The organism is Bradyrhizobium sp. HKCCYLR20261 (genome assembly GCF_051168435.1).
Classification (GTDB): Bacteria; Pseudomonadota; Alphaproteobacteria; order Rhizobiales; family Xanthobacteraceae; genus Bradyrhizobium.
This window is the reverse complement of the sequence record NZ_JBNPUZ010000014.1, coordinates 111,097-166,773: the sequence shown is the minus strand read 5'-3', so window position 1 is coordinate 166,773 and position 55,677 is coordinate 111,097. Positions and strand designations below refer to the sequence as shown.

Here is a 55,677-nt window from a genome sequence, read left to right as displayed (position 1 = left end):
GAAGGCGTAGTAGCACTGGTACACGATCTGATGGTTCATCGTGCCATGGAACTGCGGATGCGGATGCAGGATCATCGCGATCGGCGCGTTCTTCTGCTTCGCCGGATGGTAACGGCCTTCGAGGCGGCCGGCCGGACCGTTGAAGATAACTTCAGGCATCAGAGAATCCTTGGCAGAGCATCGACCGACTTCGTCCGTGCCTCATCTGGCGCCTCGCCGAAGACATCAGCTGGGGACATCAGCAGGAAAAGTGGTGATCGAGCGCCATCCGTGAGCTTGGACGGAAAAGCGCTGGCGTGACTGGAAGTTGGCCTTCTAGCATGGAGCGCGGGGCAAAAAGCAAGGATTTTCAACGCCTGGCAACGCCCACAGCACTGCACCGAGCAGGCCGCGGGTCCGACCCGGACACCGCGGCGGTTGCTTCGCATCTTCCTGCAGTCAATTGAAAACCTTGGAATTTTCCTCGTCGGCGGGAGCGCCCGCGCGTGGCGGTGTCGGCGTCTGCTCCAGGTGTGGAACGGCGCTGCGGAAGCGGCGGCTGCCCTGCACCTTGTGGCCGCTGTCGAATGTCAGGGTGAAATCGCCCGTCGGCAGCGATGACAGCGCGGTCACGCGGGCCATGTTGACCAGCCGGCTGCGATGAATGCGGACGAGATTGAAGCGGGCCAACTCGGTCTCGGTGGCCGAGAGCGTGCCGCGGATTAGATGCTGGCGGCCGTCGGCCATGGTGTATTCGACATAATTTCCGGCGGAGGCGACCCACAGGATGTCGGACGGCGCGATCCGGATCCGGCTCGTGCCGTCACGCAGCCATAGAGCGGCGGGGACAGGGGGGGCAGTCGCGCTGGAGGACACTTCTTGTTTGGCTGCGTGAAAGCCGTCCCAGAGCCACAGCGTGGTGCCGATGAGCAGCGCGGTCATGGTGTCCTTGCGAAACTCGTACAGGACGGTCGGCCAGGAGAGATCGAAATCATAGCTGCCGCCCTGTGACCACATCACGAGGTTGCGTAGCGCCACCATGCCCAGCATGTGCAGCGCCGAGAACGCAATCAGCGTCATCGCCGGGATCACGACGCGATGCAGGGCGCCGGATGATGATCGGATCGATCGGACCGTCGCGACCAGCAGCGGGGTGAGCAGAATGATGACCAGAATGCTGGTCATCTCCCACACCAGCGGCTTTGCGAGATCGTAGGTCGCACCGCGCCGGGCGGCGTCATGGGCCGACGAGAAGGCATTGATGATGCCGACCCCGGCCGCCAGCGCGGCGGTCGTCGCATAGAAGGTCCGGTCGTTCGGACGCAGGATCAGACCGGTCAGCTTGCTCATGGGACCGCACTCACCATCTCAATCTCGCGTGCGACGATACCACCGTGCCGCCCTGGCGGCAGCAGGGCAGATCACAATCGGCCGGCGTTGATGCGTGGTGGTCGATCGCGAACCGAGTTGATATGAGCGGGACATGGCCGACAGGGTCTTTTTCGACTGGAATGCGACGACGCCGCTGCGCCCCGAAGCGCGGGCGGCGATGCTTGCGGCCATGGATCTCGTCGGCAATCCGTCCTCGGTGCATGCCGAAGGCCGCAAGGCGCGCCGGCTGATGGAGGATGCCCGCGAGGTGATCGCGCGCGGGCTCGGCACCACCGCGCGACGCGTCGTGTTCACGGCGGGCGGAACCGAGGCCAATGTGCTGGCGCTCAGCCCGGGGCTGAAGGCGCCCGGCGGTGCGGTCGAACGTCTCTTGGTCTCGGCGGTCGAGCATGCCTCGGTGCTGGCGGGCGGGCGGTTCGCGGCCGGCGCCGTGCAGACCGTCCCGGTGGGAGCGTCGGGCGTGGTGGTTCTCGAACGTCTCGAAGCCTTGCTGGCGAGCGGTCCGCCGGCGCTGATCTCCGTGATGGCCGCCAACAACGAGACCGGCGTGCTTCAACCGATCTCAGAAGTCGCTGAGCTCGTGCGCCAGGCGGGCGGCCTGCTGCACGTCGACGCGATCCAGGCGTTTGGAAAAATCCCGCTTGATATCAAGCGGATGGGTGCTGACCTTGTGACCGTTTCTGCGCACAAGATCGGCGGCCCGAAAGGTGTCGGCGCCCTGGTGATCGGCACAGGCCTCGACGACCTCGTTCCGCTGCTGCGCGGCGGCGGGCAGGAGCGCGGCCGCCGGGCCGGAACCGAGAACCTGACCGGGATCGCCGGCTTCGGGGCCGCCGCCGGCGCGGCCATGGCGGCGCTGGAGGTGGATCTGCCTCGGGTCACGGCCCTCCGCGAGCGGCTGGAGGCGGGCTTGTGCCAGACGCGCGGCTTGACGGTGTTTTCGTCCGCGGCGGCCCGGCTGCCCAATACCACGCTGTTCACCGCGCCCGGGATGAAAGCCGAGACGGCGGTGATCGGCTTCGATCTCGCAGGTATTGCAGTATCTTCCGGCTCGGCCTGCTCCTCCGGCAAGGTCCAGCCGTCCCATGTCCTGGAAGCGATGGGCGTGGGTTCTGCGGCCGCCCAGGGAGCGGTGCGCCTCAGTCTGGGCTGGTCCACCACGGAGGCGGAGGTCGATCGGGTCGTCGAGGCTTGGCGAAAGCTGTCATTGACCCTACTTAAAGGTGGCAACGAAACCGTGCTTGAGCGATTCTAAGGGCGTGATTTCGTCCGCGAAACGTCGTAAGACGGTTCCAGAGATGTCCACCGCGGTCCTTGAAACCGCGAGCGGAGGATGGAATGCCAGCCGTACAAGAGACGGTCGACCGCGTCAGGCGGATCGACGTTGACCAATATCGCTATGGATTCGAGACAGTCATCGAATCCGAGAAGGCCCCCAAGGGCCTGTCCGAAGACACGATCCGCTTCATCTCGGGCAAGAAGAACGAGCCCGCCTGGATGCTCGAATGGCGCCTGGAGGCCTATCGCCGCTGGCTGACCATGCAGGAGCCGACCTGGGCGCGCGTCGACTACCCGAAGATCGACTTCCAGGATCTGTATTACTACTCCGCGCCGAAGCCGAAGAAGCAGCTCTCCTCGATCGACGAGATCGATCCGGAGATCCTGAAGACCTATGAAAAGCTCGGCATCCCCCTGCGCGAGGTCGCGATCCTCGAAGGCGTGGAGCCGAAGCCCGGCGCCGGCACTCCGGAGACGCGCAAGATCGCGGTCGACGCCGTGTTCGATTCGGTGTCGGTGGCGACGACGTTCAAGGAGGAGCTGAAGAAGGCCGGCGTGATCTTCATGCCGATCTCGGAAGCGATCCGCGAATATCCCGAGCTGGTGCAGAAATATCTCGGCAGCGTCGTGCCGACCTCGGACAATTTCTACGCCACCTTGAACTCGGCGGTGTTCTCCGACGGCTCGTTCGTCTACGTGCCGCCGGGCGTGCGCTGCCCGATGGAGCTGTCGACCTATTTCCGCATCAACGAGCGCAACACCGGCCAGTTCGAGCGCACGCTGATCATCGCCGACAAGGGCGCTTACGTCTCCTACTTGGAAGGCTGCACGGCGCCACAGCGCGACGAAAACCAGCTGCATGCGGCTGTCGTCGAGCTGGTCGCGATGGATGATGCCGAGATCAAGTACTCGACGGTGCAGAACTGGTATCCGGGCAATTCGGAGGGCAAGGGCGGCATCTACAATTTCGTTACCAAGCGTGGCGACTGCCGTGGCGCCAATTCCAAGATCTCCTGGACTCAGGTCGAGACCGGTTCGGCGATCACCTGGAAATATCCGAGCTGCATCCTGCGCGGCGACAATTCGCGCGGCGAGTTCTACTCGATCGCGATCTCGAACGGCTTCCAGCAGGTCGATAGCGGCACCAAGATGATCCACCTCGGCAAGAACACGTCGAGCCGCATCATCTCCAAGGGTATCGCGGCGGGCCGTTCGCAGAACACCTATCGCGGCCTGGTGACGGCGCATCGGAAAGCGACCGGCGCGCGCAACTTCACCGCCTGCGACTCCCTGCTGATCGGCGACAAATGCGGCGCGCACACCGTGCCGTATATCGAGGCGAAGAACTCCTCGGCGACCTTCGAGCATGAGGCGACGACGTCCAAGATCTCCGAGGACGTGCTGTTCTACTGCATCCAGCGCGGGCTTTCGCAGGAAGAGGCGGTCGGGCTCGTCGTCAACGGCTTCGTCAAGGACGTGCTGCAGCAGCTGCCGATGGAGTTCGCCGTCGAGGCGCAGAAGCTGATCTCGATCAGCCTCGAAGGTTCGGTCGGCTAACAGCCGCATCCCGAGAAGGCCGCTGAGCGGCCTTCTCCACGCATCAGCCTTGTGGACCCTGATCCTGTGAGATGCGCCTGCGGCGCTCCTCGGGACGAGGAACAGACAGAAGAGACAACAATGGCACTACTCGAAATCAAGAACCTGCAGGTCCGCGTCGAGGAGCGCGAGATTCTCCACGGGCTGACGCTTTCGATCGACGCCGGCAAGGTGCACGCGATCATGGGGCCGAACGGCTCCGGCAAGTCGACGCTCTCCCATGTCATCGCCGGCAAGCCGGGCTACGAGGTCACCGGCGGCGAGATCCTGTTCAAGGGCGAGGATCTCTTGGCCATGGATCCGGACGAGCGCGCCGCCAAGGGCGTGTTCCTGGCGTTCCAATATCCGGTCGAGATCCCCGGCGTCGCCACCATGACCTTCCTGCGCACCGCGCTCAACGCGCAGCGCAAGGCGCGGGGCGAGGAGGAGTATTCGACCCCGGACTTCCTGAAGAAGGTGCGCGAGATCTCCAAACAGCTCAGCATCCCGCAGGACATGCTGAAGCGCGGCGTCAATGTTGGCTTCTCCGGCGGCGAGAAGAAGCGCAACGAGGTGCTGCAGATGGCGCTGTTCCAGCCGTCGCTGTGCATCCTCGACGAGATGGATTCCGGCCTCGACATCGATGCGCTGCGCATTGCCGCAGATGGCGTCAACGCGCTGCGCTCGCCCGAGCGCTCGATGATCGTGATCACCCACTATCAGCGGCTGCTGAACTACATCGTGCCCGACGTCGTTCACGTGATGTCGAAGGGCCGCGTCGTGAAGAGCGGCGGCAAGGAGCTCGCGCTCGAGCTGGAGGCGTCCGGTTACGCCCAGTTCGAAGATGCGGCCTGAGCCCGTGAATGGATCTGTGATGAACGTAGCTCTGGTCAAGAACGACAGCGGTCCGGCGGCGAGCAGCCTGTTTGCTGCCGCCCAGGGCCGGCTGCCCGGCGCCGGCAAGGTGGCGGATGTCAGGCGCGAGGCTTTTGCCGCCTTCGAGCGCACAGGCCTGCCGCACCGGCGCATCGAGGAATGGAAGTACACGGACTTGCGCGCGCTTGTGCGCGAGGTGCTGCCCTTGGCCGGCGCGCCGGATGCGGCGGCGTTGGCGCGGGTGACGGCTGCGATCGCCTCTGTTGCGATCGAAGGGGCGGCGAAGCTGGTGCTGGTCGACGGCGTCGTTGCCGCCGAACTGTCGGATCTCTCCGCACTGCCGGCGGGCGTCAGCGTGCGGACGCTGCGTGCGGTGCTGGACGAGGCCTCGAACGAAGCCCGGGGCGACCTGTTGCTGACCAAGGCCAGCGATCCGATGCTGTCGCTGAACGCGGCGCTCGCGACCGACGGCGTCGTCGTGACGGTGGCCGATGGCACGCAGCTGTCCGCACCGCTGTACCTGATCCACGTCGCCACCGCGTCGAAGACCGCACGCTACAGCCGCTCGCATGTGAAGGTCGGGCAGGGCGCGCGCGCGACACTGGTCGAGACGTCGATCGCCGCTGATGGCGTTGCCACCTATCAGGCCAACGACGCCGCTGTCATCTGGGTCGGCGACGGCGCTCAGCTGTCGCATATCCGTCTGATGCGCGATGCCGCCGACGCGGTGAACGTATCGTCCGAGCTGTTCACGGTTGGCGCCAAGTCCAAGCTCAGCCTGTTCAACATGACCAGCGGCGGCGCGGTCAGCCGGCTGCAGGCGTTCTTCACGCTCGCGGGCGAGTCCAGCGAGCTGATCGTCAACGGCGTCAACCTGCTGCGCGACAAGCAGCACGGCGACATGACGCTGGTGGTCGACCACGCCGTGCCCGGCTGCACCAGCCGCGAGAACTTCCGCGCGGTGCTCGACGATCGTGCGCACTCCGTGTTCCAGGGCCGCATCATCGTCCGCCCCGACGCGCAGCAGACCGACGGCAAGATGATGACGCGGGCGCTGCTGCTATCCGACGAGGCGGAGGCCGACGCGAAGCCGGAGCTCGAGATCTTTGCCGACGACGTCTCCTGCGGTCACGGCGCGACCGCCGGCGCGCTCGACGACAGCCTGCTGTTCTACCTGCGCGCCCGCGGCCTGCCCGAGAAGCAGGCGCAGGCGTTGCTGATCCAGGCCTTCGTCGGCGAGGCGATCGAGGCGATCGAGGACGATGGCCTGCGCGAGCGCGTCATCGCCACGGCCCAGGACTGGCTGGAGGCCCGCGCATGAGCACGCATCCCGCCGTGTCCAATGGATCCTACGACGTCGCCCGCATCCGCGAGGATTTCCCGGCGTTGGCGCTGCAGGTCTATGGCAAGCCACTCGTCTATCTCGACAACGCCGCCTCGGCACAGAAGCCGCGCGCGGTGCTCGACCGCATGACGCAGGCCTACACCAGCGAATACGCCAACGTGCATCGCGGCCTGCACTATCTCGCCAACGCCGCCACGGAAGCCTATGAGGGCGGCCGCGAACGGGTGACGCGCTTCCTCAATGCCAGGCGCAGCGAGGAGATCATCTTCACCCGCAATGCGACCGAGGCGATCAACCTCGTTGCGGCGTCCTGGGGCGGCGCGAACATCGGCGAGGGCGACGAGATCGTGCTCTCGATCATGGAGCACCACTCCAACATTGTGCCCTGGCACTTCCTCAGGGAACGCCAGGGCGCCGTGATCAAGTGGGCCCCGGTCGACGACGACGGCAACTTTCTGATCGACGAGTTCGAGAAGCTGCTGACGCCGAAGACGAAGATCGTCGCGATCACGCAGATGTCGAACATGCTCGGAACCTTGGTTCCGGTGAAGGAAGTCGTTCGGCTGGCGCATGCGCGCGGCATCCCGGTGCTGATCGACGGCAGCCAGGCGGCGGTGCATCTCGCCATCGACGTCCAGGACATCGACTGCGACTTCTACGTCTTCACCGGCCACAAGCTGTACGGGCCGACCGGCATCGGCGTGCTCTACGGCAAATACGACATGCTTGCCGCGATGCGCCCCTTCAACGGCGGCGGCGAGATGATCCGCGAGGTCTCCCGCGATGTCGTCACCTATGGTGATCCGCCGCACCGGTTCGAGGCGGGCACGCCGATGATCGTCGAGGCGGTCGGCCTCGGCGCTGCGATCGACTACGTCAACTCGGTCGGCAAGGAGCGCATTGCCGCGCATGAGCACGACCTCGTGACCTATGCGCAAGAGCGGCTGCGCGAGATCAACTCGATCCGGCTGATCGGCACCGCCAAGGGCAAGGGCCCGGTGATCTCGTTCGAGATGAAGGGTGCGCATGCGCATGATGTCGCGACCGTGATCGACCGGCAGGGCGTCGCGGTGCGCGCGGGCACGCATTGCGTGATGCCGCTTTTGGAGAGATTCAACGTCACGGCGACCTGCCGGGCCTCGTTTGGCATGTACAATACGAGGGAAGAGATCGATCAGCTGGCACAGGCATTGATCAAGGCGCGGGATTTGTTTGCATGACCGACACGGCCGAAGTCAAAACTCAGAACGTCGAAACGCAGTCGGCGCTGCCGCCGGAGGAAACCGAACGGTTGTCCACCGAGATCGTCGCGGCGTTGAAGACGGTGTTCGATCCGGAGATCCCGGCCGACATCTACGAGCTCGGCCTGATCTACAAGGTCGACATCAAGGATGACCGCAGCGTCGACGTGGTGATGACGCTGACGACGCCCAACTGCCCGGCTGCCGGCGAACTGCCGACGATGGTCGAGAACGCCATCGCCAGCGTCCCAGGGGTCGGCGTGGTCAACGTCAACATCGTCTGGGAGCCGCAATGGACCCCGGACCGGATGAGCGACGAGGCACGCCTCGTCCTCAACATGTGGTGAGGCACGAAGTTTGAATGACGGGCGGCATTGATCGACCGCCGGGATTGACCAGATGACCGATATGACCAACACGCCAGTCGCCACCAAGCCGAAGCCGCGGCCCCGCCCGCAAGTAATGCGGCTGACTGAGGCGGCCGCCGCGCGCATCCGCGAACTCACCGGGCGCGCGGAGTCGGAGATCATCGGCCTGCGAGTCGGTGTCAAGAACGGCGGCTGTGCCGGCCAGTCCTACACGGTCGAATATGCCCACGACATCCGTCCGACGGACGAGGTCGTCGAGGACAAGGGCGTGAAGATCCTGGTCGACCCCAAGGCCGTGCTGTTCCTGCTCGGCACCGAGATGGACTACCAGACCGACAAGATGCAGGCCCAGTTCGTGTTCAACAACCCGAACCAGATCAGCGCCTGCGGCTGCGGCGAGTCGGTGCAGCTGAAGCCCGCCGAGGTCTGATCGTCTCCTTTCCGCCAGGACGCATCCGGGACATTGTTGTGTTCCGGACATTGACACGCGCCGCCGTCCCGACCGACAACGTCCGCCATAGGCGAGGTTGGCGGGAGGCATCGCGATGGACCGAGAATTTCTCGTGGATCTGTTCGCCGGATTCGGTCCGGTCACGATCCGGCGCATGTTCTCGGGCTTCGGCATCTCCGCCGACGGCATCAACTTCGCACTGGCCCTGCGCAGCGGGCTCTACCTGCGGGCCGACGAGACGAGCTTCGACAAGTTCGAGGCTGCGGGATCGAAGCCGTTTTCCTACGAAACCCGTGCCCGCAGCATGACCGTGCGCTCGTATTGGCAGGTGCCGGCGCATCTGTACGACGACACCGACGAATTTGCACTCTGGGCGAAAGAGGCATTCGCAGCTGCTCAGCGAGCCGCCCTTGCCAAGCAGACGAGGAAGAAGCGCGCCGTGCCGCGCAGCGAAGGGGCCGTGAAGGAGGCGGGGCTACAGTCGAACAGGACCAAGTCGAGCAAGGCCGAGTCGAGCAAGGCAAAGTCAGGCAAGGCAAAGTCGAGCGGCACCAAGAAAGCCGTGAGCAAAGCCAAGGCAGCCAAGACTCGCAAAGCCGCCAAAAGTCCTACCAAGACGTCTGCAACAGGGCGCAAGGCCGCATCAGGTCGGACAACGCGCTCAGCGTCCTCCCGGACGCGCTGATTTTCGGCGCTGTCAGGCGACCTGCGTGGCGGCTGCGCATTCCGGATCGTTCTCGCACACCACCCTGTTGCGGCCGTTGCGCTTGGCCGCGTAGAGGCAGGCGTCGGCGCGTTCGATCAGGGCGTCTGTATCGTCGCTGGCGCGCAGAACCGACACGCCGACCGAGATGGTGACGCGTCCAAGGATCTCTCCGGTCGACTTCTTCTTCAGCTCCTTCGCGGTCACGGCGCGGCGAATCTGGTCCGCCACCGTCAGCGCGTGCTGCAGCGACGTGTTCGGCAGCACGACGGCGAACTCCTCGCCACCATAGCGCGCGGCGATGTCCTGGCCCTTGATCGCGTGCTTCAAGGTCATCCCGACCAGGCGCAGCACCTGGTCTCCGGTGAGGTGCCCGTAGGAGTCGTTGAACGACTTGAAATGATCGATGTCGAACATCAGGAGCGACAGCGGCTGCCTGGTCACGAGCCCCGTCTGCACGGTCGTTTCGATCATTCGGTCGAAATACTTCCGGTTGCCGAGCCCGGTCAGCGGATCGGTCAGGCTTTCGGCGCGGATCACTTCGAGGCTGTGCTGCAGGCCGCTGATCTCGTCCTTGGACAGCGACAGCCGTTCCTCGAGAATCCGGTTGGTCTCGCGCATCTCCTTGGTGGAGTGCGCCAGCGCTTCGATGATGTCGACCAGTTGCTCGCGATTGGTCGCCGACGCCAGCATGCGATCGGCACCGGCGAGACTCGCGTCATAGCTCGCGGTCCGGCCCAGGGCATCGGTGATCATGCCCATGAGGTCGTCGATCTCGCCGACGACCCGTGCGCCGACCTTGTCGATGCGATCCGATGTCTTGAGATGCGCGAGGTAGGATTCGTAGAGCTGATCGAGGTCGGATTGCGTCAGCTTGCCGTTGCGCGACAGCGTCTCGTTGATGACGTCGTTCAGCGGCGCATTGTAGCCGGTCGCGTAGACGTACCAGATCTCGTAGTTGCGCGGAGTGGCCGAGTGGCGAAGCGTTTTGATCTGGCTGAGCGCGACCTCGGCGAAGCCCATCGTGCGTTCGTGTTCGTCAAGCGCGTTGACCACAACAGGTTCTCCCCAATCGCCCGCGTCGCCGTCACAGCAATGAAATAAACAATGCCGGTCAAGCTAAAGGACGTTCGTGAACCAGGGGTAAATACGGCCGTAGAGTTGCGGAGCGCCTGCGCGCCGGTCGGCGGTATTCCACAGCTCATATGCTTGATGAGCTACATATGTGGTGAAGCGACGCGGTGCTGTGGCACTCCCCAGGTCGCTGTTCCGGCATCGTTCGATTTGAGCGGATCTGGAACGGCCTGACGACGACTAACCTAAGTTGGTTAGTTCACCGGAACTCACTGAGAAGGCGGAACTCAGATGAAGCGTGAGAGTTCCGAGCGCGCTTCATCTCGAGCCGCTCGGAACATCGAGTCTTATCAAGGCAGCGGCGCGCGCACCGGGCGTAGCAGAAACGCCGGAAGATGTGAATGATCCGCAGGCTCATTGTCCTGATCGCGCCGCGAACGGCGATGCTCATTGCGCGGCTGATCGCTGCGGGGCGCGGGTGCGGGGCGCGGCGTGGCGGCCTGCGGTGCGCGCGGAGCGGCAGCGGCCGGACGCGGTTCTCGCTCACGGGGCTCCCGCGGCTCGCGCTCCCGCTCACGGGGCTCGCGAGGTTCCCGCTCACGGGGAGCCTTGCCGCGGCTGCGACGTGAACTGTCGCGATCGCGCGGACGACGTTCACGCTGCTCGTCGTCGTGCGAGGAGTCCTCGACCTCGTAGTTGCCTTCGATCTGCGGGATGGGCTGACCGATCAGCTTCTCGATGGCGACGACGGATTTCTGATCGGCGGGAGACACGATCGAGATCGCGGTTCCGGTGCGGCCGGCGCGGCCGGTGCGGCCGATGCGATGGACGTAGTCGTCGGAATGATGCGGCACGTCGAAATTGAAGACGTGGCTGACTTCGGGAATGTCGAGGCCGCGGGCGGCGACGTCGGAGGCCACGAGCAGCGGCAGCTCGCCCTTGCGGAACTGATCGAGCGCGGCCATGCGCGCTGACTGGTCCATGTCGCCGTGCAGAGCGCCGACGCTGAAGCCGTGCTTCTGCAGCGATTTGTGCACGATCGCGACGTCGCGCTTGCGGTTGCAGAAGATGATTGCGTTCTTGAGATCCTTGGCCTCGCGCAGCAGGCGGCGCAGCACGTCGCGCTTCTGATGCGCCTCGCGTCCCGACGGCACCTGCAACTGGGTGACGGTGACCGCGGTCGTAGCCGGCTTGGAGACTTCGACCTTCTGCGGATTATGCAGGAAGGCGTCGGTGATGCGCCGGATTTCCGGCGGCATGGTCGCGGTGAAGAACAGGGTCTGCCGGGTGAAGGGCACGAGCTTGCAGATGCGCTCGATGTCCGGAATGAAGCCCATGTCGAGCATGCGGTCGGCTTCGTCAATGACCAGGAGCTCGACACCGGTCAGCAGCAGCCCGCCGCGCTCGGTGTGGTCGAGCAGGCGGCCCGGCGTGGCGATCAGGACGTCGACGCCGCGGGTCAGCTTGGCATCCTGGTCACCGAAAGAAACGCCGCCGATCAGCAGGGCGACGTTGAGCTTCTGTCCCACGCCGTAACGGTCGAAATTCTCTTTGACCTGGGCGGCGAGCTCGCGGGTCGGTTCCAGGATCAGCGTGCGCGGCATCCGCGCGCGGGCGCGGCCCTTTTCCAGGATGGTGAGCATCGGCAGGACGAAGGCGGCGGTCTTGCCGGTGCCGGTCTGGGCGATGCCGAGCACGTCGCGGCGCGCCAGCACATGCGGAATCGCCTGTTCCTGAATGGGAGTGGGCGTGGTGTATCCGGTTGCCGCTACTGCAGCCAACACCTTGTCGGACAAGCCGAGATTGGAAAAAGACATCGAGCCTCTATGTCACGCGCCAACAGGCGACGGGGCCTCTATTCGACGCCGCCGTTAGGAATCGAGGGGTAAAAGGCTGTGGTCGCGTTCAACCCCGAAACGGCATGCTCTAAGGAAGCTGGGGGTTTTCTGACTTACGCTGACCGGCGGCGAATTTCTCAGGAATCGGATTTCCCGGCCGCGCTGCTGCGGAAGATAGGGGCGAATCGCGCAAAGTCAATGGAAGAGGGTCGCGAAGTGCCGAAAAAGCTTAATGTTTTTGCATTTTTTTCCGGGCAACTCGTCGTCTTGCCGTCGCACTTCGGGGTCACCGAAGTCGGCGCGCCGGAACGGCAAGGCGAGTCGCCGTCGAATTGTCGACGGAATTGCGGCGTGTGTTCGGCGCCAAGCCGCCGGGGCAGGGCGCACCAGCCTGGCTGCGTGAACCGGCGGTGAGGGGCGGCCGACTATCGGAGGCGCAGCCTCATGCGACGAGGGCAGGGACGAATGATGAGATCGATGCGGACGGTGCAGGCGCTCCTGGTGGCCCTGCTGGCCATGGTCGTGGCTCCGGCCGCCCATGCCGAGAAGCGCGTGGCGCTCGTCGTCGGCAACAACGACTATCGTTACGTCCCGAAGCTGCAGAAGGCCGTCAACGACGCGCGCACCATGGGCGATACGCTGAAGCAGCTCGGCTTCAACGTCATGGTTGCGGAAAACCTGAATCGGCAGCAGTTCAGCCAGACGCTGCTCGCGTTCGACAACGCGGTCGAGCCAGGCGATACCGCGTTCTTCTTCTACGCCGGCCATGGCTTCGAGATCGCCGGCCAGAACTTCCTGCTGCCGACGGACGTGCCGGCCGCGACTGAAGGGCAGGAGGAGCTGGTGCGCGACGCCTCGATCCTTGCCGACCGCATCATCGAGCGGCTGCAGAACAAGAAGGCGCGCACCTCCATCCTGGTCTTCGACGCCTGCCGCAACAATCCGTTCGAGCGTTCGGGCACGCGCGCCGTCGCAGGTGGCGGCGGCTTGGCGCCGATGACGCAGCTGCCCGAGGGCGTGTTCTCGGTGTTCTCGGCCGGTCCGCGGCAGACCGCGCTCGACCGGCTTTCGAATGATGACGCCAATCCGAATTCGGTGTTCACGCGCACCTTCGCCAAGGAGCTGACGCAGCCCGGAGTCAACCTCGTCCAGGTCGCTCAGCGCACCCGGCGCGCCGTCAGCGAACTCGCCGAGACCGTGCGCCACAAGCAGATCCCGGTCTATTTCGACCAGATGGTCGACGATGTCTTCCTCAACGGGATGGCCAAGGGGCCGGCCGCCGACAAGCCGGCCGAGCCGCAGCAGAAGCTCGCGGCGCTGCCGCCGGTCTCCGCGCCGAAGATCCCGCCGGCCAACGAGATCCTGAACGCGCCGATCGCGATGTTCTCGCGCCACAATGGCGGCTGGACCGTCACGTTCTCGATCGCCGACCCGACGCTCGGCATTTCCTGGCGCATGGGTGAAAGCGGAGACTTCCGCGAGACCGGCTTCATGGACGTGCTGGATCCGCGCACGCGCAAGCGCATGCCCAATCCGTCGATCCAGCTGCCGGCGGACGAGCCCGCAGGCACCATCCAGGTCCGCTATGTCGATGCCTCCGGCGAAATGCAGGGGCCATTTCCGATCCGGTTCGAGCCGGAGACTGCGCTGGTGCGCGACCAGCGCAAGATCCTCGACATGACCGCGACGAGCTGGCTGTCGTTCCGCGAGTTCAACGGGCTGCTCGTCTACTACACGCACCTGATGTCGTATCGCTGCGCGATCCGCGAGGTGCGCATCGGCATCGACTCGGCCGTGCCGGACAAGGTGCTGAACATGCCCGGCTGCGACATGCGCGACCCCAGCGCGATTCCCTCCAACGCGACGCCCTATCTCAAGCTGCCGCCGGCGACGAAGTTCGTCTCGGTCGAGCTGACTTACCGCGACGGCAGCGTGTCGGAGATCAAGAGCTTCCGGCGCTGAGGCGCGGCGTCAGGCCATGATCGAGTAGCCGCCGTCGACCGGAATCGCGGTCCCCGTGACGAAGTCCGCGGCGGGCGAGCTCAGGAAGGTGGCGATGCCGGCGAAGTCGTCGATGTCGCCCCAGCGCCCGGCCGGCGTGCGTCCCAGCACGCGATCGTGCAGGCCATCGATCTGCTTGCGGGCGGCGCGCGTCAGATCGGTGTCGATCCAGCCTGGGAGAATCGCATTGACCTGGATGTTGTCGGGCGCCCAAGCGCAGGCACATGCGCGCGTGTACTGCACGATGCCGCCCTTGCTGGCGGCATAGGCCGGCGCGAAGCTCGCGCCGAAGATCGACAGCATCGAGCCGATATTGATGATCTTGCCGCCGCCATTGGCCTTGAGGGCGGGGTAGGCGGCCTTGGAGCACAGGAAGGCGCTGGTCAGGTTGGTATCGATCACCTCCTGCCATTCCTCCAGTTCGAGCAGATGGGGCGGCTTGCGGATGCTCATGCCGGCGTTGTTGATCAGGATGTCGATTCGCCCGAGCTCGGCGGTGACACGCGCGACCATCGCGGCGACATCGTCCCTGTTGCTGACGTCGGTCTTGACGGCGATGGCGCGGACACCGCGGGCGGCGAGATCGGTAACAGCCGCCTGCGACTTCTCCTCGTTGCGTCCGACCACGGCGATATCGGCGCCGGCATCGGCCAGTCCGCAGGCCATGCCCAGACCGATGCCGCCATTGCCGCCGGTGACGATCGCAACTTTTCCACTCAGGTCGAAACGGCCTGCCATGCGTTCTCTCCAATATTGATTTCAATGAATCAGCAGGTGCCCTGCCAGATCATGACCAGGCCCAGCGCGCCCATGCCGACGCCATAGCCGGCCCATTGCAGCTGGTTGATCATGAAGCTCGTCCGCGGCCAGGCCACCACGCCGGTGCCCTGACCGACCCAGAACAGGCCGATCGCGAGCAGGAGCAGGCCGCCGATCATCAAGAATCTTCGCATGGCCACATCCTCCCGTGTCGACTGGCTGCACAGCATCGGAGACGCTGCTGCCGTCTTTTTTGTGGAGGTCAGCCTAGCGGCGCATCGTCACACTGACCAGCGCCGCATGTTGGCGCCCAAAACAAAAAGCCCCGGGGTTGACCCGGGGCTCTTCGCAAAGAATTCGGACAGTGCCGAGCGCCGATGGCTCAGTACTTTGCGACCACCGGGCCGGTCCAGTTGAAGCGGTAGACCAGCGAGGTCGTGATCGTCTGCACCCACGGCTTGAACGAGACGCTGTCGGTCGTCGCCAGGCCAGCGTTGGTGCGGACCAGGACGTCCTTGCGATCGTAATAGGCCGCGCGGTATTCGGTCTTCATGAACCAGCCCGGCGCCGAGATGCCGAAGATGTTCAGGTTGTTCTCGACACCGCCGCCGACGAACCAGCCAGCGCGATCGAAACCGTCGGTGCGGAAGCCGGAAGCAGCGCCGGTCAGCGTGGTCAGGTTGGTGCCCGACCAGTGCGAACCGGAGTAACCGGCGTTGACGTAGGAGAGAACGTTCGGCGCAACCAGGTAACCGACGCGAGCGCCAGCGGCCCAGGCCGTTTCCATCTTGATGCGGCCGGTGAGGGCAGCGAACTGATCCTGCAGGGTGCCGCGGAGGCTGCCGAACTGACCGTCGGCGAACACGCCGAACACCCAGGTCGGGTTAACCTGCCAGTCGTAGCCAGCACCGACGGTGCCGAGGAAGCCGTCGCCACCGACGCGCTGATCGATCGTCACCGGCACGCCGTTGAAGTTGGTGTGCGAGTCGGCATCCCAGAGACCGCCACCAGCACCACCGAAGATGTAGAAGCCGGTCCAGCTCGGGGCAACCGGAGCCATCATCGGCGCCTTGGCATACGGGCGGGCGGCGAGGTCAGCAGCCGATGCTGCGCCAGTCATCACCACGATCGAAGCGGCAGCGAGCAAAAGCTTTTTCATATCAAAATCCCCAAGTCGTCGTGACGTAAGTGCCGGGCGGCGGCGATTCCCTCGCCTCATGTGTCCGGACTATAGCCGATTGGTGCCTAAAAGCTGTTGCCGCTTGAGCACACCCGCAGGGGAAAGTACGGTCCGGACCGCCGTTCGGCGCGTTAACATATTGGTTAGGAAAGAGAAAAGCAGGCCCACGCGAGCGCGTGGAACCTGCAATCGTCGCGAGAAACCGGCCAAAAACTAGACGTCAAGCAGCTCGTCGCTGGCAAATTCCGCCTTTTCCGAAATGAAGGCGAAGCGGGCCTCCGCTTTCGTGCCCATGAGGCGCTCGACCGAGTCGGCGGTGCCGTCGCGGTCGTCGGCGACCAGCGTCACCCGCAGCAGGGTCCGCTTAGCCGGATCCATGGTGGTTTCCTTGAGCTGCGCGGGCATCATCTCGCCGAGGCCTTTGAAGCGGCCGATCTCGACCTTGGCGTTGGCGTTGAACTCCCGCTTCAGCAACTCGTCTCGATGGGCGTCGTCGCGGGCGTAGAACGTCTTGCTGCCATGCGTCAGCCGGTAGAGCGGCGGCACGGCGAGGTACAGATGGCCCTCGTCGATCAGCCGCGGCATCTGCCGGTAGAAGAAGGTGATCAACAGCGAGGCGATATGGGCGCCGTCGACGTCGGCGTCGGTCATGATGATGATGCGCTGGTAGCGCAGATCCTCTTCGCGATACGCGGCGTTGGTGCCGGCGCCGATCGCCATCACCAGGTCGGCGAGCTGGGCGTTGGCGGTCAGCTTGTCCTTGCCGGCCGAGGCGACGTTGAGAATCTTGCCGCGCAGCGGCAGCACCGCCTGCTTCTTGCGGTCGCGCGCCTGCTTGGCGCTGCCGCCGGCCGAATCGCCCTCGACGATGAACAGCTCGGAGCCTTCAGTGCCGGCGTCGGTGCAGTCGGCGAGCTTGCCGGGCAGGCGCAGCTTCTTGGTCGCGGTCTTGCGCGCCGTCTCCTTCTCCTGGCGGCGGCGGATGCGCTCCTCGGCGCGCTCGACGACGAAGTCGAGCAGCCGGTTCGCCTGCACCGGATTTCCGGACAGCCAGTGATCGAACGGGTCCTTGACCGCCTGCTCGACGATCCGCTGCGCTTCGGCGGTGGCGAGACGGTCCTTGGTCTGGCCCTGGAATTCCGGCTCGCGCACGAACACCGAGAGCATGATGGCGGCGCCCGCCATGATGTCCTCGGAGGTGATGTTGGCCGAACGCTTGCCCTGGCCGACGCGTTCGGCGTGGTCCTTGAGGCCGCGAAGGAGGGCGCTGCGGATGCCCGACTCATGCGTGCCGCCATCGGGCGTCGGAATCGTGTTGCAATAGGACGACAGGAAGCCGTCGGCATCGGCGGTCCAGGCCACCGCCCATTCGCAGCCGCCATGGCCGCCGGTGCGGCCCGACTTGCCGGCGAAGATGTCGGGGTGGACCAGCGTGTCGGCGTGGATCGCGGCGGCCAGATAGTCCTTGAGGCCGCCCGGGAAGTGGAACGTCGCCTCAGGCTGGACGTCCTCGATGCCCTTGAGCAGCGACGGATCGCACTTCCAGCGGATCTCGACGCCGCCGAACAGATAGGCCTTGGAGCGCGCCATCTTGAACAGGCGCTGCGGCTTGAACGTCGCCTTGGCGCCGAAGATGGTCGGGTCGGGCTGGAATCGCACCCGCGTGCCGCGGCGGTTCGGCGCCTTGCCGACCTCCTCGAGTTTGCCCTTGGGATGGCCGCGCTCGAAGATCATGCGATAGAGCTTCTGGTTGCGCGCGACCTCGACCTCGAGCCGGGTCGACAGCGCGTTCACCACGGAGATGCCGACGCCGTGCAGACCGCCCGAGGTCTCATAGACCTTGGAATCGAACTTGCCGCCCGCGTGCAGGGTGCACATGATGATTTCGAGCGCCGACTTCTTCGGAAATTTGGGGTGCGGGTCGATCGGAATGCCGCGGCCGTTGTCGGTGACGGTCAGGAAGCCCTCGGCGTCGAGCTCGACTTCGATGAAGGTGGCGTGGCCGGCCAGCGCCTCGTCCATCGAGTTGTCGATGACCTCGGCGAACAGGTGATGCAGCGCCTTCTCATCGGTGCCGCCAATGTACATGCCGGGGCGGCGGCGCACCGGCTCCAGGCCTTCCAGCACTTCGATGTCGCGAGCGGTATATTCACCCTCGGAACCTGCCGCACGCGCGGCTGGCTTGGCTGGAGATTTGGCTTCGGGCTTGGTCTGGGCCTTGCCCTTGGCGGCGAATGCCGCCAGCGGGTCGGCGACGCCCTTGGCCTTGGCTTTTGCAGCTGATTTCAACGGCTTACCCATGGAATCTTGATGTTGCGCTTGCGCGAGATGGAACGAATCGTTGCGCCTGACTATGCCATGGACCGGCATAAGACAATGATCCCGGAAACGAGGGGCCCTGCTGCGGACAGGCCATTCGGCCGCGTTCACGCGCGACAGCCGGTTGTTGTGACTTGAAGTCGGCCGGCTCCGTGGCGTACCAGTCTGCGCCAGGGAACCGCGAAGGCCTTCAAGCACTTAGCGCCCCAAAGCAGAAAGGCGTCGAGCAGATGGAAGATTTTGGCCGCGCGGTTGCCGATTTCGTGCGCGACCATCAGGCCTGGGCTGCCCCGGTCGTCCTGCTGCTGGCCTTCGGCGAGTCCCTGGCCTTCATCTCGCTGCTGATCCCGGCGTGGGGCGCCCTGGTCGCGATCGGCGCCCTGATCGGCGCCACCGGCATCAGCTTCTGGCCGGTGTGGTTGGCGGGCGGTATTGGAGCCGCGCTCGGCGACTGGGTGTCCTATTGGTTCGGCTATCGCTACAAGGACCGCGTCGCCCAGATGTGGCCGCTGTCGCTCTATCCGGAGCTGCTGCCGCGCGGCGAGGCCTTTGTCCGCGACTGGGGCGTGCCGAGCATCTTCATCGGCCGATTCTTCGGTCCGCTCCGCGCCTCGGTGCCGCTGGCGGCCGGCATCTTCGAGATGCCCTACATGATGTTCCAGATCGCCAATTTCGTGTCGGCGCTGGTCTGGTCGGCGGTGCTGCTGCTGTTCGGCGACATCATCGGGCGCATCATGGAATGGCTGTGGCGCACGGTCTGATCTGCGGCCTGGCGCGTTGCGACCTTGACGCAGGAACCGCGCGGTCTTATAGCCCTGCGCCCATGATCAACGCAGCGACCATTTTCATCGCCGACATGCGCCGTCGTACCCCCGCGGTACGGGCAATGGTCTGCGTCTAGATCATCACCCTTGCCGCCGGATCCGGTCCCGCGGCAGACCTTTCCCTTGCAGCGAGATTGATCAGGCGGCTCCTTCGTCCAGCAGGAGTTTCCGATGTACACGCCACCGCCTTTCAAGCCTGACCGCGCCGCGAGCCTCGGCTTCGCGGATGCGCGCGGCTTCGGCACGGTCTGCGCGTGGGACGGCACCCGGCCGATCGCATCCCCGCTGCCATTTCATCTGGGGGCGCTGAACGACGGTACGCCACAGGCGTTCTTTCATGTTGCCCGCAACAATCCGCTGGTGAAGCTCGCCGACGGCAAGACCCCGTGGCTGGTCGCCGTTAACGGCTCCGACGCCTATGTGTCGGCCGACTGGTACGTCTCGCCCGACCAGGTGCCCACCTGGCTCTATCAGACGGTGCATCTGACCGGCGCGGCGCAGGTGCTGTCAGAGGCCGAGCTGGCCGCACAGGCTGACGCGCTCAGTGCCAAGTTCGAGCAGCGGCTGTTGCCGAAGACGCCATGGACCTCGGACAAGATGACGGCCGGCCGACTGGAGGCGATGCGCAAGGCGATCGTCGGCATCGTGATGACGATCGACGAGGTCGAGGGCAGCTTCAAGCTCAACCAGCACAAGTCCGAGGCCGACTACGCCGCGGTGGCGACCCGGCTCGGCGAGCGGCCCGACATCGGCTCGCAACAGATTTCCTCTCTCATGCGGCAGGCGCGGCCCCAGGCCTTTGCCGGCGAAACCCAGACCTGAAGGAGCGTGTCATGACCGTGATCGATAGCAACCCGCCGAAAGCTCAGACCGGAGCGGGCGCTGCGATGCGTTCGGTGTTCGTCGACGGCGGCTCGGGCACGACCGGCCTCGGGATCGCCGAGCGGCTCGCGCATCAGAGCGACATCGTCGTGAAGACGATCGCCGAGGACAAGCGCAAGGATCCGGAAGCCAAGCGGACGCTGATGGCCGAGGTCGACCTCGTCATCCTTTGTCTGCCCGACGATGCCGCGAAGGAGACGGTCGCGCTGATCGACGGCATGGGCAGCGCGGCACCGAAGGTGCTGGACGCCTCGACCGCGTATCGGGTCGCACCGGACTGGGCCTATGGCTTCCCGGAGCTTGCGGCCGACCAAGCCGACAAGATCCGCAATGCCCGCAAGGTCTCCAATCCCGGCTGCTATCCGACCGGCGGCATCGCGCTGCTGCGGCCGCTGGTCGATGCCGGACTGCTGCCGCAGGATTATCCGGTGACCGTGAACGCGGTGAGCGGCTATTCGGGGGGCGGCAAGGCCATGATCGCGGCTTATGAGAACGGCACCGCGCCGAATTTCGAGCTGTACGGCCTCAGCCTCGAGCACAAGCATCTGCCCGAGTTGCAGCTCTATTCGAAGCTGACGCGGCGGCCGATCTTCATTCCCTCGGTCGGCAACTACCGGCAAGGCATGCTGGTCTCCGTGCCGCTGCAGCTCGACACGCTGCCGGGCAAGCCCTCGGGAGCCGACCTGCAGGCCGCGCTGGCGAAGCACTATGCCGGCAGCAAATATGTCTCGGTGATGCCGCTCGACGGCGCGGCGGCCAAGAGTGGCCGGCTCGAGCCGGAGGCGCTCAACGACACCAACCAGCTCGAGCTGCACGTGTTCGCCAGCGACAAGCACCATCAGGCGGTGCTGGTGGCGCGGCTCGACAATCTCGGCAAGGGGGCGTCGGGCGCGGCCGTGCAGAACATGCGGCTGATGCTCGGGCTGCCCGATCTCGGCTGAGGCCGATCCGCGGTCATCCGGCCGGAACGATTACAACATCATGCGAGGCCGGCGCTCCGCCTGCCTCGCCGCAAACCAAAGCTGGGCGACACCCATGACCGCTATCGATCTGACTGCGCTGCCCGTCACCATGAACGATGTCCGCGCCGCCGCAGATAAGATCGGCGGCGTCGTGCTCGAGACCGCCTGCAACCAGAGCCGGACGCTCGGCGAGATCTGCGGCTGCAACATCTGGCTCAAATTCGAGAACCTGCAGTTCACGTCGTCGTTCAAGGAGCGCGGCGCGCTGAACCGGCTGAATGCGCTGTCGGCTGAGCAGAGAGAGCGCGGCGTGATCGCGATGTCCGCCGGCAACCACGCGCAGGGCGTCGCGTACAATGCGCGGCGCCTCGGCATTCCCGCGACAATCGTGATGCCCGTGGGCACGCCGATGGTGAAGATCGAGAATACCAAGCGGCATGGCGCCGAGGTCGTGATCTCCGGAGCGACTTTGGAAGAGTCCGGCGGATTCGCTAGGGAGCATGGCGCTGCGCGCGGCATGACCATGATCCATCCCTACGACGATCCGCTGATCATCGCCGGGCAGGGCACGGTTGCACTGGAAATGCTGGCGGTGGTGCCCGAACTCGACACGCTGGTGGTGCCGATCGGCGGCGGCGGGCTGATCTCCGGCATGGCGGTCGCTGCAAGGGCGCTCAAGCCGGACATGCGCATCATCGGCGTTCAGGCCGAGCTGTATCCGTCGATGTACAACGCGATCAATCACAGCAGCCTGCCGATGCGCGGCGACACGCTGGCGGAGGGCATCGCGGTGAAATCACCGGGCCGCATCACGACCGAGATCATCGGCCATCTCGTCGACGACATCCTGCTCGTGACCGAGCCGCAGATCGAGCGCGCGCTCGCCACGCTGATCTCGATCGAGAAGACGGTCGTCGAGGGCGCCGGCGCCGTGGGGCTCGCGGCCGTGCTCGCGCATCCCGCGCCGTTTGCCGGCCGCAATGTCGGCCTCGTGCTGTGCGGCGGCAACATCGATACCCGCCTGATCGCCTCCGTTCTCACGCGCGAACTGGCCCGCGAGGGCCGGTTGACGCAGCTGTCGATCGACATCGTCGATCGCCCGGGACAGCTCGCGGCCGTGTCCGCTCTGCTGGCCGATGCCGGTGCCAACATCATCGAGGTGTCGCATCAGCGCACCTTCTCCGCTCTGCCGGCGAAGGCGACCTTGCTGGAGCTGGTGATCGAGACCCGCGATCAAGCGCACCTCAATGAGGTGATGGCGAAGCTGGTCGCCGCCGATTTCAAGGCGCGCTGCACCTGACAGAGCCTCGCGCTCCAACTGACGTCGATTTTGGAATGCAACGATGTTCAAGACCATTCGGCATATTTCCGACGTCGAGCCCGCGGTCGCCGGGAAGAAGGAGATCCGTTTCCTCTCCCAGCCCAATGGCATCACGCTCGGCTGTTATCTGTTCATGGACTCCAAGACCTTCGACTCTCCCGAGGCGCTGGAGTGCCGCGGCATCGCGTTCGACCGCGCCGGCCACATCGTGTCGCGGCCGCTGCACAAGTTCTTCAATGTCGGCGAGAAGGAATGGCTGGCGCCGGACCGGCTGCTCTCGCGCGACGATATCGTCGCGATCTACGACAAGCTCGACGGCAGCATGGTCGCGACGGCCTGGGTCGATGATCAGCTGAAGTGGCGGTCAAAGAAGTCGTTCAACTCCGACGTGGTTCGTCTGGCGGCTCAGCTGCTGGACCGGCCGGAGCACGCCGGCATCGACGCCTTCGCCAAGGACGTCGCAAGTGCCGGCATGACCGCGATCTTCGAGTTGACCCATCCCGACGCCCGGATCGTCGTCGCGCAGGATCAGCCCGAGCTACGGTTGTTGCATGTGCGCGACAACGTCACCGGCCAGTATGTCATGCTGGACAGCGGCCATGCCGTTCATGACTTGATCGGCAGCCACGGCGTTCCGCTGGTGCATCGTTTCGACGGGTTGTCGCTTTCGGCCGCCATCGACTCGCTCACCGAGATGGAGGGCAGGGAGGGCTACGTCATCCAGTTCGCCAACGGCGACATGGTCAAGATCAAGTGCCCCTGGTACCTGCGCATCCATCGCAGCCTGTCGTTCTTGCGCGAGCGCGACATCGCCTGGCTGGCGCTCAACGAGGAACTGGATGACGTCAAGGGTCACTTGGTCGAAGCAGGCGTCGATCTGGCCGCGGTGAATGAGGTCGAGGCGCGTCTGAAGACCATGCTCTCCGGTTTCCTGGATGAGATCGACGCCATCTATCAGCGTGACCGTGATCTCGACCGCAAGAGCTTTGCGATCGCCAACAAGGACCATCCGCTTTTCGGCCTGGCGATGCAGCGCTATCTCGGCAAGGAGGTTACCTTGCTCGACTGGTACGGACGCACGCGTCTGAAGGACGATTTCAGCCTGCGTCCGCTGGTCGATGAAACGCTGATCGACGCCCTCGACGGCTGAGGCGGGGCCGGCCCCGCGCGTGCAGGGAGCCGGGCCGGCCGTTGGCGAGCGAAGCAGCACGCCCGCGCCAGCGCGGCGTGCTGCTGATTGTCGGGCATGCCCCTGGTCCTCACAGCAACAGTTCGGCTGACACGTCGGCACGATCTCGCGTGCGCATTGTGCATCGCGCAATCGTGCTGCACGCGCGAAGCTTCATCAGGCGTGAGGTTGTCAGGTCAGAATTTTAGTTGCGCACCTCAAAAATTGAGGACAGGATTACCTCAACAAAGAAAACGGTTGGGAGGATTCTGATGAGACTGCTCGCGAAGCTGGGAGTCGCTGCGGCCGCATGCGTGCTTGCGGGCACCGCCGCCGTTGCCGACACCACCGTCAAATGGCTGCACATCGAGGTCAATCCGGCCCAGGTGAAGATCTGGGAGGAGGTGGCGCGCGCCTACGAGGCGTCGCATCCGGGCACCAAGATAGAGATGCAGTTCCTCGAGAACGAGGCCTACAAGGCGAAGCTGCCGACCATCCTGCAGTCCAAGGACCGGCCGAACATCATCTATAGCTGGGCCGGCGGCGTGCTGAAGGCGCAGATCGAAGCCGGCGTTCTCGAGGACATCACCGACCAGGTGAAGGGCTACAGCGACAGCCTGACTCCAGCGGCGCTCGCGGCCTTCAGCGACAATGGCAAAGTCTACGGTCTGCCGACCGCGCTGTCGCAGGTCGGCTTCGTCTGCAACAAGGAGCTGATGGCCAAGGCGAAGGTCGATCCCGCAGCCATCAAGACGTGGGACGATCTGCTCGGCGCCGTGAAGACCCTGAAGGCCGCGGGTGTCACGCCGATCGTCGTCGGCGGCGCCGACAAATGGCCGCTGCATTTCTACTGGACGCATCTTGCGGTGCGCATCGGCGGCAAGCCGGCCTTCGATGCAGCGCTGCGCGGCGAGAATGGCGGCTTCGCCGGTGACACCTTCGTCAAGTCGGGCGAGATGTTCAAGCAGCTGGTCGATCTCCAGCCGTTCCAGAACGGTTTCCTCGGTTTCAAGAACCCGCAGGCCGTTGGCTATTTCGGCGACGGCAAGGCGGCGATGACGCTGGCGATCAGCTCGGTCTACAACCTGCAGCGGGCGCTCGCGGCCGACAAGGTGGGCTTGGGCGAGGACAAGATCTGCTGGTTCGACTTCCCGACCGTGGCCGGCGGCAAGGGCGCGCCGACCGATACGCTCGGCGGCATCACCGGCTGGCTGGTCACCAAAGGCTCGCCGAAGGAGGCGGTCGACTTCCTGAAGACCTTCATCTCGAAGGAGGTGCAGACGCGGCTTGCGGCCGGCAATTTCATCGTCCCGGTGGTGCAGGGCGCCGACGCCGGCCTCAACAACGCCTTCATGAAGCAGATTGCGTCGAATCTGGCGAAGTCGAACTATCACCAAAACTTCTACGACCAGAGCCTCGGACCGTCGGTCGGTCGTGTCGTCAACGACGTTTCCGCGGAGATCGCGGGCGGCAGCATGAGTCCCCAGGACGCGGCGAAGGCGATCGAGGCGGCGCGCAAGCAGGGCAACTGAGGTGCGTCCGATCGCGAGTACGTCGTCGCTGCAGGTCGCGCGGCCGCCGCTGGCCGCGCAGGCGAGCCGCGGCCCGAGCTGGGATGGCCGTTTCACGGTGATCATCCTGTTCCTGCCGCCGGCACTGCTGCTGTTCACGCTGTTCGTGGTGCTGCCGATCGGCGAGGCCGCCTGGTATTCCGGCTTCAACTGGAACGGCTTCGGCCGGCCGACCAACTGGATCGGCTTCGACAACTACCGCTTCGTGCTGGAGACGCGCGCGTTCTGGCTCGCGCTCCGCAACAACGGCCTGATCATCGCGGTTTCGCTGTGCGTGCAACTGCCGCTGGCGCTGACGCTGGCCCTGATGCTGGCGGAACGCTTTCGCGGCGCGGTGGCGCTGCGGATGCTGTTCTTCATGCCGTACATCCTGGCCGAGATCGCCACCGGGCTGATCTTCAGTTTCGTCTACGACGGTGATTACGGCCTCGTCGCTTCGGTCTGGCGCAGCTTCGGCGCCGAGCCGCCGCATCTGCTCGCATCCACTGACACCGCGATGCTGGCCGTGCTGATCGTGATCGTCTGGAAGTATTTCGGCTTCCACATGATGCTGTTCATCGCGGCGCTGCAGAGCATCGACAAGAGCCTGATCGAGGCGGCGCGGATCGACGGCGCGACACGGACGCAGAGCCTGCGCCACGTCGTCATCCCCTTGCTCCATCCGACGATCCGGCTCTCGGTGTTCTTCGCCATCATCGGCTCGCTGCAGCTGTTCGACCTGGTGATGCCGCTGACGCGCGGCGGCCCGGCCGACTCGTCGAACACGATGGTGAGCTTCCTCTACAACAACGGCATCTCGCGCATGCGCGTCGGCTACGGCAGCGCCATCGGCGTCATCCTGTTCGTGATCTGCGTGACCTTTGCCTTCACCTACAAGCGATGGTTCATGCGCGATGAATAGGGCAGAGACCACGAGAGAGCCGTTCGATCCCGCCGTGCTGTTCAAGGCGGCATTCCTCGCGCTGATCGCCATCTTCGTTCTGGTGCCGCTGCTGGCGACCTTCCTCGGCGGCTTCAAGTCGCTCGGCGAATTGCGCGTCAACCCGTTCGGCCTGCCGCAGCACTGGGAGTGGCAGAACTATGCGGACATCCTGTTCTCCGGGCGCTACTGGCAGCTGCTGCGCAACTCGCTGATCATCTCGACACTCACGGTGATCCTGACCCTGATCGTCGCCTCCATGGCGGCGTTCACCTTCGCTCATGTCCGGTTCTTCGGCAGCTCAATGCTGCTGAGCTACCTGACGCTGGGGCTGCTGTTCCCAGCGGCCACCGCGGTGCTGCCGCTGTTCATCAAGGTGCGCGACCTCGGCCTGCTCGATACCTATTTCGGCGTGGCGTTGCCGCAGGTCGCGTTCAGTCTCGCGATGAGCGTGCTGCTGCTGCGGCGTTTCTTCAAGGACATCCCCTACGAGCTGCTCGAAGCCGCGCTGGTCGACGGCTGCAGCTACGTGAAGTTCTTCCGCTACGTGACCTTGCCGCTGTCGCGCCCGATCCTGGCGACCGTCGGCACCATCACCTTCGTCAACAGCTGGAACGCCTACCTGCTGCCGTTGGTGATGCTCAACACCGACGCGCTGTATCCCTGGCCGCTCGGCATCATGGTCTATCAGGGCGAATATTCGTCCGAATGGCACCTGATCCTGGCCTTCATCACCCTGACCATCCTGCCCACCATCATCCTGTTCCTCCTGGCCCAGAAGCACATCGTTGCCGGCCTGACGTCGGGGGCGGTCAAGGGATGAACCTGCCATCACGGAGAATGCAATGAGACGCGTCGGCATCGGCATCATCGGATGCGGCAACATCAGCACGGCCTATCTGAAGGCGGCACAGCGCTTCCCGGTCCTCGATATCAAGGCGCTGGCCGACATGCGCAGCAATGCGGCCGAGCGTCAGGGCGCTGCCTTCGGACTGCCGGGCATGCGGGTCGATCAGCTGCTCAAGCGCGACGACATCGAGATCGTCATCAATCTCACCGTGCCGCTCGCGCACACCGACGTCAGCCTCGCGGTGCTCAATGCCGGCAAGCATGTTCATTCCGAGAAGCCGCTCGGCATCGACGTCGCCGAAGCGCGCAAGGTGATCGAGTTGGCCGCGCAAAAGAACCTGCGCGTCGGCTGCGCGCCCGACACGTTTCTCGGCGGCGGCCACCAGACCGCGCGCAAGCTGATCGACGACGGCGCGATCGGCACGCCCGTCGCCGGCAGCGTCTTCTTCGGCTGTCCCGGGCATGAGCGCTGGCACCCGGCGCCGGGCTTCTACTACCTGCGCGGCGGCGGCCCGATGCTCGACATGGGGCCGTACTACATCACCGACCTCGTCCAGCTGCTCGGTCCCGTCGCGAGCGTGATGGGCTCGACCGCGCGCCCGCGGGCGGAGCGTCTGGTCACGAGCCAGCCGATGAACGGCACGCTGATCCCCGTCGAGGTCGCGACGCATGTTTCCGGCACGCTCGAATTCGAGAGCGGGGCAGTGGTGTCGGTCACGATGAGCTTCGATGTGCCGAAGCACCGGCATGCGCCGATCGAGGTCTATGGCGACAAGGGCAGCATGCTGGTACCCGATCCCAATCGGTTCGGTGGTGAGGTGCAGGTCGCCAAGACCGGCGGCGACTGGGAGACGATGCCGCTGACGCACGGGCATGTCGACGGTGAATTCCGCTCGATCGGCGTGGCCGACATGGCCACCGCAATCCTGAACGACCGGCCGCATCGCGCCAGCGGCGCGCTGGCTTTCCACGTGCTGGAGGTGATGGAGGCGTTCCAGACCTCCGCCAATGAAGGCCGCCGCGTCAGGATCGAGAGCCGCGTCGAGCGGCCGGCGATGCTGCCGGCGGGACGCGACACCGGACAGATCGACTGAGGACGGACATATGCGCAAGGCAATGATTGTATGGGGCGGCTGGGCCGGGCATGACCCGGATCTCTGTGCGTCGATGATCCGAGGCTGGCTGAAGGCCGAAGGATTCGAGGTCCGGATCGAGACTACGACGGCGGCGTTCGCCGATCCGGCCATCCATGATCTCTCGCTGATCATTCCGATCTATACGATGTCCAAGATCGAGAAAGCTGAGGCACTCAACCTTTGCGCCGCGGTGCGCAGCGGCGTCGGCTTGGCCGGCCATCACGGCGGCATGGGCGACGCCTTCCGTGACTCCGTCGACTACCAGTTCATGTGCGGCGGGCAATGGGTCGCGCATCCCGGCAACATCATCGACTACCGGGTCGACTTGACCAGGCCGGACGATCCCATCATGAAGGGACTGACGAGTTTCGAGCATCGGTCCGAGCAGTATTACATGCATGTCGACCCGGCCAACGAGGTGTTGGCGACCACGACCTTCACCGGCGAGCACGCCCCCTGGATCGAGGGTGTCGTGATGCCCGTGGTTTGGAAGAAGCGGTACGGTTCCGGCCGCGTGTTCTATTCCTCCCTCGGCCATCGTGCCTATGAGCTCGACGTGCCGGAGATTCGCACGTTGATGACCCGCGGCATGCTATGGGCGGCCCGCGAGTGACAGCAGGTGCGCCCCCGGCGCCCGTTCGCGCCACGCTCGAGGATGTCGCGCGGACGGCAGGCGTGTCGCTCGCGACAGTCGACCGGGTCATCAACCGGCGCGAGGGTGTCAGGGCGAAGACCGTGGCCCGCGTCGAGGCCGCGGTGGCGAAGCTTGGCTACCGCGCCGATATCGCCGCCGCGCGGCTCGCGCGCGGACAGAGCTTCCGCTTCGCCTTCGTGCTGCCGACCGGCGGCAACAGTTTCATGACCAGCCTGACCGAGCAGGTCCGGCACACCGCGGATTGGCTGGCCGGCCAGCGCGGCTTCATCGACATCCTCCACGTCGACGTGTTCGATCCGGACGTGCTGGCAAGTGCGCTGGAAACGCTGTCGCCGGCCTATCAGGGCGTCGCCGTCATCGCGCTCGATCATCCCCGCGTTCGCGCCGCGATCGACGAACTCACCGCGCGCGGCGTTGCAGTGGTGACTCTGGTCTCGGATGCGCCGAGTTCGCGCCGTCTGCATTACGTCGGCATCGACAATCCGGCCGCGGGACGAACCGCGGCCACGCTGATGGGACGCTATCTCGGCGGCCAGGAGGGCACCGTCGCGGTCATCGCCGGATCGCTGTCGCTGCGTGATCATGCGGAGCGGCAGTTCGGCTTCAACCAGATCCTGTCGAGCGAGTATCCCAATCTGCGCGCCTTGCCCGTAATCGAGGGCCGCGACGACAGCGAGCGCACGCGAGAGTTGACGTCCGCGCTGCTCGCGCGCCATGCCGACCTCCGCGGCATCTATTGCTGCGGCGCCGGCAATCGCGGCATCGCCGATGCGCTGGAAGCCTCGGGCCGGGCGCGCGAGGTGGTGTGGATCACTCATGAGCTGACCCAGCATACGCGACGCTTCCTGGTGCGCGGCACGCTGGACGCGATCATCAACCAGGATCCCGGCCACGAGGCGCGCTCGGCGGCGCGCGTCCTGCTCGCCCATTGCTCGGGCGAGCCGATCAGCCCCGATCAGGAGCGCATCCGCATCGACATCTTCCTACGCGACAATCTGCCGTAGAGATCACAGCCAGCCAAAGATCGCGATCGCCAGCACGGCCTGGGCGGCGAAACCAACCACGAAGGCGAGCGTCCGGAACACGGGCAGGCCGATCGCGTAGACGATGACGTGAGCCACGCGCGACCAGAAATAGACGGCGCAGGCGAGCACGGTCCATTTGGTCGAGTAGTCGATCGCGTTCAGGATCAGCACCAGCGGCGCGAAGATCACGAGGTTCTCGACCGCATTGTCGTGCGCGAACATGAGCCGGTTCGCCCAGGCCGAGTGGGGCTTGTCGTTGCGGGAGGGGTTGGCCATGGCGCCGGTGAGGCCGCGGACCTGGCAGCGGTTCAGGATGTAGGGAACCCACAGCAGGCCGGTCAGAATGACCGTCAGCGTCAGCCAGAACAGTTCGCGCGTCATCGAGATCCCCTCAACTGATTACCGTCCCGTCCCGGCGGGACGGAGCGGTTATAGTCAATCGCGGCTGATGACGCTATGCGCGGACGCGGACATACGAGCCGGGCGCATCCTCGAGCGGTGGATAGGCCTCGCTGCCGATGCTGCGCGCGGGAACTTCTTCGGGATCGAGCTGGCCGAGCCATTCGCGCCAGTCCGGCCACCACGAGCCCTTGTGCTCCTGCGCCCCCTTCATCCAGTCCTTCAGCGAGATGTCGTGGATTTGGTCGTTGGTCCAGTACTGGTACTTGCCGGAGGAGGGCGGGTTGACGACGCCGGCGATGTGGCCGGAGCCCGACAGCACATACTTCACGGGGCCGCCGAAGAACTGCGAGCCGTAGAGAACGGAGTCCGCCGGCGCGATGTGGTCCTCGCGGGTGGCGAGATTGTAGACCGGCACCTTCACCTTGGAGAGATCGAGCAAGGTGTTGTCGAGCACCATGGTGCCCTGGGTCAGCCGGTTCTCCAGATAGCAGTTGCGCAGGTAGTAGGAGTGATTGGCCGCCGACATCCGCGTCGCGTCCGAATTCCAGTGCAGCAGGTCGAACGCCTGCGGCGGCTGGCCCTTGAGGTAGTTGTTGACGACATAGGACCAGATCAGGTCGTTCGACCTGAGCATGTTGAAGGCCATCGCCATCTTGCTGCCCTCGAGCACGCCCGAGGCCTGCATGTCGCGCTCCAGCGCGGAAATCTGCGTCTCGTCGACGAACACCAGGAGGTCACCAGCATGGGTGAAGTCGACCTGGGCGGCCAGGAACGTCGCCGAGGTCACGCGCTGGCGGCGCTTGTCGGCGAGCCAGGCCAAGGTCGTGGCCAGCATGGTGCCGCCGACGCAATAGCCCATCGTGTGGACCTTCATCTCACCCGTCACCTTCTCGATGACGTCCATCGCGGTGAGCGGACCTTCCTTCATGTAGTCTTCCCAGGTCTTGGTCCCCAACGACTTGTCGGGATTGACCCAGGAGATCACAAACACGGTGAGGCCCTGATCGACGCACCACTTGATGAAGGATTTCTCCGGGCGCAAATCGAGGATGTAGAACTTGTTGATCCAGGGCGGCACGATCAGCAGCGGCGTGCGCAGCACGTTCTCCGTCGCCGGCGCGTACTGGATCAGCTGCATCATTTCGTTCTGGAAGATCACCTTGCCCGGCGTCGTCGCCATGTTGACGCCGACCTCGAGATTGGCCGGGTCGGACTGGCGGATCTTCAGCGTGCCCTTGCCGGCCTCGATGTCCTCGGCGAGCATCTGCATGCCGCGCACGAGATTGTCGCCGCTCGAAGCAACGGTCTGCCGCATCACTTCAGGATTGGTCAGGACGAAATTCGACGGCGCCAACGCATTGGTGATCTGGTTGACGTAGAACTCGGCCTTCTTGCGCGTGTGCGGATCGAGCCCCTCGGCATTGTGGACGAGGTCCTGCGCCCACTGCGTCGTCAGCAGGTAGGCCTGCATGACGAAATCGTAGAACTGGTTCGACTTCCACTCGGGATCGGCAAAACGCTTGTCGCGCGGCGACGGCGAGATCGCCGGCGGCGCTTCCTCGCCCGCGAGACGTCGCGCGGCCGAGCCCCAGAGGTCGAGATAGCCCTTCGCCATCTTGGTCTGGATGTCGCTGGCGCGATCCTTGTCCGACAGCCAGTAGTCGGCGACAGCCGTGAACGACTTGACGACCTCCGTCAGCTCCGTCGGCGGCCGGTCCTGAACCTCGCCGGTCTCGCGCGGCTTCAGGTAGGCGCACAACGCCTTTCCGCTGCTTTCCATGGCCTTCGCGATGTTCATCGCGAAGGCTTCCGCATCGAATGTCTTTTCTGAATTGGTCTTGTTCTGAACGTCGGTCATGGCCTGATTACACTATCGCGTCGAATTCGTTTCGTCACCGCGCGAGATCAACAATGCGGGAGTTTGCAGTTAATTCGATTTCTGCGTGTTGCGTTGCGGAAAGCTTCTTGCTTTCGTCACCTTTCCGTCGCATCTGGGCAAAAATCCTGTTCAGTCGCCAAGGTTTCGAGTGACAAGCGGTTGTGCTGCGGCAAAATGTGCCGGGTTGCGTGGGGTGGCGTCGTGGGACGCCGAAGGGGATCTGGGCGGGATGCCGGTGGGGCGGGGCTGGACAGCGGCGAGGCGTGCCGTGGCGGGAGTGGCGTTGATGTGCGCCGCGCTCGCGCTCGCCTCGTGCTCCAGCCAGATCGCGGATATGCCCTCGCTCGACGCCGAGGCGGGTGCCCGGCCGCGGGAGCCCGGGGACTATCTGCCGGTGAACGACGTGCCGCGCGATCGGGACGGGGCGACGATCTCGCCAGAGGAGCGGGCCAGGATCCAGAAGGAGCTGCTGGCTGCCCGCGACCGGCAGGCCTCGGCGGCCACGAGCGCCAAGCCGAAATGACCAAACGATGGGCAGTCGGCCGGTCCTGACGGCGCAATTGTCTGGCGCGGCGCGGCGACCATGATAAAACACCGGAATCAACAGCGTCGCGTGTCGTCGCCAGCCCAGCTGTAAGCCCGCGCTAAACTTCTGATCTAGCGCTGGTTTATTTGCGCGGTCCCCGACGACGCAGCACCAGCCTTGCTGGCTGACCCGCCCCCGGTTGCCGGAGCCGAGAGACCCATGGAAGATTTCTACCGCATCCGCCGTCTGCCGCCTTACGTGTTCGAGCAGGTCAACCGGGCCAAGGCGGCCGCGCGGAACGCCGGGGCCGACATCATCGACCTCGGCATGGGCAATCCGGACCTGCCGGCGCCGGCGCATGTGCTGGAGAAGCTCAAGGAGACCCTGGGCAAGCCGCGCACCGACCGCTACTCGGCGTCGCGCGGCATCGTTGGGCTGCGCCGCGCGCAGGCGGCCTATTACGATCGCCGCTTCGGGGTGAAGCTGAACCCCGACACCCAGATCGTGGCCACGCTCGGCTCCAAGGAAGGCTTTGCCAACGTGGCGCAGGCGATCACCGCGCCCGGCGACGTGATCCTGTGTCCGAATCCGAGCTATCCAATCCACGCTTTCGGCTTCCTGATGGCCGGCGGCGTGATCCGCTCGGTGCCGGCCGAGCCGACGCCGCAGTTCTTCGAGGCGGCCGAGCGCGCGATCATTCACTCGATCCCGAAGCCGCTGGCGCTGATCGTCTGCTATCCCAGCAATCCGACCGCCTATGTCGCGAGCCTCGACTTCTATCGCGACCTCGTCGCATTCGCGAAAAAGCACGAGATCCTGATCCTGTCGGACCTCGCTTACGCCGAGGTCTATTTCGACGACAACAACCCGCCGCCGTCGGTCCTGCAGGTGCCGGGCGCGATGGATGTCGCGGTCGAGTTCACCTCGATGTCGAAGACCTATTCGATGGCCGGCTGGCGCATGGGCTTTGCCGTCGGCAATGAGCGCATCATCGCCGCTTTGGCGCGTGTGAAATCGTATCTTGACTACGGCGCGTTCACGCCGGTTCAGGTCGCGGCAACGGCCGCATTGAACGGTCCCGACGACTGCATTCGCGAGATGCGCGACGTCTACCGCAAGCGGAGGGATACGCTGGTCGAGTCGTTCGGCCGCGCCGGCTGGGAGATCCCGCCGCCGGAAGCCTCGATGTTCGCCTGGGTGCCTTTGCCGGAGAAGTTCAAGAGCCTCGGCAGCATGCAGTTCGCGACCCTGATGGTCGAGAAATCCGGCGTCGCGGTCTCGCCCGGCGTCGGTTTCGGCGAGCACGGCGAGGGCTATGTCCGTATTGCCATGGTCGAGAACGAGCAGCGCATCCGGCAGGCCGCTCGCGGCGTTCGCCGCTTCCTTGAAAGCGGCATCGAAACGTTGCACAACGTGGTTCCTCTCGCCAACCGGCGCTGAGTCCCCCGTTTTTCTTGCTGCAGGTTCTTTGATTCCATGGTCGCACCCCTCAGAGTGGGCATCGCGGGCCTCGGCACCGTGGGTGCCGAAGTCGTTCGTCTGATCGAGCAGCAGGGGCGCGTGCTCACCGAGCGGACGGGACGTCCCGTGAAGGTCGTGGCCGTGACGGCGCGGTCGAAGAAGAAGCGCGCCATCGATCTCGCGGGTATCAAGTGGGCGAAGGATCCGCTGGCACTGGCTGCCGATCCCGAGGTCGACTGCTTCGTCGAGCTGATGGGCGGTTCCGGTGATCCCGCGCTGTCGGCTATCGACACCGCGCTGAAGGCCGGCAAGTCGGTGGTCACCGCCAACAAGGCTCTGATTGCCAAGCACGGCCTCAAGCTCGCCAAGGCCGCTGAGAAGTCCGGCGGCGCGCTGAATTTCGAGGCCGCCGTCGGCGCCGCCATTCCGGTCATCAAGACCTTGCGCGAGGGCCTCGCCGGCACCGGCATCAGCCGCGTCTATGGCATCCTCAATGGCACCTGCAACTACATCCTGACCCGCATGGAGCAGGAGGGCCTGTCGTTCGACGAGTGCCTGAAGGACGCGCAGCGGCTCGGCTATGCCGAAGCCGATCCGTCGTTCGACATTCATGGCCATGACACCGCGCAGAAGCTCGCGATCCTGGCGAGCCTCGCCTTCGGCACCCAGGTGGCGGAGAAATCCATCTATGTGGAAGGCATCTCCTCGATCGCTCCCGAGGATCTCAAGGCCGCCGATGAGCTGGGCTACCGCGTCAAGCTGCTGGGGGTCGCGATGCGCACCGCCAAGGGCATCGAGCAGCGGGTGCATCCGACCATGGTGCCGAAATCCTCCTCGATCGCCCAGGTCATGGGTGTGACCAACGCGGTCACCATCGACGGCGAAGGCATTCCGCCGATCACCCTGGTCGGGCCGGGAGCAGGGGGCGCGGCCACCGCGTCCGCGGTCGTGGCCGATATCGCCGACGTCGCCCGCGGCATCCGCGCCGCGCCGTTCGGGCGCCCGGTCGACAAGCTGCAGGCGACCGAGAAGGCGCCGATGGAGCGGCACGAGGGCGGCTACTACATCCGCCTGATGGCGCGGGACCACGCCGGCACCGCCGCGACGATCGCGACCCGGCTGGCCGAGCAGAAGATCTCGATCGAGTCGATCGTGCAGCGCCATCCTCCTGGTAGCGAGCCACTCAAGACGGGCGCCAAGGGCGGTCCCGTGCCGGTGATCCTGATCACCTACGCGACGCATGAGGACGCCGTGCACAAGGCGCTCCAGGCCGTGCAGCGCGACAAGGTCATCAGCGGCAAGCCGCAGGTGATCCGGATCGAGAAAAATTAGCCTGGGATGCACAGGGAACCGGTTGTCCCTGCTCAAACAAACGCGTGGCGTTTGGGTTAGGTTCATGCTCAAACCGGTGGAATCGAGAGGCGAGGAGCGGCCATTCAGGCCATCCCGCTGAACCGTGAGCCGCCTGCGATGGCGACCTCCGGCTGGTAGAATTTGATGGCGCTGAGCCGCCTTGACGTCTTGAGGAGTTGACCGATGTCGACGCAGATTTCCGTCCCGCAACAATTGCTGCTCGAGCGCATCCTGACCCTGGAGCTGGTGCGCGTGACCGAGCGGGCGGCGGTGTCGGCGGCGCGGCTGCGTGGCCACGGCCAGGAGAAGCCGGCCGACCAGGCGGCGGTCGACGCGATGCGCCGCGAGCTCAACAAGCTGCCGATCGAGGGCACCGTCGTGATCGGCGAGGGCGAGCGCGACGAGGCGCCGATGCTGTATATCGGCGAGAAGGTCGGCCTGAACGCCGGTCCGAAGGTCGACATCGCGGTCGACCCGCTCGAGGGCACGACCCTCTGCGCCAAGAACATGCCGGGCGCGATCGCGACCATGGCGATGGCCGATGGCGGCACCCTGCTGCATGCGCCCGACGTCTACATGCAGAAGATCGCGGTCGGGCCCGGCTACGCCAAGGGAGTGGTCGACATCGACGCCAGCCCGGCCGACAACGTCCGCCGCCTCGCCAAGGCCAAGGGCGTCGAGCCCGGCGCCATCACCGTGCTGGTGCTGGACCGTCCGCGCCACGCCGACATCATCCAGGGCGTGCGCTCGACCGGCGCCGCGGTCCGCCTGATCACCGACGGCGACGTCGCCGGCGTGATCCATTGCGCCGACCCCGATAACACCGGCGTGGACATGTATCTCGGCACCGGCGGTGCGCCCGAGGGCGTGCTGGCGGCCGTCGCTCTGCGCTGCATCGGCGGCCAGATGCAGTGCCGCCTGATCCTCGACACCGAGGAGAAGCGCGAGCGCGCCCACAAGATGGGCGTCGGCGACCCCAAGATGATCTACGGCATCGAGGACATGGCCCGCGGCGACTGCCTGTTCGCGGCCACCGGCGTCACCACGGGCTCGCTGCTCTCGGGCGTCAAGTTCCGCAAGGACGGCGTGATCGAGACGGAGACCGTCGTCATGCGCTCGGTCACCGGCACCGTGCGCTACATCCGCGCCGAGCACCGGCAGCTCGAGAAGTTCCACCTCGACTAATCCCGGCCCGCTATTCCGGGGTACGCGACGCGTGAACCCGGAATCCCGAGCTCGCAAGTCGCGATTCCGGGTCTGCGCGCTTCGCACGCATCCCGGAATGACGAAGTCGGAGAGTGGTTCAGCATGTCCGATCTGTCCATGGTCAAGGCGCTGGTGTTCGACGTGTTCGGCACCGTCGTCGACTGGCGCACCAGCCTGATCAACGACTTCACGGCGTGGTCGGCCAAGCGCGGCATCCAGGGCGACTGGACCGCGCTGGTCGATGGCTGGCGCGGGCTGTATGCTGGCTCGATGGACGAGGTCCGCAGGCATCCCGAGCGCGGCTATCTCATCCTCGACGTTCTGCACCGGCGCTCGCTCGAGACGCTCGTCGCCAAGCTCGGCATCGCCGGCCTGACCGAGGCCGATCTCGATTATCTGACGCGCGGCTGGCACCGGCTGCATCCGTGGGCCGACAGCGTCGCCGGGCTGACCCGGCTGAAGTCCAGATACATCATCTCGCCGCTCTCCAACGGCAATGTCGCGCTGCTGACCAACATGGCGAAGTTCGCAGGGCTCCCGTGGGACCTGATCCTCTCCGCCGAGCTGTTCGAGCACTACAAGCCCGATCCCGAGACCTACCTCGGCGCAGCTCGTCTGCTCGGCCTTGCGCCCGGCGAGGTGATGATGGTCGCCGCGCACAACAATGATCTCGAAGCCGCCCAGCGCTACGGTCTGAAGACCGCCTTCGTCGCGCGCCCCACCGAATACGGCCCGCTGCAGAACCGCGACTTCGAGGCGACCGGCGCCTGGGACATCGTGGCCGCCGACTTCAACGGCATCGCCGACCGGCTCGGCTGCTGATCCTCCGTTCTCACGCGCCCGACATGATCACGCCGTACCAGCCGAGGCCCTTGTAGGTCTCGTAGCCTGGCGTGGCGTGGAAGGCGACCATGCGCCCGGATGCATCCTGGTAGAAGCCGCTGCGCTTGCCGTCGAGCTTCAGCGAGACGCGCTCGCTGAGGATGCCCTGGCCGTCGGAGGACGCGATGACACGATGGCTGGAATCCACCAGCAGCGCGCGGGCCTTGTCGCTCTCGCTGACGCGCACGCCCTGGACGATCGCGCGCGCCTGCGCCTCCCAATCGAAATGGATGGCAAGCACGCCAAGTGGCCTGCCATGAGCCTGGCCGTTCTCGCGCACCGACGCGCAGTAGGTCGCGACCTGGGCGTTGCCGAGCAGCGGCTGGCACTCGACGTCGCCGGCGACGTAGTCGTCGCCGGAGCGCAGGCCGCGCGCCTCGCGAAACCATTTCGTGTCGGCCACGCTCTGGCCGACCACATTGTAGCGGTCGGCGCGGCCGTTCGCGATCACCTTGCCGCTAGGGTCGCACAGCCAGAGATCGAGATAGACCGTGTAGGCGGAGAGGATCACCGCAAGACGTTCGGAGACATGGGCGACGCGGTCTGCATCCGGCGCAGCGGCGCAGTCGACCACCGCGGAATCGGTCGCCCACCAGCGCACGTCGCAGGTCCGTTCATAGAGATTGCGGTCGATCAGCTCGATCGCGTTCAGAGCGAGGTCGACCATGCGTTCGCCGCGGGCGCGCTCCGTCATGCGCTCGATCGAGCTTTTGAGATTGCCGGTGCGGGTGGTGAGCTGGCCTTCGAGCTCGCGCGCGATGGTCTCGACCTGCTGGCCGACCGCGCGCACCTCCTGCGCCACGACCGCAAAGCCGGCGCCTTGGGCGCCGACGCGCGAGCTCTCGATCAGGGCGTTGAGGGCCAGCATCTTCATCTGATTGGTGATCTGCTGGATCGACTTGGTCTTCTCGCAGGCGATCTGGTTGACCTCCCCGGTGAGCCGCGCGATCAGCGCGGCGACGTCGGTTTCGTCCTGGGGAGCCGCCGGAGAGGGAGCGATCGAGGGCGAGGTCTTCAGCTCAGTCGCGGAAAGCATTGAAACAACTCCATATCATCGCTGTCTCGGTCGATGCGGAGACTGCGAGCAATCAGTCGGTATCATTTGATTGAAATGTCCGAGAGTTCGCCTAACGGGCGTTTAATGCACGTTCCCGAACACAGCTGTAATTTTAGGCAAGCCGCATTATATCTCATCAGTTGTCCCTCTCAGGTTGTGATTTCCCCGATGTTGCATCGCGATTCCAGTGGGTTCCCGTCTCGGAGCCTGTCGCGCGCGGCGCGTTGCTGTAGATTCGCGGCGCTCAATTTCGAATCGCCCATGCGACACGCGAGGCCCTTAGCCTGATGGCACCGTCCGCCCTTGCCTTGCCCCTGAGCGCCCCGCCGGCGTTCCTGGGCGTGCGGCTGTCGCTCACCAACAAGCTGTGGCGCGACCGGCTGGACGCGCGCGGCGCGGCGCGGGCGCTCGCGATCGTGCAGCGCTATCAGTTGCCGGAGATGCTGGCGCGGGTGCTGGCCGGGCGCGACGTCGAGCTCGATGCGGTCAACGACTTCCTCGATCCCACCATCCGCAAGCTGATGCCGGATCCGTTCACGGTGACGCAGATGGAGGCCGCGGCCAAGCGCCTCGCCGATGCCGCCGTGAACGGCGAAAAAGTCGCGATCTTCGGCGACTACGATGTCGACGGCGCGACCTCGGCGGCGCTGCTCGCCTGGCACCTGCGGCATTGCGGGCTCGACCCGCTGATCCACATTCCCGACCGCATCTTCGAAGGCTACGGGCCGAACAGCGAGGCCATCCGTGGCCTCGCCAGCAAGGGCGCGACCTTGCTCGTGACCGTCGACTGCGGCACCACCAGCCTGGAGCCGCTGGCCGAGGCGCGGCGGCTCGGCATGTCCGTGGTCGTGATCGACCATCACCAATGCGGCGAGGAACTGCCGGAGGTCGATGCGCTGGTCAATCCGAACCGGCCGGACGATCTCTCCGGTCTCGGCCATCTCGCCGCGGTCGGGCTCACTCTGGTGACGCTGGTCGCGGTCAATCGCGAGTTGCGCGGCCGCGGCTTCTTCAGCAGCACGCGGCCGGAGCCGGATCTGCTCGGCATGCTGCATCACGTCGCGCTCGGCACCGTCGCCGATGTCGCGCCGCTGGTCGGCCTCAACCGCGCCTTCGTCGCCAAGGGCCTGATCGCGATGCGCCGCCGCGATCATGTCGGCCACACCGCGCTGATGGATGTGGCCCGGCTCAACGGCCCGCCCGAGGCCTGGCATCTCGGCTTCATGCTGGGGCCGCGGATCAATGCCGGCGGGCGCATCGGCCGCGCCGATCTCGGGGTGCGGCTGCTGCTGGAAACCGACGTGTCGGAAGCCGCGCGGATCGCCGCCGAGCTCGACCGGCTCAACACCGAGCGCCGTGTCATCGAGCAGCATGCGGAGGCGCAGGCCGAGGCCGAGGCGCTGGCCTCGCTCGGCCTGGAGGACAAGGGCGCGGTCATCGTCACGGCGTCCGAGGGCTGGCATCCCGGCGTGGTCGGGCTGGTCGCGTCGCGGCTGAAGGAAAAGTTCGCGCGCCCCGCGTTCGCGATCGCGCTGGAGCCGGGCGGCATCGGCACCGGCTCGGGCCGTTCCATTCCCGGCGTCGATCTCGGCAAGGCCGTGCGCCACGCGGTGGAGCAGGGCCTCCTGATGAAGGGCGGCGGGCATGCGATGGCGGCCGGCGTCACCCTGCGCAAGGAGCGGCTGGCGGAGTTTCGCGCCTATCTCGAAAACGCGCTCGCCGCCGATGTCGCCGAGGCGCGGCACGTCAACGAGATCCTGATCGACGGCGCGATCAGCGCGCGCGCGGCAACGCCCGAGCTGGTCCACACGCTCAATCGCGCAGGGCCCTTCGGCAGCGGCAATCCCGAGCCGATCGTGGCGCTGCCGTCGCATCAATTGGTCTACGCCGACGAGGTCGGGCAGGCGCATCTCAAGCTGCGCTTCAAGTCCGGCGACGGCGCCACCGTGAACGCGATCGCGTTCCGCTCGGTCGGCCAGAAGCTCGGCAACGCCCTGGTGCAGCATCGCAGCCAGGTCCTCCACGTCGCGGGCACGCTGACCGTCGACCGCTACCAGGGCGTCGAGCGCGTGCAGCTGCGCGTGCTCGACGTCGCCGTGCCGGATCATGGCCCGGCGATGATCAGGTAGCTGTAACATCAACGGTGTCGTCCCGGCCTCCGAGCCGGGACCCATACGCCGCGGCGGATGTTGTGAGAGCGAGATGCCCATTGCCCTCCTGCCTCACACTGCTCCCTGTGGGTATGGGTCCCGGCTCGGAGGCCGGGACGACGGCGGAGGGTGTGGCGCGTGTCGTGCCTCGCACGACCAAACGCAAGCGTGACCGTTCGATCTCGCCGCGCATTCGCGCCCGAGTGATGCTCGATCGAAGCCCTCAACGAAAAAAGAGGGCGCAGGGAATGCCGGGTGAAGGCCTCACCCATGGCCCGCCTGCAAACAAAAAGCAGGCGGCAGTCACCACAGGCAAAGCCGTTTCAACCGGCATTCCCTGCGCGATGGGCTTAACGCTTATACGCGATCTCCCCGGTGTCCGGCTTGATAGCCACCGTCGCCTCCGGGCTCATCATGACCAAGAGACTTGGCGCCAGCTTCGGGGCGCCGGGACCACGCGATTTCACGTCCGCCAACTGCCGTTCGTCCGCGCACATCGAGTACGCTGCGACACATCAGCGGCCACCGCATCCCATCCTCCACGGTCGTGACGATCGCGAAGCGCCCCTCTCACGAGGACGGGACGCAAGCAGTATTTCCGAATTTCGGAATAAAAGCAAGAGGAGATTTTATCGCGAGCAGACGCCTTCGATCATCCGCCTGATTGCGCGGGCGGATTCCGCGAAGTTGCGCTATGCCGAGATGTGGGGAACGATGCGGCAGGGGGAGTCATGCATGGCCGTCGCGCTCAATATCCGGTCAGATGATGCTTCTTCGGCAAAGATCGAAGAGCTCTGGGATCGGGTCGCTGCGTTCGAGGACGCGCCATCCATGCGCGGGCTCCGTTATCGGCCGCATTTCACTCTTGCGGTCTACGAAACGCCTGACATCGATACCGCGGTTGCTTGGCAAGTCATGCGCGAGGTTGTCAGAGGTGGCGGACCGCTCAAGATCGAGTTCAGCGGGCTCGCGTGGTTCGCGCATCCTCGCTTCGTGTTGTGGGCTGTCCCTGAATCGGTCGAGGACCTCCAGCAGTGGCATGCGGCAATCTCGGCTGCAATCGACCCGGCCTGCTGTCGAGAGCATTATCGACCCGGCGCCTGGACGCCTCACTGCACGCTGGGCACGCGGATCGTGGATGCTCGACGTGCGGACGCGATGGCATTTGCGCGCGCGTTCGACCAGCCTTTCTCGGTCGTGTTTGACGTCGCCGATTGTGTGACGTTTCCGCCGGTACAGATCGTGGCGGAGCACAGGCTCGTCTGATGCTGGTCTCTTTGGTACGATCAGAAATCAGTAGATACACTCACCGCCAGATCGGCTTCGGCAGCTGCTCGGGATTGAACTTCGGGGCCGGACGCGGCGCCGGCGGAGGCGCATTGTCCGGTGAGGAGTACAGCAGGAACGCCTCGAAGGGGATGTCGGGCGCTTCTGCGGCTCGGCCGGAGCAGGTGAAGGGCGTCGTGCGGCAGGAACCTTCGAGGCAGAGGGTCAGTTCGTCCGGGCCGAACAGCGACGGTTGTCCCGGGGCGTGCCGTTTCGTCCTGATGATGGCCGTGAACCGATCGCCGCAAGCTTCGTAGCTGCCGCTATAGCTCAGCACGCCGTCGCCGCCGCAGACCTTGCCCGCGGCAAGTTGCACGATGCCGGTCCCCTGGCCCCTCGGGGTCTTGAACCAGGCGGAGTAGGTACCTTCTTTCATCATGGGACGAGCACCCGGTCGAACGGTCGCCTCATCGTTGTGCATCGCAAATTAAAGGAAGGTGAAAACGGCCGCGCCAAACCCGTGGGAACCCGGGATTTATTCGTATACAAATGGTGAGCGGCGGGTAGCTGAGCCGCAGCTGGCGGGATGTTCTGCCATTTCTCGCATCTCGCCGTGATGTTTGTCAGGCTAAGCCTCTCGGGGCCGGGTATAAGGCAACCAGCTCAGAGTCAGAAGGACACGCAATGCCCTCCGAATCCCGTTCGCCGCGTCTTGCGGTGCTCATCGACGCCGACAATGCCTCGGCCAAGATCGTCGACGGGCTGTTCGAGGAGATCGCCAAGATCGGCGAGGCGAGCGTGCGCCGGATCTATGGCGACTTCTCCAGCCCGCGCTCGCGGCCGTGGGCGGATACGCTCGCCAAATACGCCATCGTGCCGCAGCAGCAGTTCGCCTACACCACCGGCAAGAACGCCTCCGACATCACGCTGGTGATCGACGCGATGGACCTGCTGCACAGCGGCCGGTTCGACGGCTTCTGCCTGGTGTCGTCGGACAGCGACTTCACCCGGCTGGCCGCGCGCATCCGCGAGCAGGGCATCGACGTGTTCGGCTTCGGCGAGCAGAAGACGCCGGAGAGTTTTCGCCAGGCCTGCCGCAGGTTCATCTACACGGAGAATTTGCGCGGCGGCGCAGCGAGCAGCAAGGATGCGGCGCCTGCCGCGAAATCATTGATGCCGATCAGCGCCGCGACGGAGATCATCGAGAAGGTGATCAGCCAGATCGAAAGCGAGGACGGCTGGGTCGAACTCGGCGTGGTCGGCACCCAGCTCGCCAACCTCGTCTCGGATTTCGATCCGCGCACCTATGGCTGCCGGAAGCTCAGCGATCTCGTGCGCAAGAGTGGAGCGTTCGAGATCGGCGAGCAGGCCAAGGGCGGCTCGATGCGCATCCGCGTGAAGACGGCGGATGGATCTCAGCCGAAGGCGAAAGCGTCGAGGACGTCCCGCGAGACAGCCAAATCGTGATCATGCCGGTGCCGGACCGCGCTCGGCACCGACCATTTCCTTCGTCATGGCGAGCCAAGCGAAGGCGCGGCGGATCACCGCGCTCCCGCAGAGCTGAACGGCAGCACGGTCGCTGTGCTGGTCGGCTTCAGACCTTGCCGATCGTTGCGATCAGGCCGACCACACCGCCGCGCGGCCCGCTGACGGTCGAAATCATGCGGTAGCCGTCGGTCGTCCTATCGACGCGCGTTTGCCGGTCATTGTACATGTCGCGGAAGAGTGTGGCGATGTTGACTGGGCCGCCAGAGAGTTTGCGCATGTTGGTGCCGTTGTCGTTGACATAGGGCACCGCGAATTGATGCGCGATGCGCACGTCGGCGGTCGTCGTTGAAGTGAAGATCATCACGCCCTCGGAGCCCCGCAGGCCGAAGTTCCTGTCAGCGAAGTAGAGGCCGCCAAATACCACGTTGTCGGGATCGTCGGGGCCGAGGTAGTAGCGGCTACGGATCTGGACGAGCGGGGAGTCGAGATCTCCGGTGGCACGATCAGCCATGAAATTCACCATTTGGCCGTGCTCCATGTAGAGGTCGCCGCCACTCCGATTCCAGTCCTTGACGACGAACGCGTCGTCGGTGTCGTTGTAGATCACGCCCAGAATCTTCTTGGGGTTCTCGAGGAAGAGATAAAGGAGGATGGCGGCCAGCACGATGATGATGACCGCGACCGCGGTCTTCAAACCGAGCGTGGTGATGCCGGTGCGGCAGGCTTGGAGAAGCGTCTGTCCACCGCGCCAAGCCGTCCATGTCAGCTTCGCCCACGCCGTGCCGACGGTGAAAAGACTGCTGCCGACGGTCTCGATGGCGAGCTGGCCGACGGTCTTCGCATTCGACATCGACTCCAGACGCTTGCTGAGCGTGAAGACATAGTCCGAAACGCTCGATCCCTGATATCCACGAATGATATTATAATTGTGCTGCGTCACGCTGACGTTGGGTTCGAGCTCGATGTCGTCGCCAGCCAGGGCCCGCCGGATCAGATCCTCGTTTTCACCTGGGGCCGATGCGAGACCTGCGTCCGCCTGATACGCATCGATGTCCGAGAGAGCGGCTTCCAGCATCCGGCTCCGAAGGCGCCGCAGCCGGTCGGGTTCGCTGAGCGCCTCGTTGGAAACGATGGCCCGCAAATCAGTATTCCAGCGTGCGTCGAGGCGATCGATGATCTCCAGAGCGACCTGTCGCGACGTCATATTCCCGTGGTTGATGAGCTGCATCTGATCTCTCCCTGCCATTTTCCGGTAAGACCAGACCGCAGGGTATTCAATCTCAAGAAAATGTACAGATACAAATGCACCCTTAGATTGTAACTTTCTAGCGAGTGGGTTGAGCGCACTCGTGGGAGGCGTGAGGCCGTCCGCATATCTCGCGCACATTCACACCGGCGCGCCGGCGATCGCCGGCGTGAGACCGAAGCTCCAAATAGTGCAATGAAGGCGCTGATGCTGCCGTAGCCGAGATCGAACGCCGCCGTTGTCACGGGGACGTCCTGGGCCAGCATCTCCAGCGCCCTTGGCCCGGCCTACGAACCTTGAACCATCACCCGCCTTGCCGCAGCTTCGCGAGCACCTTCAAGCCACCATAGCCATCGGCCGGCGTGATGCCCGCCTTGGCCTGGAAGTCGCGGACGGCTTTCATGGTGTCGTTGCCGACGCGCCCATCGGTGCCGCCGGTGTCGAAGCCGGCGGCGGTCAGGCGCTTCTGCATCTCCTGGACTTCGGCCAAGGTCAGCGCGCGCTCGGAGCCGGGGAAGGGTTGCAGGAACGGCGGGTTGCCCAGGATGCGGTCGCCGAGATGGCAGATCGCGAGCGCGTAGCTCATCGCCGGATTGTAGGACTTCACCGAATAGAAGTTAGGACCCAGCAGGAAAGCGGGGCCGCCCTCGACCGGGATCCAGAGCTGCGCCGACGCATTCGGCTGCGGGAAGGGCTGACCGTCGGCGCGGGTGACGCCGGCCGCCTGCCAGGCCGCGTAGGTCCTGCTGCCCGACATGTTGCCGGGCGCGCGCACCTCGTAGCCCCAATGCTCGCCGCGATGATACTTGCCGCGGTTGACGAGGTAGCGCGCGGTCGAGCCGAGCGCGTCGTCGGGCCGGCCGAACGGATTGATCTTGCCGTCGTTGTCATAGTCGAAGCCGACATTGAGCCAGACCTCGGGCATCCATTGGGTGTGGCCCATCGCGCCGGCCCAGGAGCCGCGCATTTCCTCCGGCGTGCTCCAGCCGCGGTCGACGATTTTGAGCGCATTGGTGAGCTCGGTCTCCCAATAGGCCTTGCGGCGCGGCTCGTTCCAGGCAAGCGCGGCGAGCGCCGGAAACACCGGGCGCATGTGGTTCTGCTGCACGAGGGGATCGCCGTAGGCTGACTCCACGCCCCACAGCGCGAGCAGCGTGCCGCGCTCGACGCCGAAATCCTTTTCGATGCGCGAAAACAGCGCCTCGTTCTTCGATAGCGCCGCCTTGCCGTTGATGACGCGCCAGTCGGAGACGCGGCGGTTGATGTACTGCCAGAGCTGCTCTTTGAACTCCGGCTGATTGCGCATCTCCTTGAACACGGTCATGTCGGGCTCGAGCCGGGACATCACGCGCGTCCAGGTCGCCTGCGAGATGCCCTTGGAAAGCGCGCGGCTGCGGAAGCCGTCGCGCCAGGCCTCGAACTCGGCCGGGGCGGCCGTGGCCGGCAGCGAGGGAACGAGCAGCGCTGCGGCGCCGAGGCCGGAGCGGAGCAGGGCGCGGCGGGTGGTGGAATCGGGCTGGGTCATGACGGCCATTCTAGCCGGTCGGGACCCTCAGCCGCAAAGGCCGGGACGCCGCGGGAACTCGGCTAGGCCTGATGCAGATCGGCCGCGACATGCGCCAGCCAGCGGCGGATGGCGGCGAGGTCGCGCTGGCTCAGTCCGCGGACGAGCCGGCGCTCCAGCACCGTGGCCTGGCGCCGCGCCCTGGCCAGCAAAGCAAGGCCGTGGCGGGTCAGCGTCCACTGCAGCACCCGGCCATGCACCGGATGCGGCGCGCGCGCGATGGCGCCATCGCGCTCGAGATTGCCGATGATCACGTTCACGGTCTGCGGCGTCAGCAGCGCGATGCGGGCACAGTCGGCGCCGGAGAGTCCCGGATAGGCCTTGAGCATCGTCAGCACGACGAACTGCGGATGGGTGAGGCCGGTCGAGGCGAGCGCGCGTTCGAGCGACAGCCTGGCCGCCGCCTGCGCCTGGCGCAGGAGATAAGCGAGATGTCCGTCCTCGCCGCGCTTGCCCTCGCCGGGCGCCGGCGGACGCACGGGCTGGCCGGCGGGCGCCCGTCCTTGCCGCCGCGCGCGCGAAGGTAATGATGTCGCTGTCTTGCGCATGATCTCAGAGCTCTGATAAGTTGTCAGATATCTGATAACACGAGAGACGAACCATGTCACATGCGCGCAGCGAGTATGCCGATTTCACGCGTCAGGCGCCGGAGCTCTACCAGGCGATCCTCGCGGTGAGCCAGCAGGCGGCCAAGGCCGGCCTCGACAAGCAGCTGCTCGAGCTGGTCAAGATCCGGGCCTCGCAGATCAACGGCTGCGCGTTCTGCGTGCAGCACCACATCCTGGTGGCCGAGAAGCTCGGCGTCTCCGCCGACAAGATCAATCTCGTCGTGGCCTGGCGCGAGGCGCCGCAATTCTCGGATCGCGAGCGCGCGGCGCTGGCCTTCACCGAGGCGCTGACGCAACTGGTCGGCGGTGTGAGCGACGCGGTCTACGATGAGGCCCGCGCGGTCTTCTCCGAGACGGAGCTCGTGTTCCTCACGTCGGCGATCGGCGTGATCAACCTCTGGAACCGGTTTGGCGTGGCGTTCCGCTGGACTCCCGCCGAGCGGCCGGCTGCGCGTTGAAGGAACCTGAAGCAGGCGTTCCGGGTTGTTCATTCAACATGCTTGCGGAGGAGGTTCCGATGACCGAGCAGGGCGAACAGCTCAAGCCGAAGGATTTTCCGCTTGAAGCGGAAAAGGACCGCGTCTGCCGCCGCGACGGCAAGCCGATCGCGCAGACGGATACCGACTCGATGGCGCATGAGATCGCAGAGCGGCTCAATGCCGACGAGGATCGCCGCGAAGAGGAAAAATGGTCGGCGTAGTCCCGTCGCAGCCGAGGCTTCAGTGTGGATTGTGTCCCGCGGCAGCATCGGCCTGCGGCCCCGACGGCGGCAGGCTGCCGGTGGTGGCCGGTGGCGCGAGACGCGAGGCGATGGCTGGCGCTGACGGCGCCGGCTGAGGTCCAACCTCCCGGCCGCGCCCGCCGATCAGCCGTTCATAGGCCGCGATGAGGGTGACGTAGGGATTGACCCAGATCCAGCCGTCGCGCGTGAACAGCTGGATGTCGAAATGCAGATGGCGCGTGGTGCCGTTGGGCCGGTCGAGATAGTTCGACACCACCCCCATCGGCTCGCCCTCGCGAAGGCTGCGGCCGTTCAGCAGGCCGTCCTTGTCCAGCGCCGCGGGGTTCATGTGCATGTAGCGGAAGCGGATGTGCTCGGTGCCGCTGTTCACCTGTAACGTCACCGCCTGCTGCTTCAACGACCGGATCACGACGCTGTCGCGCACGGCCAGCACGCGCTGCTGCCACGGATCGCAATTCGCAACACCGTCGCGTCGTGTGGGGCAGGTGCCCGGCCGGAGATCCTGGCCCTGGTGTCCGAAGCCGCTGGCGCATTGGCCGACATTGAAGTCGCGCGCTTCGCAGAAGCTGTCGCGCCAGGGATACCGGCTCCACGGCTGATCGAACTTGTCGCTCGTGCGCTGCCGGCCGAACGACTGCGAGTGGACGAAGGCCGGCGCGTCGAGCGGGAACAGGATCTGCGAATAGGCCGTGAGATCGGCGCGTCCGCCTTGGCCGCGCGCGCCTGATCGCGCGACGATGTCTCCGGGCGGACGGTAGGTGAAGTCGGCATCATCGAGCGGCGGACGCCCGGCGGCGAGCGGCGTGATGGCTGGTGCCCGGCGCGAGGGTTGCCCGCCTGTCACGCGCAGCGCCCGCAGGAAGCGCTCGGCCACGGGATAGGCCTCGCGGCAGGCCAGCCGGCGCGGCCGCGGCGCGCTGTCGAGGCATTGGATCGAGACGACATAGGGGACGCCGAAGCGCGTGAAGGCGTAGCGGACATAGCCCTCGCGGATGAAGCGGCGCAGATCGGGATATTGGGCCCGGAGCGCCTTCACGCTCTCGCCTTTGCCGCCGGCCGGATCGGCGATGTCGTAGGTCAGGGCGGAGCCGGTGATCTGCACCTCGATCGGCCTGGCGAAGATGCGCGACGGCAGACCGGCAGTGACCTCGACCGGCAGCGAGAACACGGCGTCGTAGCCGGAGGGGCCGGCGTCGAACAGGTCGGTGTGGAAATCGGACTGGTAGAAGGACAGCGCGTGCGGATCGACCGTGGCCCTGGCCCGGGCGCCGAGATAGGCGGAGGTGTCGAACGGCAGCAAAACGGGGACCGGACTGCGTCCGATCCCCGTGAAGATGGTCGAGGTCAGGCCGTTGAGCTGGACCAAAGCGGGACGCCTGCGCGGATCATCCGCAGTGAGATCATGCCTGCGTGCCGCGAGGGCGACATTCGCCGCGATCTCCGGCGCCTCGCCAAGCTCGGCGCGGAGCTGTTCGAGCGCCGCGCGCCAGTCGGCGCGATGCAGCGTGACGGCCGGGGTGGCGAACGTGTCGGCTGCGCGCCCGGCAGGCGCTGCAGCCAGCGTGATGACCGCCGCCAGGATGGCGACGATGTTGGTGACCCTTGCCCCCAATCCCCGCGCCCCCCGGCGTCAGATCATCCCAAACGCCAGGTCAGTCCTTGGCGCGCTCGCAATATGAGCCGTCCTCGGTCATGACGACAATCCGGGTGCCGACGGTGATGTGCGCGGGCACGCCGGTGCGGACACCGTTGGACAGCACGGCCGGCTTGTAGGACGACGACGCGGTCTGGCCCTTGGTGACCGGCTCGGTCTCGACGACTTCGAGCGTCACACGCTGTGGCAGGGTGATCGCCACCGGCACCACGTCGTGCATCGACAACTTGACGGTCATGTTCTCCTGGAGATAGGCCGCCTGGGTGCCGACCACGTCCTTCGGCACCTGGACCTGGTCATAGGTCTCCGGGTTCATGAAGTGGAAGCCGTCGGCGTCTTCGTACAAATAGGTGAAGTTGCGCTCTTCGATCGTCGCCTTCTCGACCTGGTCGGTGGTCTTGAAGCGCTCGGAGATCTTCACGCCGTCGCTGATTCGGCGCATTTCGATCTGGCTGACCGGGGTACCCTTGCCAGGATGGATGTTCTCGGCGGTCACGACGACGTAGAGCTTGCCGTCTTGCTCAATGACGTTACCCTTGCGAATAGAGCTGGCGATGACTTTCAAAGCTGTTTTTCCTGAGTCTGGGGCCCGGCAACGGGCGGAGCCGGGCTGCGCGTGGGCGCCGGATGCGGTTTCGGGGCGCAACATACTGATTTTGTCCGAGCTTGCCAGCCTTTTGGCCAGTCTTTTGGCGATCGCCTGATGTCGTCAGAGCCATCCCCGTCACCCTGGTGGTCGCCTCAGCGGCACGCCGATGTCAGACCGTTCCTGCAGGCGCGAGCTGCCGTGACGCGCGCCTTGCGGGCCTGGTTCGAGGAGCAGGGGTTTACCGAGGTCGAAACCGGCATTCTGCAGGTCTCCCCGGGCAACGAGACCCATCTGCACGCCCCGGCGACCGAGTTGATGGCGTCGGATGGAACCCGACATCGACGGTATCTCCGAACCTCTCCTGAATTCGCCTGCAAGAAGCTGCTGGCTGCCGGGGAGCGACGGATCTTCGAATTCGCCCGCGTCTTCCGCGACCGCGAGCGCGGCGACCTGCATCTGCCGGAATTTACCATGCTGGAGTGGTATCGGGCCGAGGCGCCGTACGACGCCATCATGGCCGATACGGTGGTCGTGATCGCCCATGCTGCCCAGGCCACCGGCATCAGGCAATTTGCCTTCCGTGGCCGGAGCGCCGATCCATTCGCCGAGCCGGAGCTGCTGACTGTGGCGAATGCGTTCGAACGGCATGCCGGCATCGACCTGCTGGCGACAATCCGGGACGGCGTCGGCGACCGCGACGCGCTCTGCGTGGCGGCGCAGGGCAAGATCCGCATCAGCGACGACGACACCTGGTCGGACCTGTTCAGCAAGCTCCTGGTCGAGCATGTCGAGCCGCAGCTCGGCAATGGACGGGTGACCGTGCTGTATGAATATCCGACGCCGGAGGCGGCGCTGGCGCGGGTGGCGGCGGATGCCCGTGTCGCCGAACGGTTCGAGGTCTATGCCTGTGGCGTCGAGCTTGCCAACGGCTTTGGCGAACTCACCGATGCCGCCGAGCAGCGCCGGCGGTTCGAGGCAGAGATGAACGAGAAGCAGCGGCGTTACGGCGAGCGCTATCCGCTCGACGAGGATTTTCTCGCCGCCGTCGCCGCCATGCCGCAGGCGAGTGGCGTCGCGCTCGGCTTCGACCGGCTGGTGATGCTGGCGGCGGGCGCGGCTAGGATCGACCAGGTGGTGTGGACGCCGCCGGCAGGTGAGCAGCGATGAACAGGATCGAACGGCCCACGACATTGCGCAGCGCCGACGACCTCGTCGCGCAGGGGCTCGTCGATGCCGCCGACAAGCCGGCGCTCGACCGCGTCGCCGAGCGCTATGCGGTGGCGGTGACGACGCATCTCGCCGATCTCATCGACAGCGACGATCCCAATGATCCGATCGCGCGGCAATTCGTGCCCTCCGCGGACGAGCTGAGCGTCGCGCCTGGCGAGCGCGATGATCCGATCGGCGACGATGCGCATGCGCCGGTGCCGGGCATCGTCCACCGCTATCCCGATCGCGTGCTGCTCAAGCTCGTTCATGTCTGCGCGGTCTATTGCCGCTTCTGCTTCCGCCGCGAGATGGTCGGGCCGGGCAAGGACAATGCGCTGTCGGAGCCCGCCTATCGCGGCGCGCTCGACTACATCCGCGCGCACGGTGAAATCTGGGAGGTGATCCTCACCGGCGGCGATCCCCTGATGCTGTCGCCGCGGCGGCTGAGGGAGATCATGACCGATCTCGCGGCCATCGATCATGTGAAGATCATCCGCATCCACACGCGGCTGCCGGTCGCCGATCCCGCGCGCATCACCTCGGCCTTGGTCGATGCGCTGACCGTGCAGGGGGCGGCGACCTGGGTCGCGCTGCACGCCAATCATCCGCGCGAGCTGGCCCCGGACGTTCGGCTGGCCTGCGCGCGGCTGGTTGACGCAGGAATTCCGCTGGTCAGCCAGTCCGTGCTGCTGCGCGGCGTCAATGACAATGCGGCGACGCTGGAGGCGCTGATGCGGGCGTTCGTCGAGACCCGTATCAAGCCGTATTATCTGCACCATGGCGATCTCGCGCCGGGCACCGCGCATCTGCGCACCACGCTGGCCGAGGGCCAGGCGCTGATCCGCGCGCTGCGCGGCCGCGTCTCCGGCCTGTGCCAGCCGGACTACGTGCTCGATATCCCCGGTGGCCACGGCAAGGCGCCGGTGGGGCCGCAATACCTCACTGCCGAGGATTCTGTTGAGCTGCATCATGCCGCAGCTGCGCAAACACGCTATCGTGTGATTGACTATTGCGGCGAGGCGCATCTCTATCCGCCCGCTGAGGAATGAGTGTCCGGCCGATTCCGCTGACACGGAGGAGCAACATGAAGAAACTTGCGATCGCGATGGGGCTCCTGATCCTGGTCGCCGATGGCGCGGCGCTGGCGCAGAGCACCGGCGCGGGCAGCGATCCGTCGACGCAGATGCAGAGGAAGCGCCGCCAGCCGCGGCCGAGCGACCTGCCGAAGACCGAGCAGGTCGAAGAGAATTCCATGGGCAATGTGAGCAAGGAAGACCGCGAGCTCGACCGCAAGATCAAGAGCATCTGCCGCGGCTGCTGAGCCCATCGGCGACGCGCCAGAGGCGCGCCGCCGCGTTGAGACTTACGCCGAGCGCTCGCGCAGCGAGTCGCGACGCTTCTCGCGACGCGCGGTGACGGCATCGGCGAGCTGCTCCAAAACCTCCACCGTCGTGTCCCAGCCGATGCAGCCGTCGGTGATGCTCTGGCCGTAGGTCAGCGGCACGCCGGGCTTCACGTCCTGGCGCCCGGCGACGAGATGGCTCTCGATCATCACGCCCATGATGCGCTGCTCGCCATTGGCGAGCTGGCCCGCGATGTCGGCGGCGACCAGCGGCTGGTTCTCCGGCTTCTTGCTCGAATTGGCATGGCTGGTGTCGATCATCAGCCGCGCCGGCAGACCGGCCTTGACCAGCTCGGCGGAGGCCTGCTCGACATGGGCTGCGTCGTAGTTCGGGCCGGCGCCGCCGCGCAGGATGATGTGGCAGTCCTCGTTGCCGGTCGTTGCCGCAATGCCGGAGCGGCCGCCCTTGGTAACCGCCATGAAATGATGCGGATGCGCGGCCGACTTCACCGCGTCGGCGGCGATGCGGATGTTGCCGTCGGTGCCGTTCTTGAAGCCGACCGGGCACGACAGGCCCGAGGCCAGCTCGCGATGGATCTGGCTTTCGGTGGTGCGCGCGCCGATCGCCGCCCAGGCGACGAGGTCGGCGATGTATTGCGGCGTCGTCATGTCGAGGAATTCGCATCCCGCGGGCAGGCCGAGATTGTTGACGGCCGACAGCACGTTGCGAGCCAGCCGCAGGCCCTTGTTGATGTCGAAGGAGTTGTCGAGGTCGGGATCGTTGATCAGGCCCTTCCAGCCGACAGTCGTGCGCGGCTTCTCGAAATACACCCGCATCACGACCTCCAGCCGGTCGCTCAGGCGCTCGCGCAGGGCGGCGAGGCGGCTCGCGTAGTCCAGCGCGGCCTTGGGATCATGGATGGAGCAAGGGCCGACGATGACCAGCAGGCGGTCGTCCGTGCCGGTCAGAATGGCATGGATGGCGTTGCGGGCGGCCATCACGACGCGGGTGGCGGTGAGGGTGCGGGGAATCTCGCCCATCACCTCCACGGGCAGGCTCAATTCCTTGATTTCCTTGATACGAAGATCGTCTGTGGTGCTCAGCACGGCGGGCTCCTGAAGTCTTTCGAAGGGCACCTGCCGGCATAAAAAAAGCCGCCAGGTCTGGCGGCTTGTTCGGATATCTTGCTGCAATGTGTCAGATTGAGCGCGATCCTCCCGCCGCCAGCGAGCTGTCGTAGGTAAAGTACCAATAATAGCTGGTGGCGGCGTTGATCATGGTCGTCCTATAGCGGCCGCACGGCCGCTTGTCATCCCAAAAAATGGAAGCTCCGGACTCAGCTGTTGCGGGCGGCCAGCGCCATGCCGATCATCGACAGGCCGCCGAACAACAGGTTGATGCCGACAAGGAGGCCGATCGCCCAGGTCGCGGTGCCCGGCAGGCCGGAAATGATGATCCCGGCGATGGCGATGTCGACGACGCCGGAGATCGCGAGCCACGACCATCGCCCGGACAATTCGCGCCGGTGCTCCAGCGCATACATGATGGTCGCCACGCCTTCGGCCAGGAAATAGACGCCGATCACGATCGTCAGTGTCACTGTGCCCTGGACTGGCTGGGCCACCAGGATCAGGCCCGCGACGATCGCGAGGGCGGCCGACAGCAGCGACCACCAGAAGCCCGGCATGCCGCGCGCCCAGAAGGTGATCGCAAGGCCGGCGATGCCCGAGATCAGAAACATCCAGCCGAGGAAGATCGTCACCGCGAGGCTTGCGATCGGCGTGAGGATCATGGCCAGGAGCCCGAGCACGGCCAGCAGGATGCCTTCGATCAGGAACGCCTTCCAATGCGCGCGCACGGCCGCGCTCATCTGCGACCTCATGCGCTCGAGGTCGGGGGGAATCATATCCTGGGGAAGGGTCATGCTCGTCACTCCGGCAAGCTCAGCGCAGGTAACGCCGCCTGCCCACCCCACATGGGATGGAACGGCGGTGGGAACAAGCGCGTGAGGCGCGTTTCGTTGCCAATTCGAACGCGGACAGCGCGGTCTACGCCGTCGTCCGCATCCGATTGCGGCCGAAGATATAGATCGTGGTCGTGACAACCAGGAGGGCGACCCCGAGCAGGATGGCCGTCAGCCCCAGCGGAACCAGGACGCCGGCAACGTTGCGGTCGGGGTTGAGCAGCCAATGCCGCACCGAGGTCAGCACGAAGCCGAGGCCGACGAAGCCGGCGGCGCCGCCCAGCAGCAGCATCGCCCACATCCGGCGCAACTGGCTGAGCTTGGCCTTGGCGACCTCGGTCCGCGGCGTGTGATGGTGGGCCACCCGGCGCACCAGCCGCACCGCGAGCCCGATCGAGGAGAAGCCGATCAGCACGCTGACCGCGCCGAGCATCAGCCGGGACGTCGGATCGAGGCTGGAGGCGCGCTGCAGCAGCAGCAGCGGATAGTCGAACGCCGCATGCAGCATCACCGGAGCGGCCAGCACCAGCGCCCAGCTCGACATCCGCGCCCAGTCGCGATTGTGGCGGTTGGCGCCGAGCGCGGTCGAGGTGCGGGCGATCGCGAGATAGGCGCCGGCGATGATGCCGAGCGCGCCATGGAATGGCACGGTGAGCACGCTGCGCAGGATCGCGAGGGACCGCCACATCTCGGCGTGCTGGACCAGATAAGCGAGGTTCTCATAGGCGGCAAAGCCGAGACCGACGGCTGCGCCATAGAACACGGTGTCCATGGCATTGCCCACCTGCCGCCGACGGGACCACAGCGCCGCGATGACCGCCACCTTGGCGATCTCTTCCGGCAGGGCCACGCTGAACAAGGCGCGGACCGCCTGCGCGATCCAGGGATTCTCGATCGATAGCCCGACGTGCTGAAACGGAATCCTGATGATGCCGAGCAGCAGCACGCTGGCGGCGCCGAGCAGGAAGGCCGTCCAGATCTTCAGCGGCGGACCGGAATTGTCGCCTGCGGCAACGACGAGCCACAGGATCAGCAGCGCCGGCGCAATCGCCGCCGTGCCGACCACGGTCGCGAGCGCTTCGAGCAGGTTCATTTGCGACGGCAGGTAGGCCATGGTCTCCCTTCATCCAGAGCCGCTTGCGGAACCGGCTGTTCAGCTCCCGCTCCGGACATCAGCGCCATGAGCGGCCCGTGGCGGCGGGGCAAGACCACCATGTCGGCAGAAACGGCCGATCATCAAGACATCAATGGTGTTATGTAGCGCCCCGCGCGCTGTCGGTTCGCACGCGAGGGCCTTAACGCGACCGGGAGCCCCTGGATGCAGGGCTTTCACTGTCTCGCGTCGGGGCGTCGCGCCGCGGTTCCACAGGCATCCCCGCATCGGTTCGGGATGTCGGC

The 55,677-nt window shown here is 65.5% G+C and carries 53 protein-coding genes (1 of these 53 only partly in view); 33 read left to right on the top strand and 20 right to left on the bottom strand.

The window, feature by feature from the left end:
• Both ACQR1L_RS26710 and ACQR1L_RS26705 read right to left on the bottom strand, forming a co-directional pair.
• On the bottom strand, positions 1-159 hold the beginning of the coding sequence (locus tag ACQR1L_RS26710; RefSeq protein ID WP_012044037.1) for an alpha/beta hydrolase. It extends 489 nt beyond the left edge of the window; 159 of the gene's 648 nt are visible here — the first part of the coding sequence; its start codon is at positions 157-159; the stop codon falls past the left edge of the window.
• A gap of 279 nt (positions 160-438) precedes the next feature.
• Positions 439-1,329, bottom strand: coding sequence for a LytTR family DNA-binding domain-containing protein (locus tag ACQR1L_RS26705; RefSeq protein ID WP_434860894.1), 891 nt, complete (start codon positions 1,327-1,329; stop codon positions 439-441).
• 133 nt (positions 1,330-1,462) lie between these two features.
• Here ACQR1L_RS26705 and ACQR1L_RS26700 point away from each other — a divergent pair, with 133 nt between their 5' ends.
• From ACQR1L_RS26700 to ACQR1L_RS26665, 8 genes are all read left to right on the top strand, one after another.
• Positions 1,463-2,626: a cysteine desulfurase family protein gene (locus ACQR1L_RS26700; RefSeq protein WP_434860893.1), complete on the top strand. Its 1,164-nt coding sequence runs from the start codon at positions 1,463-1,465 to the stop codon at positions 2,624-2,626.
• 83 nt (positions 2,627-2,709) lie between these two features.
• Entirely contained in the window at positions 2,710-4,206 is a 1,497-nt protein-coding gene (sufB, locus tag ACQR1L_RS26695; RefSeq protein ID WP_434860892.1) for a Fe-S cluster assembly protein SufB, read from the top strand.
• 120 nt (positions 4,207-4,326) lie between these two features.
• Complete coding sequence (gene sufC / locus ACQR1L_RS26690; RefSeq protein ID WP_434860891.1) at positions 4,327-5,079, top strand: Fe-S cluster assembly ATPase SufC; 753 nt, start codon at positions 4,327-4,329, stop codon at positions 5,077-5,079.
• A 19-nt stretch (positions 5,080-5,098) separates the two neighbouring features.
• Entirely contained in the window at positions 5,099-6,421 is a 1,323-nt protein-coding gene (sufD, locus tag ACQR1L_RS26685) for a Fe-S cluster assembly protein SufD (protein ID WP_434860890.1), read from the top strand.
• Positions 6,418-7,665, top strand: a complete 1,248-nt coding sequence (locus ACQR1L_RS26680; RefSeq protein ID WP_434860889.1) for a cysteine desulfurase — start codon at positions 6,418-6,420, stop codon at positions 7,663-7,665. Before sufD ends, ACQR1L_RS26680 begins: the two co-directional genes overlap by 4 nt.
• Positions 7,662-8,033 carry an SUF system Fe-S cluster assembly protein gene (locus ACQR1L_RS26675; protein ID WP_434860888.1) on the top strand — a complete coding sequence of 124 codons (372 nt, stop codon included), beginning with the start codon at positions 7,662-7,664 and terminating at the stop codon, positions 8,031-8,033. The genes ACQR1L_RS26680 and ACQR1L_RS26675 overlap by 4 nt, the downstream gene beginning before the upstream one ends.
• 61 nt (positions 8,034-8,094) lie before the next feature.
• Positions 8,095-8,484, top strand: coding sequence for a HesB/IscA family protein (locus tag ACQR1L_RS26670; protein WP_434860915.1), 390 nt, complete (start codon positions 8,095-8,097; stop codon positions 8,482-8,484).
• Between the two features lie 115 nt (positions 8,485-8,599).
• On the top strand, positions 8,600-9,190 hold the full coding sequence (locus ACQR1L_RS26665) for a TfoX/Sxy family protein (protein ID WP_434860914.1): 591 nt from the start codon (positions 8,600-8,602) through the stop codon (positions 9,188-9,190).
• 12 nt (positions 9,191-9,202) lie between these two features.
• Here ACQR1L_RS26665 and ACQR1L_RS26660 read toward each other — a convergent pair whose 3' ends face one another.
• Together ACQR1L_RS26660 and ACQR1L_RS26655 are read right to left on the bottom strand one after the other, a co-directional pair.
• Positions 9,203-10,264 carry a GGDEF domain-containing protein gene (locus ACQR1L_RS26660; protein ID WP_434860887.1) on the bottom strand — a complete coding sequence of 354 codons (1,062 nt, stop codon included), beginning with the start codon at positions 10,262-10,264 and terminating at the stop codon, positions 9,203-9,205.
• Between the two features lie 368 nt (positions 10,265-10,632).
• The gene (locus ACQR1L_RS26655; RefSeq protein WP_434860886.1) at positions 10,633-12,099 is read right to left on the bottom strand and encodes a DEAD/DEAH box helicase; all 1,467 of its coding nucleotides are present in this window, start codon (positions 12,097-12,099) and stop codon (positions 10,633-10,635) included.
• Between the two features lie 486 nt (positions 12,100-12,585).
• On the opposite strand from ACQR1L_RS26655, the gene ACQR1L_RS26650 reads away from it, so the two are divergent.
• The gene (locus tag ACQR1L_RS26650; RefSeq protein ID WP_434860885.1) at positions 12,586-14,082 is read left to right on the top strand and encodes a caspase family protein; all 1,497 of its coding nucleotides are present in this window, start codon (positions 12,586-12,588) and stop codon (positions 14,080-14,082) included.
• 9 nt (positions 14,083-14,091) lie between these two features.
• Here ACQR1L_RS26650 and ACQR1L_RS26645 read toward each other — a convergent pair whose 3' ends face one another.
• From ACQR1L_RS26645 to parE, 4 genes are all read right to left on the bottom strand, one after another.
• The gene (locus tag ACQR1L_RS26645; RefSeq protein ID WP_434860884.1) at positions 14,092-14,859 is read right to left on the bottom strand and encodes an SDR family NAD(P)-dependent oxidoreductase; all 768 of its coding nucleotides are present in this window, start codon (positions 14,857-14,859) and stop codon (positions 14,092-14,094) included.
• 29 nt (positions 14,860-14,888) lie between these two features.
• A complete protein-coding gene (locus ACQR1L_RS26640; protein ID WP_434860883.1) occupies positions 14,889-15,074 on the bottom strand; it encodes a hypothetical protein in 186 nt (61 codons plus the stop codon).
• A gap of 188 nt (positions 15,075-15,262) precedes the next feature.
• The gene (locus ACQR1L_RS26635; protein WP_434860882.1) at positions 15,263-16,039 is read right to left on the bottom strand and encodes an outer membrane protein; all 777 of its coding nucleotides are present in this window, start codon (positions 16,037-16,039) and stop codon (positions 15,263-15,265) included.
• Positions 16,040-16,273: 234 nt separating this feature from the next.
• Complete coding sequence (parE, locus tag ACQR1L_RS26630) at positions 16,274-18,361, bottom strand: DNA topoisomerase IV subunit B (RefSeq protein WP_434860881.1); 2,088 nt, start codon at positions 18,359-18,361, stop codon at positions 16,274-16,276.
• 248 nt (positions 18,362-18,609) lie between these two features.
• On the opposite strand from parE, the gene ACQR1L_RS26625 reads away from it, so the two are divergent.
• The 11 genes from ACQR1L_RS26625 (at position 18,610) to ACQR1L_RS26575 (ending at position 29,670) form a co-directional block, all read left to right on the top strand.
• The gene (locus ACQR1L_RS26625) at positions 18,610-19,140 is read left to right on the top strand and encodes a DedA family protein (protein ID WP_434860880.1); all 531 of its coding nucleotides are present in this window, start codon (positions 18,610-18,612) and stop codon (positions 19,138-19,140) included.
• A gap of 234 nt (positions 19,141-19,374) precedes the next feature.
• The gene (locus ACQR1L_RS26620; RefSeq protein WP_434860879.1) at positions 19,375-20,025 is read left to right on the top strand and encodes an FMN-binding negative transcriptional regulator; all 651 of its coding nucleotides are present in this window, start codon (positions 19,375-19,377) and stop codon (positions 20,023-20,025) included.
• A gap of 11 nt (positions 20,026-20,036) precedes the next feature.
• Entirely contained in the window at positions 20,037-21,026 is a 990-nt protein-coding gene (gene argC, locus ACQR1L_RS26615; protein WP_434860878.1) for an N-acetyl-gamma-glutamyl-phosphate reductase, read from the top strand.
• Positions 21,027-21,120: 94 nt separating this feature from the next.
• The gene (locus ACQR1L_RS26610; RefSeq protein WP_434860877.1) at positions 21,121-22,347 is read left to right on the top strand and encodes a threonine ammonia-lyase; all 1,227 of its coding nucleotides are present in this window, start codon (positions 21,121-21,123) and stop codon (positions 22,345-22,347) included.
• Positions 22,348-22,390: 43 nt separating this feature from the next.
• The gene (locus tag ACQR1L_RS26605) at positions 22,391-23,518 is read left to right on the top strand and encodes an RNA ligase (RefSeq protein WP_434860876.1); all 1,128 of its coding nucleotides are present in this window, start codon (positions 22,391-22,393) and stop codon (positions 23,516-23,518) included.
• A gap of 290 nt (positions 23,519-23,808) precedes the next feature.
• Positions 23,809-25,068, top strand: a complete 1,260-nt coding sequence (locus ACQR1L_RS26600; RefSeq protein ID WP_434860875.1) for an extracellular solute-binding protein — start codon at positions 23,809-23,811, stop codon at positions 25,066-25,068.
• A gap of 1 nt (position 25,069) precedes the next feature.
• Positions 25,070-26,008: a carbohydrate ABC transporter permease gene (locus ACQR1L_RS26595; protein WP_434860874.1), complete on the top strand. Its 939-nt coding sequence runs from the start codon at positions 25,070-25,072 to the stop codon at positions 26,006-26,008.
• A complete protein-coding gene (locus tag ACQR1L_RS26590; RefSeq protein ID WP_434860873.1) occupies positions 26,001-26,849 on the top strand; it encodes a carbohydrate ABC transporter permease in 849 nt (282 codons plus the stop codon). Before ACQR1L_RS26595 ends, ACQR1L_RS26590 begins: the two co-directional genes overlap by 8 nt.
• A gap of 22 nt (positions 26,850-26,871) precedes the next feature.
• Positions 26,872-27,969 carry a Gfo/Idh/MocA family protein gene (locus tag ACQR1L_RS26585; RefSeq protein WP_434860872.1) on the top strand — a complete coding sequence of 366 codons (1,098 nt, stop codon included), beginning with the start codon at positions 26,872-26,874 and terminating at the stop codon, positions 27,967-27,969.
• A gap of 10 nt (positions 27,970-27,979) precedes the next feature.
• Positions 27,980-28,624: a ThuA domain-containing protein gene (locus ACQR1L_RS26580; RefSeq protein WP_434860871.1), complete on the top strand. Its 645-nt coding sequence runs from the start codon at positions 27,980-27,982 to the stop codon at positions 28,622-28,624.
• Positions 28,606-29,670, top strand: a complete 1,065-nt coding sequence (locus tag ACQR1L_RS26575) for a LacI family DNA-binding transcriptional regulator (protein WP_434860870.1) — start codon at positions 28,606-28,608, stop codon at positions 29,668-29,670. Before ACQR1L_RS26580 ends, ACQR1L_RS26575 begins: the two co-directional genes overlap by 19 nt.
• Before the next feature lie 3 nt (positions 29,671-29,673).
• On the opposite strand, the gene ACQR1L_RS26570 is transcribed toward ACQR1L_RS26575, so the two are convergent.
• Positions 29,674-30,072: an MAPEG family protein gene (locus ACQR1L_RS26570; protein WP_434860869.1), complete on the bottom strand. Its 399-nt coding sequence runs from the start codon at positions 30,070-30,072 to the stop codon at positions 29,674-29,676.
• A 73-nt stretch (positions 30,073-30,145) separates the two neighbouring features.
• The gene (locus ACQR1L_RS26565; protein WP_434860868.1) at positions 30,146-31,951 is read right to left on the bottom strand and encodes a PHA/PHB synthase family protein; all 1,806 of its coding nucleotides are present in this window, start codon (positions 31,949-31,951) and stop codon (positions 30,146-30,148) included.
• Between the two features lie 307 nt (positions 31,952-32,258).
• On the opposite strand from ACQR1L_RS26565, the gene ACQR1L_RS26560 reads away from it, so the two are divergent.
• From ACQR1L_RS26560 to ACQR1L_RS26540, 5 genes are all read left to right on the top strand, one after another.
• Entirely contained in the window at positions 32,259-32,495 is a 237-nt protein-coding gene (locus ACQR1L_RS26560; RefSeq protein ID WP_434860867.1) for a hypothetical protein, read from the top strand.
• A 222-nt stretch (positions 32,496-32,717) separates the two neighbouring features.
• A complete protein-coding gene (locus tag ACQR1L_RS26555; RefSeq protein ID WP_434860866.1) occupies positions 32,718-33,938 on the top strand; it encodes an LL-diaminopimelate aminotransferase in 1,221 nt (406 codons plus the stop codon).
• A 36-nt stretch (positions 33,939-33,974) separates the two neighbouring features.
• Positions 33,975-35,291, top strand: coding sequence for a homoserine dehydrogenase (locus ACQR1L_RS26550; RefSeq protein ID WP_434860865.1), 1,317 nt, complete (start codon positions 33,975-33,977; stop codon positions 35,289-35,291).
• Positions 35,292-35,495: 204 nt separating this feature from the next.
• Entirely contained in the window at positions 35,496-36,497 is a 1,002-nt protein-coding gene (glpX, locus tag ACQR1L_RS26545) for a class II fructose-bisphosphatase (RefSeq protein ID WP_172109193.1), read from the top strand.
• A gap of 123 nt (positions 36,498-36,620) precedes the next feature.
• Positions 36,621-37,340 carry a haloacid dehalogenase type II gene (locus tag ACQR1L_RS26540; RefSeq protein ID WP_434860864.1) on the top strand — a complete coding sequence of 240 codons (720 nt, stop codon included), beginning with the start codon at positions 36,621-36,623 and terminating at the stop codon, positions 37,338-37,340.
• A gap of 10 nt (positions 37,341-37,350) precedes the next feature.
• On the opposite strand, the gene ACQR1L_RS26535 is transcribed toward ACQR1L_RS26540, so the two are convergent.
• Positions 37,351-38,436, bottom strand: coding sequence for a methyl-accepting chemotaxis protein (locus tag ACQR1L_RS26535; protein ID WP_434860863.1), 1,086 nt, complete (start codon positions 38,434-38,436; stop codon positions 37,351-37,353).
• 308 nt (positions 38,437-38,744) lie between these two features.
• Here ACQR1L_RS26535 and recJ point away from each other — a divergent pair, with 308 nt between their 5' ends.
• Complete coding sequence (recJ, locus tag ACQR1L_RS26530) at positions 38,745-40,586, top strand: single-stranded-DNA-specific exonuclease RecJ (RefSeq protein WP_434860862.1); 1,842 nt, start codon at positions 38,745-38,747, stop codon at positions 40,584-40,586.
• A 756-nt stretch (positions 40,587-41,342) separates the two neighbouring features.
• Positions 41,343-41,873 (top strand): 2'-5' RNA ligase family protein, encoded by a 531-nt coding sequence (locus ACQR1L_RS26525; protein WP_434860861.1) that lies wholly within the window; start codon positions 41,343-41,345, stop codon positions 41,871-41,873.
• A 40-nt stretch (positions 41,874-41,913) separates the two neighbouring features.
• Here ACQR1L_RS26525 and ACQR1L_RS26520 read toward each other — a convergent pair whose 3' ends face one another.
• Positions 41,914-42,312: a hypothetical protein gene (locus ACQR1L_RS26520; protein WP_434860860.1), complete on the bottom strand. Its 399-nt coding sequence runs from the start codon at positions 42,310-42,312 to the stop codon at positions 41,914-41,916.
• Between the two features lie 245 nt (positions 42,313-42,557).
• Between ACQR1L_RS26520 and ACQR1L_RS26515 the strand changes: the two genes are divergently transcribed.
• Positions 42,558-43,340 carry an NYN domain-containing protein gene (locus tag ACQR1L_RS26515; protein WP_434860859.1) on the top strand — a complete coding sequence of 261 codons (783 nt, stop codon included), beginning with the start codon at positions 42,558-42,560 and terminating at the stop codon, positions 43,338-43,340.
• A 127-nt stretch (positions 43,341-43,467) separates the two neighbouring features.
• Here the strand turns inward: ACQR1L_RS26515 and ACQR1L_RS26510 are convergent, their stop codons facing one another.
• The 3 genes from ACQR1L_RS26510 to ACQR1L_RS26500 form a co-directional block, all read right to left on the bottom strand.
• On the bottom strand, positions 43,468-44,589 hold the full coding sequence (locus tag ACQR1L_RS26510) for a hypothetical protein (protein WP_434860858.1): 1,122 nt from the start codon (positions 44,587-44,589) through the stop codon (positions 43,468-43,470).
• A 322-nt stretch (positions 44,590-44,911) separates the two neighbouring features.
• On the bottom strand, positions 44,912-46,132 hold the full coding sequence (locus ACQR1L_RS26505) for a lytic murein transglycosylase (RefSeq protein ID WP_434860857.1): 1,221 nt from the start codon (positions 46,130-46,132) through the stop codon (positions 44,912-44,914).
• A gap of 62 nt (positions 46,133-46,194) precedes the next feature.
• Positions 46,195-46,719: a MarR family winged helix-turn-helix transcriptional regulator gene (locus tag ACQR1L_RS26500; RefSeq protein ID WP_434860856.1), complete on the bottom strand. Its 525-nt coding sequence runs from the start codon at positions 46,717-46,719 to the stop codon at positions 46,195-46,197.
• Between the two features lie 53 nt (positions 46,720-46,772).
• Here ACQR1L_RS26500 and ACQR1L_RS26495 point away from each other — a divergent pair, with 53 nt between their 5' ends.
• Complete coding sequence (locus ACQR1L_RS26495; RefSeq protein ID WP_434860855.1) at positions 46,773-47,237, top strand: carboxymuconolactone decarboxylase family protein; 465 nt, start codon at positions 46,773-46,775, stop codon at positions 47,235-47,237.
• Positions 47,238-47,296: 59 nt separating this feature from the next.
• On the top strand, positions 47,297-47,479 hold the full coding sequence (locus ACQR1L_RS26490) for a hypothetical protein (protein WP_434860854.1): 183 nt from the start codon (positions 47,297-47,299) through the stop codon (positions 47,477-47,479).
• Between the two features lie 19 nt (positions 47,480-47,498).
• Here the strand turns inward: ACQR1L_RS26490 and ACQR1L_RS26485 are convergent, their stop codons facing one another.
• Both ACQR1L_RS26485 and efp read right to left on the bottom strand, forming a co-directional pair.
• Positions 47,499-49,133, bottom strand: a complete 1,635-nt coding sequence (locus ACQR1L_RS26485; protein ID WP_434860853.1) for a M23 family peptidase — start codon at positions 49,131-49,133, stop codon at positions 47,499-47,501.
• Positions 49,134-49,173: 40 nt separating this feature from the next.
• Positions 49,174-49,740: an elongation factor P gene (gene efp, locus ACQR1L_RS26480; RefSeq protein WP_434860852.1), complete on the bottom strand. Its 567-nt coding sequence runs from the start codon at positions 49,738-49,740 to the stop codon at positions 49,174-49,176.
• A 138-nt stretch (positions 49,741-49,878) separates the two neighbouring features.
• Between efp and epmA the strand changes: the two genes are divergently transcribed.
• The 3 genes from epmA to ACQR1L_RS26465 are packed head-to-tail and all read left to right on the top strand — an operon-like array spanning position 49,879 to position 52,294.
• Entirely contained in the window at positions 49,879-50,931 is a 1,053-nt protein-coding gene (gene epmA / locus ACQR1L_RS26475) for an EF-P lysine aminoacylase EpmA (RefSeq protein WP_434860913.1), read from the top strand.
• Positions 50,928-52,022 carry a lysine-2,3-aminomutase-like protein gene (locus ACQR1L_RS26470; RefSeq protein ID WP_434860851.1) on the top strand — a complete coding sequence of 365 codons (1,095 nt, stop codon included), beginning with the start codon at positions 50,928-50,930 and terminating at the stop codon, positions 52,020-52,022. Before epmA ends, ACQR1L_RS26470 begins: the two co-directional genes overlap by 4 nt.
• Positions 52,023-52,057: 35 nt before the next feature.
• Positions 52,058-52,294 (top strand): hypothetical protein, encoded by a 237-nt coding sequence (locus ACQR1L_RS26465; RefSeq protein ID WP_434860850.1) that lies wholly within the window; start codon positions 52,058-52,060, stop codon positions 52,292-52,294.
• A gap of 42 nt (positions 52,295-52,336) precedes the next feature.
• On the opposite strand, the gene ACQR1L_RS26460 is transcribed toward ACQR1L_RS26465, so the two are convergent.
• The 3 genes from ACQR1L_RS26460 to ACQR1L_RS26450 form a co-directional block, all read right to left on the bottom strand.
• On the bottom strand, positions 52,337-53,422 hold the full coding sequence (locus ACQR1L_RS26460; protein WP_434860849.1) for a 3-deoxy-7-phosphoheptulonate synthase: 1,086 nt from the start codon (positions 53,420-53,422) through the stop codon (positions 52,337-52,339).
• Positions 53,423-53,652: 230 nt separating this feature from the next.
• Positions 53,653-54,240, bottom strand: coding sequence for an HdeD family acid-resistance protein (locus ACQR1L_RS26455; RefSeq protein WP_434860848.1), 588 nt, complete (start codon positions 54,238-54,240; stop codon positions 53,653-53,655).
• A 124-nt stretch (positions 54,241-54,364) separates the two neighbouring features.
• Complete coding sequence (locus ACQR1L_RS26450) at positions 54,365-55,393, bottom strand: PrsW family intramembrane metalloprotease (protein ID WP_434860847.1); 1,029 nt, start codon at positions 55,391-55,393, stop codon at positions 54,365-54,367.
• Positions 55,394-55,677 lie beyond the last annotated feature (284 nt).

Coding starts and splice junctions, on each gene's coding strand:
- ACQR1L_RS26705 (WP_434860894.1), bottom strand. CDS start 1,329: ATGAGCAAGCTGACCGGTCTGATCCTGCGTCCGAACGACCGGACCTTC.
- ACQR1L_RS26675 (WP_434860888.1), top strand. CDS start 7,662: ATGACCGACACGGCCGAAGTCAAAACTCAGAACGTCGAAACGCAGTCG.
- ACQR1L_RS26610 (WP_434860877.1), top strand. CDS start 21,121: ATGACCGCTATCGATCTGACTGCGCTGCCCGTCACCATGAACGATGTC.
- epmA (WP_434860913.1), top strand. CDS start 49,879: ATGTCGTCAGAGCCATCCCCGTCACCCTGGTGGTCGCCTCAGCGGCAC.
- ACQR1L_RS26635 (WP_434860882.1), bottom strand. CDS start 16,039: ATGAAAAAGCTTTTGCTCGCTGCCGCTTCGATCGTGGTGATGACTGGC.
- ACQR1L_RS26665 (WP_434860914.1), top strand. CDS start 8,600: ATGGACCGAGAATTTCTCGTGGATCTGTTCGCCGGATTCGGTCCGGTC.
- ACQR1L_RS26655 (WP_434860886.1), bottom strand. CDS start 12,099: ATGTCTTTTTCCAATCTCGGCTTGTCCGACAAGGTGTTGGCTGCAGTA.
- glpX (WP_172109193.1), top strand. CDS start 35,496: ATGTCGACGCAGATTTCCGTCCCGCAACAATTGCTGCTCGAGCGCATC.
- ACQR1L_RS26700 (WP_434860893.1), top strand. CDS start 1,463: ATGGCCGACAGGGTCTTTTTCGACTGGAATGCGACGACGCCGCTGCGC.
- ACQR1L_RS26620 (WP_434860879.1), top strand. CDS start 19,375: ATGTACACGCCACCGCCTTTCAAGCCTGACCGCGCCGCGAGCCTCGGC.
- sufD (WP_434860890.1), top strand. CDS start 5,099: ATGAACGTAGCTCTGGTCAAGAACGACAGCGGTCCGGCGGCGAGCAGC.
- ACQR1L_RS26580 (WP_434860871.1), top strand. CDS start 27,980: ATGCGCAAGGCAATGATTGTATGGGGCGGCTGGGCCGGGCATGACCCG.
- ACQR1L_RS26490 (WP_434860854.1), top strand. CDS start 47,297: ATGACCGAGCAGGGCGAACAGCTCAAGCCGAAGGATTTTCCGCTTGAA.
- ACQR1L_RS26640 (WP_434860883.1), bottom strand. CDS start 15,074: ATGCGAAGATTCTTGATGATCGGCGGCCTGCTCCTGCTCGCGATCGGC.
- ACQR1L_RS26565 (WP_434860868.1), bottom strand. CDS start 31,951: ATGACCGACGTTCAGAACAAGACCAATTCAGAAAAGACATTCGATGCG.
- ACQR1L_RS26525 (WP_434860861.1), top strand. CDS start 41,343: ATGGCCGTCGCGCTCAATATCCGGTCAGATGATGCTTCTTCGGCAAAG.
- ACQR1L_RS26455 (WP_434860848.1), bottom strand. CDS start 54,240: ATGACCCTTCCCCAGGATATGATTCCCCCCGACCTCGAGCGCATGAGG.
- ACQR1L_RS26670 (WP_434860915.1), top strand. CDS start 8,095: ATGACCAACACGCCAGTCGCCACCAAGCCGAAGCCGCGGCCCCGCCCG.
- recJ (WP_434860862.1), top strand. CDS start 38,745: ATGGCACCGTCCGCCCTTGCCTTGCCCCTGAGCGCCCCGCCGGCGTTC.
- ACQR1L_RS26515 (WP_434860859.1), top strand. CDS start 42,558: ATGCCCTCCGAATCCCGTTCGCCGCGTCTTGCGGTGCTCATCGACGCC.
- ACQR1L_RS26550 (WP_434860865.1), top strand. CDS start 33,975: ATGGTCGCACCCCTCAGAGTGGGCATCGCGGGCCTCGGCACCGTGGGT.
- ACQR1L_RS26555 (WP_434860866.1), top strand. CDS start 32,718: ATGGAAGATTTCTACCGCATCCGCCGTCTGCCGCCTTACGTGTTCGAG.
- ACQR1L_RS26510 (WP_434860858.1), bottom strand. CDS start 44,589: ATGCAGCTCATCAACCACGGGAATATGACGTCGCGACAGGTCGCTCTG.
- ACQR1L_RS26585 (WP_434860872.1), top strand. CDS start 26,872: ATGAGACGCGTCGGCATCGGCATCATCGGATGCGGCAACATCAGCACG.
- ACQR1L_RS26500 (WP_434860856.1), bottom strand. CDS start 46,719: ATGCGCAAGACAGCGACATCATTACCTTCGCGCGCGCGGCGGCAAGGA.
- parE (WP_434860881.1), bottom strand. CDS start 18,361: ATGGGTAAGCCGTTGAAATCAGCTGCAAAAGCCAAGGCCAAGGGCGTC.
- ACQR1L_RS26605 (WP_434860876.1), top strand. CDS start 22,391: ATGTTCAAGACCATTCGGCATATTTCCGACGTCGAGCCCGCGGTCGCC.
- ACQR1L_RS26505 (WP_434860857.1), bottom strand. CDS start 46,132: ATGACCCAGCCCGATTCCACCACCCGCCGCGCCCTGCTCCGCTCCGGC.
- ACQR1L_RS26590 (WP_434860873.1), top strand. CDS start 26,001: ATGAATAGGGCAGAGACCACGAGAGAGCCGTTCGATCCCGCCGTGCTG.
- ACQR1L_RS26575 (WP_434860870.1), top strand. CDS start 28,606: ATGGGCGGCCCGCGAGTGACAGCAGGTGCGCCCCCGGCGCCCGTTCGC.
- ACQR1L_RS26450 (WP_434860847.1), bottom strand. CDS start 55,393: ATGGCCTACCTGCCGTCGCAAATGAACCTGCTCGAAGCGCTCGCGACC.
- ACQR1L_RS26470 (WP_434860851.1), top strand. CDS start 50,928: ATGAACAGGATCGAACGGCCCACGACATTGCGCAGCGCCGACGACCTC.
- ACQR1L_RS26465 (WP_434860850.1), top strand. CDS start 52,058: ATGAAGAAACTTGCGATCGCGATGGGGCTCCTGATCCTGGTCGCCGAT.
- ACQR1L_RS26520 (WP_434860860.1), bottom strand. CDS start 42,312: ATGATGAAAGAAGGTACCTACTCCGCCTGGTTCAAGACCCCGAGGGGC.
- ACQR1L_RS26600 (WP_434860875.1), top strand. CDS start 23,809: ATGAGACTGCTCGCGAAGCTGGGAGTCGCTGCGGCCGCATGCGTGCTT.
- argC (WP_434860878.1), top strand. CDS start 20,037: ATGACCGTGATCGATAGCAACCCGCCGAAAGCTCAGACCGGAGCGGGC.
- ACQR1L_RS26570 (WP_434860869.1), bottom strand. CDS start 30,072: ATGACGCGCGAACTGTTCTGGCTGACGCTGACGGTCATTCTGACCGGC.
- sufC (WP_434860891.1), top strand. CDS start 4,327: ATGGCACTACTCGAAATCAAGAACCTGCAGGTCCGCGTCGAGGAGCGC.
- ACQR1L_RS26650 (WP_434860885.1), top strand. CDS start 12,586: ATGATGAGATCGATGCGGACGGTGCAGGCGCTCCTGGTGGCCCTGCTG.
- ACQR1L_RS26645 (WP_434860884.1), bottom strand. CDS start 14,859: ATGGCAGGCCGTTTCGACCTGAGTGGAAAAGTTGCGATCGTCACCGGC.
- ACQR1L_RS26625 (WP_434860880.1), top strand. CDS start 18,610: ATGGAAGATTTTGGCCGCGCGGTTGCCGATTTCGTGCGCGACCATCAG.
- ACQR1L_RS26535 (WP_434860863.1), bottom strand. CDS start 38,436: ATGCTTTCCGCGACTGAGCTGAAGACCTCGCCCTCGATCGCTCCCTCT.
- sufB (WP_434860892.1), top strand. CDS start 2,710: ATGCCAGCCGTACAAGAGACGGTCGACCGCGTCAGGCGGATCGACGTT.
- ACQR1L_RS26680 (WP_434860889.1), top strand. CDS start 6,418: ATGAGCACGCATCCCGCCGTGTCCAATGGATCCTACGACGTCGCCCGC.
- ACQR1L_RS26495 (WP_434860855.1), top strand. CDS start 46,773: ATGTCACATGCGCGCAGCGAGTATGCCGATTTCACGCGTCAGGCGCCG.
- ACQR1L_RS26540 (WP_434860864.1), top strand. CDS start 36,621: ATGTCCGATCTGTCCATGGTCAAGGCGCTGGTGTTCGACGTGTTCGGC.
- ACQR1L_RS26560 (WP_434860867.1), top strand. CDS start 32,259: ATGTGCGCCGCGCTCGCGCTCGCCTCGTGCTCCAGCCAGATCGCGGAT.